Consider the following 55982-nt stretch of genomic DNA (forward strand, 5'->3'; position numbering starts at 1 on the left):
CCGCGGCGATCTCGGCGACCAGCGCCGCGGGAACGGAGGGCTGTTCGGAGGCGTGTTCGAACGCCATGACGTCGCCGCCGGGCGGCCGCACGGTCCGGTCACCGGTGACGACCACGTCGGCGGCCGCGTAACGCTGGGTCGGCACGCCGCCGCGCAGGCCCGACTCCATCAGGATCCCGCAGGCCGCGACGAGCGCGGTGCCGCACAGGATGGCGACGAACGCGCCGACGAACCCGCCGGTGCGGGCCTTCACGGTCTGCCAGGCCAGGCTCAGCACCGCCGGTCACTCCCCACGAACCTCCATGCGATCACCAGCGTGAAGGCCAGCAACTCGGCGGTCAGGACCTGTCCCACGCTCACCAGTCCCCCAGGTGCGTCATGCGCTCGGCGACCCGCTCCGGCGTCGGGCCGGCCAGCTCACCCGCGAGCCGTCCGTCCGCCAGGAACAGCACGCTGTGCGCGGCCGAAGCGGCGACCGGGTCGTGCGTGACCATCAGGACCGTCTGCCCCATGTCGTCCACAATGGACCGCAGCAGGGTCAGCACCTGGTGCGCGGTCCTGGAGTCCAGCGCGCCGGTCGGTTCGTCGGCCAGCACCACCTCGGGCCGGGCCACCAGCGCGCGGGCGATCGCGACACGTTGCTGCTGGCCTCCCGACAGTTCGGACGGCAGCCGGTCGAGCCGTCCGTCGAGCCCGACCCTGGCGACGATCTCGTGCAGCCATCCCCGGTCCGCCGTGCGACCGGCGAGGCGCAGCGGCAGGGTGATGTTCTGCTCGACGGTCAGCGACGGCAGCAGGTTGTAGGCCTGGAAGACGAACCCGATCCGGTCGCGGCGCACTCGCGTCAGCGCGGCCTCCTTCAGGCGGCCCAGGTCGGTGTCGCCGAGCAGCACGCGCCCGGACGTCGGCCGGTCCATGCCCGACGCGCAGTGCAGGAAGGTGCTCTTGCCCGAGCCGGACGGTCCCATCACGGCGGTGAACGTGCCCCGCCGGATGCCGACGGTGACCTCGTCCAGCGCGGTGACGGCACCACCCCCTGAGCCGTACACCTTCCGCACCGCCTGCAGCGACAGCGCGTCTGCACTCATCACGTTCTCCTTGGCTCGCAACGACTTCTGAGCAAGAAGGTAGTTCTGCGAGGCGGTGCGGAACGATCACGCAGGCTGCCGGGAACGGGGTGGAGCAGGCTCTACCACCGGCCGGGTTCGTCGGCGCGGACAGATCGGGGAGGTCAGATTCGTCGGCTGCGACGAGGTGTCCGTGAGGCCGCCGAACCTAGCGTTGCCGGTGACCGGAGTCACGTCGACCTGGATGGGGCGCGGATGTCCAAGCTCAACGAGATCAACGACTGGCTGCAGGAGAACCTGCCGCGACTGGTGGCCGAGCACGGGGTGCCCGGCGCCGCGGTCGCCGTCAGCGTCGGCGACGAGGTGGCCGAGGCGGCGGCGGGGGTGCTCAACAAGAACACCGGCGTCGAGACGACGACCGACTCGCTGTTCCAGATCGGGTCGATCACCAAGGTCTGGACGACGACGCTCGCGATGCAACTGGTCGACGAGGACCTGCTGGACCTCGACGCGCCCGTGCGGGACTACCTGCCGGAGTTCCGGATCGCCGACGAGGACGCCGCCGCCCGGATCACGGTGCGGCAGTTGATGAACCACACGTCGGGCTTCGAAGGTGATCTCTTCACCGACACCGGCCGCGGCGACGACTGCGTGGAGAAGTACGTCGCCACGTTGCACGACACGCCCCAGCTCTTCGCGCCCGGCGAGATGTTCAGCTACAACAACGCGGGCTACTGCGTGCTCGGCCGGATCGTGGAGGTCATGCGCGGCAAGTCCTACGACGACTGCCTGCGCGAGCACCTGTTCGCCCCGCTCGGCCTGACGCACGCCGCCGCGGACGTCTACGAGGCGATCCTGCACCGCGCCGCCGCCGGGCACCTCACCCACGACGAGGCAGCCGGGCCGCAGACGGCGCCAATCTGGGCTTTGGTGCGGTCGAACTCGCCGGCCGGGTCGATGCTCGCGATGAGCGCCCGCGACCTGCTGAAGTTCGCGCGGATGCACATGAACGACGGCGCCGGGGTGCTGTCGCCGGACAGCGTCGCGGCCATGCGGCAGGTCCAGGTGAAGGTGCCCGACCTGGCGTTGATGGGGGACGCCTGGGGCCTGGGCTGGGAGCTGTTCCACTATCCACAAGCGACGGTCATCGGGCACGACGGCGGCACGATCGGGCAGAACGCCTTCCTGCGCCTGGTTCCCGAGCACGGCGTCACCGTCGCGTTGCTGACCAACGGCGGCAAGACGATCGACCTGTACCAGGCGATCTTCCGGCACGTGCTGCGCGAGCTCACCGGCGTCGAGTTGCCCGCGATGCCCGAGCCGGCGGCGGAACCCCCTCGGGTCGACGGCGAGCGGTTCACCGGCGTGTACGTGTCGGCGGTCGGCGAGCGCGTGGTCACCCAGGACGAGGACGGCCGGATCTGGATGGAGGTCATCCCGAAGGGGATCATGGCCGAGCTGAGCCCGGAGTCCGCCGGCAAGACCGAGCTGGTGCCGTGGCGTGACGACACGCTCGTCGCCGCCGAGCCCGTCATGGGCATCCACATGCCGCACGCGTTCGTCGGTGACGACGGGAACGGGCGGGCGCTGTTCCTGCACACCGGCCGCGCGGACCGCCGGGTCGTCCGGTGATCGCGGAGGCCTTCGCCGAAGCGGGCGTGGAGGGGTTCGTCCACGCCCGTGAGATCGGGGTGGACGGCCCGGAGGCCGGGCACGGCGCCGACGAACAGGTCGTGCTGGCGTCGGTGTTCAAGATCCCGGTCGCCGTGGCCTACGCGGCCGAGGTGGCGGCGGGACGGCTCGACGAGACGGCGCGGACGCGCGTCACGCCCCGCTACCGCATCGGCGGGATCGGCACGGCCGGGTGCCGCGACGACGTCGAGATGAGCTGGCGCGACCTGGCGTTGTTCATGATGTCCATGAGCGACAACGCCGCGACGGACGTCATCTTCCACCGCGTCGGGCAGGCCGCCGTCGACGCGGTGGTGGCCGACCTCCCGCGGACCCGGATCCTGGGTTGCTGCGAGAACCTCTTCGACTCGGTGGCCGCGGACGTCGGCGCGGACGAGATCGAGAAGGTGCTCGCCGAGCCGACGTGGGAGCTGGTCGGCAAGTTGTCCATTGTGGATCCCGAGCGCACCACCTCCTCGACGCCGAGGGAGATCACGACGTTGCTCGACGCGATCTGGACCGATCGCGCCGCGGCACCCGAGGCGTGCGAGCGCGTCCGGGCGATCATGGCCCAGCAGATCTGGCCGCACCGGCTCTCGTCGGGCTTCCCCGCCGACGTCCTGGTCGCCGCCAAGACCGGCACGCTGCCGAGCGTCCGCAACGAGGCCGGCGTCGTCACCTACCCGGACGGCCGCAGTTACGCCGTCGCGGTGTTCACCCGCTCGCAGTCGCTCGACCTGCGCAATCCCGGCGCCGACGCGGTGATCGGCCGCGCCGGACGCCTCGCCGTCGACCAACTCCGGAGGACGTCATGAAGCGTGCGGTGGCCCTGTTGGCGGCCGTTGCCCTGGCCGGGTGCGGCACCTCGGCGAACTCCGGCGGCCAGAACCTGGCCGAGGGCAAGACGTTCACGATGTCCGTCGGTGCTGATCCAGGCTCGCTCGATCCCGCGCTGACCGTCCTGTCGGTGGCACGGCAGGTCGGCCGGTTCCTCTACGGCAGGCTGATCGAACGCACGTCCAGCGGCGAGATCGTGGCCGGTCTCGCCGAGAAGTGGGAGGCGACGGTCACGACGGCGACTTTCACGCTGCGCCAAGGCATCACGTGCGCCGACGGTGCTCCGCTGACCGCCGCGGACGTCGCCGCGAACATCACCTTCGTCGGCGATCCCAAGAACAACTCACCACTGACCGGGCTCCAGGTCGCCCCCGGCACGACGGCCACGGCGGACGAGGCGACCCGCACCGTCACGGTGACGAGCGGCGGGCCCGACGCGTTCCTGCTGACCAACGTCGGCACGCTGCCGATCGTGTGCGCCAAGGGCCTGAGCGACCGCGCGTTGCTCGCCAAGGGCGAGCAGGGCACCGGCATGTTCACGGTTTCCGAGATCGTGCCCAACGACCACTACACCCTGGTACGGCGCAAGGACTTCGCGTGGGGTCCCGGCGACTGGGAGAAGGACCAGCAGGGCCTGCCGGACAAGGTGGTCGTCCGCGTGATCGCGAACGAGACGACCGCCGTGAACCTGTTGCTGTCCGGTCAGCTCACCGCCGCGACCGTGGCCGGACCTGACCAGGAACGCCTGTTCGGCCAGAAGATCGACCACGTCGACATCGCGACCCCGCTGGGCACGCTGTGGTTCAACCAGGCGGCGGGCCACCCCGGCCAGGATCCCGCCGTCCGGCGCGCGCTGGTCCAGGGGCTCGACCTCGCCCAGGTCGGCAAGGTGATGACCAACGGCAAGGGCAGGCCGTCCAAGAGCCTGGTGACCGTGGAACCCCGTCCCTGCACCGGCGACAACGTCGGGCCGAACCTGCTCGCGTTCGACAAGGCCGCGGCCACCGGTGCGCTGGACTCGGCGGGGTGGCGTGCCGGATCGGACGGCGTGCGGTCGAAGGACGGCACACCGTTGTCGGTCAAGCTGCTCCAGCCGACCGTCCTCGGCCCGACGGTGACCTCGGCCGCCGAGCTGATCCAGCAGGCGTGGCAGGCGATCGGCGTGCGGGTGGAGATCCAGCCCGTCGACGCAGCGGGCATCAACCAGACGTTGTTCGGCACCGGCGCGTGGGACGTGTCGATGGCGCCCGTGACGTTGTCGCTGCCGAGCCAGCTCGTCCCGTTCGCGTCCGGCCCGGTGCCGCCGCAGGGCGTGAACTTCGCCCACATCACCAATGCGGAGTTCGCCGCCGAGTCGAAGCAGGCCGCGTCACTGGCCGGTGCGGACGGCTGCGAGCACTGGAACAGGGCCGAGGCCGCGCTGGTGAAGGACACCAGCCTGGTGCCGTACTTCGACGCCGTCGTGCCGACCTTCGTCAAGGGCGCGCGGTTCAGCATCAGCGACAGCATCGACCCGGCCTCGATCAGGATGCTGGCCTCATGACCGGGTGGGCCCCGTTCGCCCGGCGGCGGGCACTCCGGTTCCTGACCTCGCTGTGGGTGCTGGTGACCGCGGCCTTCCTGATGATCCACCTGATCCCCGGCGACCCGGTCCGCGAGTCACTGGGCCTGGCCGCGCCACCGGACCTCGTCGCCGCCCGGCGCGCCGCCCTGGGCCTCGACGACCCGTTGCCCGTGCAGTACTGGCACTACCTCAGCGGCCTGTTCCGCGGCGAGTTCGGCACGTCGCTGATCAGCGGCACGCCGGTCGCGTCGCTGATCGGGGACCGCCTGCCCGCCACCGTGCAGCTGGCGGTGCTCGCCTTCCTGGTGGTCGTGGCCGTGGCGGTGCCGGTGGGCGTCGTGATGGCCGTCCTGACGAAGGGCGGCCGCCGGCGCGGCGGCGAGCTGGCGTTCACGTCGACGAGCGTGGTGCTGGCCGCGATCCCGGAGTTCCTGCTCGCCGTGGGGCTCGTCGGCCTGTTCGCCGTGCAGCTCGGCCTGTTCCCCGTGGCGGGCAACGACGCGGCCGGCTCGTGGGTGCTGCCGGTGCTGGCCCTGGCGATCGGCCCGGCCGCGGTGCTCGCCCGGATCGTGCGGGTGGAGCTGCTTTCCGTTCTGGGCAACGACTACGTGCGCACCGCACGGGCCAAGCGCCTGCCTGCACGGCTGGTGTACGTGCGGCACGCGCTGCCCAACGCCGTCACCGCCACGCTGACGTTGGGCGGCATGATGCTCGCCGCCCTCGTCGCGGGGACCGTGCTGGTGGAGAACGTGTTCGCGTGGCCGGGACTGGGGTCGACCATCGTCGGCTCCATCCAGCAGAAGGACTACCCGGCCGTGCAGGGCATCGTCCTGGTGTACGGGGCCGGGGTGCTGCTGGTGAACCTGGTGGTGGACGTGGTGCTGGCACTGCTCGATCCGCGTTCGACGATCAGGGAGGCGTGATGCGCCCGCTCGCACCACCGGCCGCAGGGGAGGCGGCATGCGTCGCTTGACCGTGCTCCGCTCCCCCGTCGGCGCCGCCTCCGCGGTCCTGCTCACCGTCCTCCTCGCCCTGGCGGTCTTCGCCCCGATCCTCTGGGGCGACCGTGCCGCCGCCATCGACACCGACGCACTCCAGCAGGGCCCGTCCGCGGACCACCTGCTGGGCACCGACCAGCTCGGCCGCGACATCTTCTTCCGGGTCCTCGTGGCCACCCGGCTCACGATCGGCCTCGCGCTGCTGGCGACGGTGATCGGCGTCGTCACGGGCCTGGTCCTCGGTTCCGTGCCCTCGGTGCTGCCGAGGTGGGCGGCGCGGATCGTCACGTCCGCGGTGAACATCGCGGTCGCGTTCCCCGGGCTGTTGCTGGCGCTGTTCTTCGCCGTCATCTTCGGCACCGGGACGATCGGCGCGGTGCTGGCCATCGCGTTCGCGATCACGCCGTCGTTCGCGCGTCTCACCCAGACGCTGACGGCCTCGGTCAGCGGACGGGACTTCATCGCGGCCGCGCGGGTGTGCGGGGTGGGCCGGTTCCGGCTGCTGACCCGGCACGTCCTGCCCAACATCGCCGAACCCCTCGTCATCAACGCCACGCTCGCGGCCGGGTCGGCGCTGACCGCGTTCGCCGGGCTGTCGTTCCTGGGCATCGGTGTGCAGGCGCCCTCCTACGACTGGGGACGGCTGCTCGGCGAAGGCCTCAACCGCATCTACATCTCCCCCGCTCCCGCGCTCGGACCGGCGGTCGCGGTGGTGCTCGCGGGGCTCGCGTTCAACCTGTTCGGGGAGGCCGCCGCGGCAGGCCATCGTCAGCGGTCACACCGCTCGGCGACTCCGCCGCCGAAGACCACCGGCGTACCAACAGATGGCGGGTTGCTGACCGTCCGGAACCTGCACGTCACCTTCCCAGGCGGCATCACGCCGGTGCGCGGCGTGTCGTTCACCGTCCACAACGGAGAGATGATCGGCGTGGTCGGCGAGTCCGGCTCTGGCAAAAGCCTCACCGCGCTGGCCGTGTCGCGGCTCGTGGAGCATCCCGGTTCGGTCACCGCGGACACGTTGGAGTTCAACGGAAAGCCGCTCGACCGGACTCCGGACCGTGAGCTGGGCACGCGGCTCGCCATGGTGTTCCAGGACCCGACGACGTCCTTCAACCCGACGAAGCGCATCGGCCGGCAGCTCGCCGAGGTGTCCGAGGTGCACCAGGGGTTCGACCGCAGGGCCGCGGCGCGCAAGGCCGTCGACCGGCTCGACGCCGTGCGGATCCCGGAGCCGGAACGCCGGGCGAAGCAGTACCCGCACGAGTTCTCGGGCGGCATGCGGCAGCGGGCGATGATCGCGATGGGACTGATGGGCGAACCGCAGCTGGTGATCGCCGACGAACCCACCACCGCGCTCGACGTCACCGTGCAGCGCGAGGTGCTCAAGCTGCTCGCCAGGATCAGGGAGGTCCGCAGTGCCGCGGTGCTGCTCATCAGCCACGACATCACCGTCGTGGCGCAGACCTGCGACCGCGTGCTCGTGATGTACGCGGGCCGGATCGTCGAGGAACTGCCCACGGACGAGCTCTTCACGGCCGCGCGGCACCCGTACACGACGGCGCTGCTGAAGGCGGTGCCGGACCTCGACACGGACCGGGACGCACCGCTCGCGGTCATCCCCGGACGGCCACCGGAGCCCGGCGAGATCGGCCGCGGGTGCCCGTTCGCGCCGCGGTGCCCGCTCGCCGACGACCAGTGCCGCACCGAAGAACCCGAACTCACGACCCTCCGGCCGGACCACCGGGTCGCGTGCTGGAAGTCGGAGACCGAACTGGCAGGTGTGCGATGAGCGAACTCGTCTTCACCAACGTCACCGTCCGCTTCGGCCACCACACGGCCGTCGACGACGTCAGCCTCACCGTGCCGGCGGGGCAGGTCGTGGGCCTGGTCGGCGAGTCCGGGTCGGGCAAGTCGACGCTCGCCGCCACCGCGGTCGGTCTCCGCACACCCACCTCGGGCCACATCAGCGCGGACGGCAAGGTCCAGATGGTCTTCCAGGACCCGTACTCGTCGCTCGACCCGCGGATGAGCATCGGCAACTCGATCGCCGAGGCCATGCCGCGAGGCACCGACAAGAAGGCCGAGGTCGCGCGGCTGCTCGGCCTGGTGAACCTCGACCCCGGCCGGGCCACGGCACTGCCGGCGAGGCTCTCCGGCGGGCAACGGCAACGGGTCGCGCTCGCCAGGGCGCTGGCCGGACGTCCCAGGGTCGTCATCGCCGACGAGATCACGTCCGCGCTCGACGTGTCCGTGCAGGGCGCCGTGCTGAACCTGGTGCGGGACCTGCAACGACAGCTCGGCCTCTCCATGCTGTTCATCTCGCACAACCTCGCCGTCGTGCGGTACGTGAGCGACCGCATCGCGGTGATGAAGGCGGGCAGGATCGTGGAGGAGGGTCCGGCCGGACAGGTCCTCGAAGACCCGCAGCACGAGTACACGCGCGAGCTGCTCGCGGCCGCGCCGAGACGGCACAAGAGGCTGGAGGCTTCATGATCGACGATCTGCACGGGCGCAGCGTCGTCGCGGACGCCCACAACGACCTGCTGGACGCCATCGTCCACCGCCCGGTCGAGCGGTGGGTGCCGCACTTCCGCGACCGGTGGCTGCCGCAGCTCCAGCAGGGCGGGGTGAACCTGCAGGTGCTGCCGGTGTTCGTCGACGACCTGTTCCGGCCGGAAGGCGCGCTCAGGCAGACGCTGCGGATGGTCGAGGCGGCGCACCGCATCGCCGAGGCGAGCCCGGAGACCAGGCTCTGCCTCGACGGCACCGACATCGACCAGGCGCTGGCCGGCGGCCAGATCGCGCTCGTGCTCGCGCTGGAGAGCGCACCGGGCGTCGGCGAGGACGTGGAGCTCCTCCAGACCCTGTACCGGCTGGGCGTGCGCATCGCGTCCCTCGCCCACTTCGGCCGCACCGCGCTCGCCGACGGCAGCGGCGAGGACGCCACCGGCAGCAGGCTGACCAGGGCCGGCGTCGCCGCGCACGCCGAGATGGAACGCCTCGGCATGATCTTCGACGTCAGCCACCTGGGCGTGGCGGGCGTCGACCACGTGCTGGAGCTCTCGTCCCGTCCGGTGATGGCGACGCACTCGTCGGCACGGGCGTTGCGCGATCACCACCGCAACCTCACCGACGAGCAGCTGAGGGGCATCGCGGACAACGGCGGCGTGGTGTGCGTGAACTTCTTCGCGCCGTTCCTGCACGAGTCCGACTTCACGATCGACCGCCTGGTCGACCACATCGAGCACATCGCGGGCGTCATGGGCGTGCGCCACGTCGGCCTCGGCCCGGACTTCGTCAAGGAGGTCCTCGAGGACGTCACACCGCCGTGCTGCGAGGCGCAGTTGATCGAGGGCGTCCCGACCGACCGGTTCCTGCCAGGGTTGGAGGGTCCGGCGGGACTGCCGCTGGTGACGGAGGCACTGCAGAAGAGGGGCTGGCCGGAAGAGGACGTCGTCCGCGTCCTCGGCCTGAACGTGCTCGACCTGTTCCGTTCCGAACTGAGGGGATCCGCATCGTGACCACCATCGAGGACCTGTACGGCCACGCGCTGCCGGAACAGCCCGCCATCTCGCCCGACGGGTCCGAGGTCGTGTACGTCCTGCGCACCACCGACCGCGAGAACGACCGCGACGAACGGGCGCTGTGGCGGGTGTCCCCCGGTGGCGAGGCCCGGCAGCTGACCAGGGGCAGGTCGGACAACGCTCCGGCCTGGTCCCCGGACGGCACGCGGATCGCGTTCCTGCGCGCCGGGGACGGTCCCGCGCAGGTCTGGCTGCTGCCCGCCGGCGGAGGCGAGCCGGAGCAGGTGACGGACCTGCCGCACGGCGCGGGCGCGCCCGTCTGGAGCGAGGACGGCACCAAGCTCGCGTTCACCGCACCCGTCGACATCGCGGACGCCAAGGCACCGATCGTGGCCGGCCGCCTCGACTACAAGGCCGACGGGCCCGGCTACCTGCGCAGCCTCCGCTCCCATCCGCACGTGCTCGACCTCGGCACCCGTGAGGTCCGGCAGATCACCGACGGCGACTGGCACGCCGGCTCGCTCGCGTGGTCACCGGACGGCACGAAGCTCGCGTTCACCGCCGGGCGCGAGGACGACGCCGACCTGACGTTCCGGGCCGCGGTGCACCTGGCCGACGTGGACGGAGGGTCCGAGCCGGAACTGGCCGGGCTCGCGGAGGGACAGGCCGGGACGATCACGTGGGCGCCGGACGGCATGCTCGTCGTCGGACGGATCACCGCGACCTCCGGACACCTCAGCCTGCTGCACCTCTCGGCGGACGGCGAGGTGCGCGACCTGTCGGCGCCGCTGGACCGCAACGTCATGCCCGGCATGGCGGGCTACCCCGGCGGCCTGCCGGCCCTGCACGGGGACTCGGTGGTGTTCTGCGCCCGCGACCGGGGCTGCACCCAGCTCTACTCCGTGGACCTCGGCGGAGGCGAGCCGCGGCTCGTCCTGGGCGGCGACTCCCGAGTCGTGACAGGGCTTTCCGTCGCAGGAGACACCGCGGCCGTCGTCCTGAGCAGCCCGACCTCCTACGGCGAGGTCGCCACCGTCGACCTGACCACGGGCGAGGTCACCGTCCACACCGGACACAACACCGTCGGCGTCCTCGTCCGCGAGGAACGCGAGTTCACGATCTCGGACGGCACCGTCGTGCACGGCTGGCTGGTCCGCGACCCCGCGGGCACCGGTCCCGCGCCACTGCTGCTCGACATCCACGGCGGCCCGCACAACGCGTGGAACGGCACGGCCGACCCGGTCCACCTCTACCACCAGGTCCTGGCACAGCAGGGCTGGGCGGTGCTGCTCCTCAACCCGCGCGCCAGTGACGGCTACGGCGAGGCGTTCTACACGGCCGCGCTGGGCGCGTGGGGCAAGGCCGACGCCAAGGACTTCCTCGAGCCGATCGACCAGCTGGTGGCCGAGGGGCTCGCCGATCCGGCCAGGCTCGCCGTCACCGGGTACAGCTACGGCGGCTACATGACCTGCTACCTGACCAGCCGCGACAGCAGGTTCGCCGCCGCCGTCGCGGGCGGTGTTGTCAGCGACCTGACCAGCATGGCGGGCACGTCCGACGGCGGTCACTACATGACCGAGCTGGAGCTGGGCGGCGCGGGCGAGCACCTCGCCGAACTCTCCCCGCTGACCCACGTCGCCGACGTCCGCACGCCCACCCTGATCTACCAGGGCGCGCGCGACGAGAGGTGCCCCGTCGGCCAGGCCGAGCAGTGGTTCACGGCACTGCGCCAGAACGGCGTGCCCGCGAAGCTGGTGCTCTACCCGGACGAGTCGCACCTGTTCATCCTGAGCGGCAAGCCGTCGCACCGCGAGGACTTCAACCGCCGCGTCGTCGACTGGGTGCGCGAGCACGCGGAGGGTCGCAAGACGCTAGACCAGAAGCATTGGCAGCGCAGGCTTTCCGCACTCGCGAAGAAGCACGACCTGCCCGGCGCCGCACTCGGAATCCTCTACAAGGGCGAGACGGTCCTCGCGCACCACGGCGTGCTGAACCTCTCGACCGGGGTCGAGGTCACCGACGACACGATCTTCCAGATCGGCTCGATGGGCAAGGTGTTCACGACGACCGTCGTGATGCGGCTCGTCGACGAGGGCCTGCTCGACCTCGACGCGCCGATCGTCGACGTGCTGCCCGAACTGAAGCTCTCCGACCCGGTGGTCGAGCAGAAGGTGACCATGCGGCACCTCCTCACGCACACCAGCGGCATCGACGGCGACAACTTCACCGACACCGGCCGCGGCGACGACTGCCTGGAGCGCTACACCGAGCTGCTCGCCGACGCCGCCCAGAACCACCCGCTCGGCGCGACGTTCTCCTACAGCAACGCCGGTTTCGTCCTCGCCGGGCGCGTGATCGAGAAGCTCACCGGCAAGACGTGGGACGTCGCGATGCGGGAGAAGCTCTTCGCCCCGCTCGGGCTCACCCGCACCGGCACGCTGCCGGAGGAGGCGCTGCTGCACCGCGCCGCCGTCGGCCACGTCACCAAGGACGAGAAGCTCGAACCGGCGCCGGTGTGGATGCTGCCGCGCTCGGTCGGCCCGGCCGGGACGATCTTCGGCAGCACCGGGGACGTCCTCAAGTTCGCGGCGATGCACCTGAACGGCGGTGTGGCGCAGGACGGCACACGGGTGCTGTCGGAGGCGTCGGCGGCCGCGATGACCGAGAAGCAGACCGACGTGCCCGACCCTGAGGCGCTGGGCGACTCGTGGGGCATCGGCTGGATCCGGTTCGGCTGGGACGGGCAGCGGCTGGTCGGCCACGACGGCAACACCATCGGGCAGTCCGCGTTCCTGCGCATCCTTCCCGGGCACGACCTCGCGGTCACGTTGCTGACCAACGGCGACACCGCCCGCGAGGTGTACCTGGAGCTGTACAAGGAGATCTTCGCCGAACTCGCGGACCTCGACATGCCGATGCCGCGGGTGCCGGCCGCCGAGCCGCCGGCCGTGGACAACGCGCTCTACCTGGGCAGGTACGAGCGGGCCTCCATGATCCTCGACATCGTCGAGGGTGAGAGCGGGCTGCAGCTGGACGTGACGCCCACCGGTCCGATGGCCGACATGTTCCCCAAGCCGCCCGTGGTCGACCTCGTCCCGGCCGGCGACGGTCGTTTCCTCTACCTGTGGCCGGACTCCCAGAGCTGGTCCTCCCTGGTGTTCTACTCGCTGCCCACCGGGGAGCAGTACGTGCACATGGGTGTCCGCGCCACCCCGAAGGTGTCCTGATGAACCTGCTGAACGACATCGGGCGGCTCGTGTCCTGCGAGTCGCCGTCCACCGACCTGGCGGCGGTGGCCCGCAGTGCGGAGGTCACCGCCGAGGTGGGTGCCGCACTGCTCGGCTCGGAGCCGGAACGGATCGTGCTCGACGGCCGCACCCACCTGCGGTGGCGGCTGGGTTCGGGGCCGCGCAAGGTGTTGCTGCTCGGCCACCACGACACGGTGTGGCCGATCGGGACGCTGGAACGGATTCCGTTCAGCGTGCAGGACGGCGTCCTGCACGGGCCCGGCTGCTTCGACATGAAGACCGGCGTGGCGATGATCTTCCACGCGGTCGCGTCGCTGGGTTCTCCCGACGGCGTCACGGTTCTCGTGACCGGAGACGAGGAGATCGGCTCGCCGTCGTCGCGCGGCCTGATCGAGACCGAGGCGGTGGAGCACGCGGCGGTCCTCGTCTGCGAGGGGTCGGCGGACGGCGGCGCGCTCAAGACCGAACGCAAGGGCACGTCGATGTACGAGGTGACGCTGCACGGCCGCGCCTCGCACGCCGGGCTCGAACCCGAACGCGGCGTGAACGCCACGATCGAAGCGGCGCACCAGATCCTGGCGGTCTCCCGGTTGGCCGACGCCGCTGCCGGCACGACCGTGGTGCCGACCGTGCTGTCCTCCGGCACGACGACGAACACCGTTCCCGCGCAGGGGAAGTTCATGGTGGACGTGCGCGTGCGGAACCTCGCCGAGCAGCTCCGGGTCGACGAGGACATGAAGGCACTGCAGCCCGTGCTCGACGGCGCGAAGGTCGAGGTCGACGGCGGCCCGAACCGCCCACCGATGGAGCTCTCCGCGTCCTCGGCGTTGTTCGAGCTGGCTGCGAAACTTCTTCCGGGGATCACGCAGGCGGCGGTCGGTGGCGCGTCCGACGGCAACTTCACGGCGGGCCTGGGCATCCCGACGCTCGACGGGCTCGGCGCCGTCGGCGGCGGGGCACATGCCGAGCACGAGCACGTGCTGGTGTCGGAACTGGTCCCGCGCACCCGGCTGCTCGCGGCCCTGGTGAGGGAGCTGACATGACGTTGGTGGCACAGAACGTCGTCGTCCGCCAGCTCACCGAGTTCACCGAACTCGTTGCCACGCAACGGCTGTACGAGTCGATCTGGCGGTCGAACGGCAACACTCCCCCGGTCACCGCCGAGCTGCTGCGGGCGATGACCAAGGCGGGCAGCTACGTCGCGGGCGCGTTCGACGGCGACGACCTGATCGGCGCGTGCATCGGTTTCTGCTCGCCGCCGGACGCGGGCGCCCTGCACAGCCACATCGCCGGGGTGGCGGCGGGCGCGCGGGGCCGCAACGTCGGCTATGCGTTGAAGCTCCACCAGCGGACGTGGGCGCTGGAACGGGGGCTGCGCGAGGTCACCTGGACGTTCGACCCGCTGGTGCGCCGCAACGCCTACTTCAACCTGGGCAAGCTCGGCGCGGACGCGACCGAGTACCTGCCGGACTTCTACGGCCTGATGCACGACGACATCAACGCCGGCGGCGAGAGCGACAGGCTGCTGGTCAGCTGGCGGGTCGAGGCCCCGGAGGTCGTCGCCGCCTGTGCCGGTCAGCCGAGGGTCGTCAGCGCCACGGGTGGGGTCGCCCTGGGCATCTCGGACAGCTCGATGCCCGTGCGAGGCACGTGCACGGGCTCCACCGTGCTGGTAGCCGTGCCCCCGGACATCGAGGCGCTGCGGGTCACGAACCCGGCCGCGGCCACCGAGTGGCGTCATGCCGTGCGGGAGGTGCTCGGCGGGCTGCTCGCGAGCGGCGCCCGCGTCATCGGGTTCGACAGGTCCGGTTGGTACGTAGTGGAAAGGAGCAGTTCGTGAAGTTGGACGGGGTGGAGATCCGCTGGATCGAGATGCCGCTGAAGTCGCCGTTCCGCACCTCGTTCGGCACACAGACCGTGCGGCAGTTGCTGCTGCTGCGCGCTGTCACGGACGAGGGCGAGGGCTGGGGCGAGTGCGTCGCGATGGCCGACCCGGTGTACTCGACCGAGTACATGGAGGGCTGCGCGGACGTGTTGCGGCGGTTCCTGATCCCGGCGCTGACGGGGCCGATCGACGGCATCTCGGTGGCCCCTCGCGTTGCGAGGTTCCGCGGGCACCGGATGGCCAAGGCCGCGCTGGAAATGGCCGTCCTGGACGCCGAACTGCGTGCGCGCGGGGTGTCGTTCGGCCGTGAGCTGGGCGCTGTCCGCGATCGCGTGCCGTGCGGGGTGTCGGTCGGGATCATGAACTCGATCCCGGAACTCCTGGACGCGGTCGGCGGGTACGTCGACGAGGGGTACGTGCGGATCAAGCTGAAGATCGAACCGGGCTGGGACCTCGACCCCGTGCGGGCCGTCCGCGAGCGTTTCGGTGACGACGTGCTGCTGCAGGTCGACGCCAACACCGCCTACACGCTCGGCGACGCCCGGCACCTCGCGAAGCTCGACCCGTTCGACCTCCTGCTGATCGAACAGCCGCTGGACGAGGAGGAACTGCTCGCGCACGCCGAACTCGCCAAGGTCGTGCAGACGCCGATCTGCCTCGACGAGTCGATCACCTCGGCGTCGTCGGCGGCCGACGCGATCAAGCTCGGCGCCTGCCAGATCGTCAACATCAAGCCCGGCCGGGTCGGCGGCTACCTGGAGGCCCGCCGCATCCACGACGTCTGCGCGGCGCACGGGATCGCGGTGTGGTGCGGCGGAATGCTGGAGACCGGCATCGGCCGTGCCGCGAACGTGGCGCTGGCGGCGTTGCCCGGCTGCACGCTGCCCGGCGACACCTCGGCGTCGGACCGCTACTACCAGATGGACATCACCGAGCCGTTCGTGCTGGACGACGGGCACCTGACCGTGCCGACCGGTCCGGGCCTGGGTGTGACGCCGTTGCCGGACGCCCTGGACGCGGTCACGGTGAAGACGGAGTGGATTCCTGTGGCATAAAAGCCGCACTGACCTGCGGAAATATGATTCCGCAGGTCAGTGCGGCTCCACTCAAATTCGTTGAGGGACGTACTGGCATGCTGAGGTTCGCAGGTATGAGCTCGCGCTGCCGCAAGCTGACCGACGAAGGTCGAGGTAGCCCTGCAACAACCCGACGACATCCAGACCCGCTCTGACCCGTGCCCGGGAACCGCGACTTCGTCCCGATGATGATCAGCGAACAGTGACGGTTCGACCGCGCGATCAACGGCCGGACCAAGGCGTGGGCCGTCAGCACACCACCGGCCGGCTACGCGATGCACCTCGATCGGTGGACGATCTTCCACGTCGTGCGCACCCTCACCGCGCTCGCCGCGTTCCTGTTCGTCATCGCGATCGCCGTCCCACGCATCCCGTGCGGCGCAACCGGTCTACCAGCCCACGAGCAGCTGACCGAGCACCGCGGCGGGCACGGCAAGCAGGTACAGCGCGATCGCGTGCCAGCGATAAGCCGACATCGTGAACCACCGCACCACGGTCAGTCCGCCGTCGTTCCACATCAGACGGGGGCGCAGGCCGGAGCGCCAGATCAGTTCCAGCAGTGGCAGCGCCACCACGATGACGACCACCCAGGCAGGCAGCCATGCCGGGATTCGCACGATCTCCGATGCGGGCACGATCGCCGCCACGGCCACGAGCATCACGGCGGCGAAGTAGTTGATCAGCTTGCTGCGGCGGATCTCGTTCACGAACAAAACTCCCACCAGGTCAGCGGAGGCCGGCGAGTTCGTCGCCGGCCTACGGCCAAGACCCTCCATCGTGGACTGAACTCTCGCACCTGCTGCGCCACGACTCGCGGCCGCCCCCAGAGCCGCACTCACTCGGACTGATCCGTCCCGGAACCTTCTTGGTGATCACCCGTGTCTTTGGTTGCGGAACAGTCAGGGCTCGTTGACGTGTCTCTGAGCGCCGCGCCAGACTCGTGCTCGGCAGCGCTGCCAGAACTCGTCCACCGCGACCATCGGAGTTTCTCTCGTGCGCCACCGCCGTTGGGCCGAAGGCCTGAGTCGCGGTGTCATGACCATGGGTGCACAAGTCCGGCGCTCTCGTCCGCGCATCGACGAGGTCGCGCACGCGGCCGGTGTCTCAAAGTCCACCGTCTCCCGTGTGATCAACGACGAGCCGCATGTCAGCCAACGGTCCCGCGACGCCGTACGGCGGGCGATCGAACGCCTGGGCTACAGCCCCAGCCACGCGGCTCGGACACTCGCGGGCAGCAAGGCGAACGCGATCGCACTGGTGGTGCAGGACCAGGGCAGCCATGTGCTCACCGACCCGTTCGTCGCAAGTGTGCTTCGCGGTGTGCACGCGGAACTTGCCGGACGGGGAATCCACGTGCTTCTGATGACCAGCCAACACACCGCCAACCAGGACCTCGCGAACTATCTGACCGGCGGACATGTCGACGGTGTGCTCGTGATGTGCCTGCACTGTGACGACCCGCTGCCCCGGATGCTGCGCGAAAGCGGCCTTCCTCTCGTCATGGGCGGCAGGCCGCTCGCGGGTGGCGACATCCCGTTCGTCGATGCCGACAACTTCACCGGAGCACTGGAAGCGGCGCGTCATCTCGTGTCACTGAGCCGCAACAGAATTGCGACCATCGCCGGCCCGAGGAACACAGCGGTCGGCATGGAGCGGCTGAGTGGATGGTTGCGCGGCGTCAGCGAGCACCGCATTCCGACGGATCTGGTGGTGCACAGCGACTTCACTTCCGAGGGCGGTGCCCGTGCGATGAACGCGCTGCTGAACAGAGCGCCGGACCTGGACGCTGTCTTCGTCGCCGCCGACATCATGGCGCTGGGCGCCCTGGACGTCCTGCACGCCAAAGGAAAGAGGATCCCCGACGACGTCGCGATCATCGGTTTTGACGACTCCGCGATGGCCGCCGACGCCAGCCCTCCGCTCACCACGGTGCGCCAGGACATCGAACAGTTCGGGAGCACCATGGCCTGGCGGCTGATCGCCGAAATCGCCGGCGAAACACAGCTGCCTTCGTCTGTCCTGCTGCCCACCTCACTGGTGCGCCGGCTCAGCGCGTGATCTCGTGACGTTCCAAGCGATGTGAGACGCGTTCTGCTGTCGAGGACCGGTTCCACACCGGACCGACCGGCATCCGCGCGGCAGCCGGCCCACCACTCGCCACGATCTCGTCATCCCGCCCTGACCGGTCGGCGCTCGCGCCTCCGTCGCCGGCCACCGAAGACCGGCCGGGCAGAACCAGCGTGCGAGCAGGCGTTCGAGCAACGCCCTGGAGGATCGCTCAGTCGAAGTGCTCGGTCAGCACCTCGTCCACCTGTCTGCCCTCGAGCAACGTGACTTGGTGCGGCACCCCCGAATCACCATCGACTCGGTGCCGAGCTGCTCGCGTGCCTCACGCTCGTCCAACGGCCCGTCCGGGATCCACTCGAGCAGGGAACCATCCGGCCGCAGCAGCACCACGTCGAGGAAGATCCGGTCCTGAGCCGGGGTCCTCCGCTGGAAGAGGACCCTGGTGACCTCGTACATCGAGTCGACCCGGACGTGGACGTAACCACACGGTCGCCCGTCCACCCTGAGCTCGCTCACCTTTCCGTCGTAGACGGCAAGGTCGTCCGGCAGCGGCGTCGAGTCCTTGAACCGGTCTGCGTCCATGTCGGTCCCTGAACCTTTGTAGGGTCTCGCCTCGCGTGACATGTCGATCTTGTTTGACCTGCGGATCTACTCGTGTCTCACGGCGATGGCACCGTGATCAGTCTCAGTGGTCGTGTCACTTCCTCAGGTAATGCTCGCTTGTGGTCTGATCAGTTGAAGTCAGCCGGGCCCGTCCGCGCGCGTTGGTGTCTACCCTTCCGAGACGTGAAATCCGTTGTCGATCACTACTTCGGGCTGCTGTCCGCGGATGTGCTGCCATCGGACGCGTTCTGTCTCACGGCGGTGCAGGGCCTGACCGTTGACGAGGCACTTGAGCGTTTCGACGGCTATCCCGGTTGGGCTGTTGCTGACCTGGCCGAGTTGGGACAGCGAGCAATCGCCGTGTACCCGGATGAACTTCCGACCGTCATCGCGGACGAGGTGGACGGCTGGGTTCTCCTGGCGGAGAACAACGGCTGGCACGGAGCGAAAACTTCGGTGCTGCAAAGGATGTCGGCGGGCACGGTGGTCGCGTCGGCGTTCTGGAACGTCAACCGGCACAGCATGATCAGCCTTGCGCGCGACGGACAGATGCTCGCCGCGTTCGACTTCGTCATCGGCCGTGAGCGGCCGGCCGCGCTAGTGCCGCATCTGGACGGGTTGGAGTTCGCCGACCCCTACCGCGCGACCGCGGAGGCGCTCGCGTTCGTGGAACGGGTTTCCGGTGTACGGCTCACGGCGGAGTGGGCGACCGGCAGGCACCCCGCGTCGGCTGTTGGGGACCTCTGGCGGTTCCACCAGTCCGATGCCGTGGGCTGGCTCGACGTCAACGCGCCGGAGGTGCTCGCGGCGCTGGCGGTTGCCGACGCGAATGATGTTCGATCGGCCACGGAGATGGTGGTTTCCCAGGTGTGCGAGGGTCTCGAGACCGATGGCGCGTCGTTGCCGCAGGCGTACCGGCGGGTGCTGGAGCTGCGGTGGGAACGAAGCCGGCCACTCGACCCTGCGATGGACCGCATCGCACAGCTCCACGCGGCTGTCGCCCGCCGGAACACCGTGCCGCTGGAGGAACGCGCGGCCGAGGCTTGCGCACACGCGATCGCGGCCGGCCTCGCGCTGCAGGAGCGAGATCCGTCCGTTGCGCTCGCATCGGCGATGTACAACGCCTGTCAGGCCGATCGGGCCCGATGGCCTGCACTCCGGGCTGCTGTACGTGCGCGGCTGTCCTGAAGCCACGCCGCGCAACAGGTGGGCGCTGCTCTGGCGCGGTTTGACGAGCGGCGTCAGCGAACGTGGTGGCGGAACACACCGTCGTTGAAAGTCAGCCACGCACCCCCGTCGGCCGGAATCACGCCGTACGCGTCCTCGGTGCGCGCGTCGAAGGTGCCGAGGTGCGCGCCCGTGCGCACGTCGACCACGTGATGGCGGAACCACTCCTCGTCATTGCCTTCACCACCGGCCACCACGAATGCGGTATCGGCGTCCAGGTAGCCACCCGCCCACTCCAGCCACGCGTTCTCGTCGTACCCGAGGTCCGCCACACTTATCTGGATGACCACTTCGCCATCCGGGTAAGTGTGGAACGCGACGTCACCCTGTCGTGGTGGACGGTCATGAAGTGGTGGCCGTCCGCCGCGAGCGCTACCAGCACGCGGTCCTCCCACGGGTACGGGACTACGTCGAGCGCGGTGTCGCTGAGCCTGCCACGGAACAGGAACGACCCGTCCTGCCCCTCGCCCACGTCGACCAGCACGTCGGTGCCGTTGGGGTGGACGTGCTGGTGCCCGCCGTGGCCGACGGTGCCCAGGTCGGCGCTGGCGAGCACCGCCCCGGTGGCCGCGTCCAGCACGTGCCAGGTGTCCTTGCTGTCGTTCCAGTGCCCATCGCGTCCGGCCGGAACAGCCATACAACCTTGCCGTCGAGCGAGAAAGCGCATCCCGCCAGGACACCGCGCACCTTCTCCTGGAACGCGCCGAACGCGTGCCGCCACCGCACCACGCCGGCACGGTCCACGCACACCAGTTCGTTGTCCGTCGTGTAGACCGCGCTCGTCAGGTCCGGCGCGACCGCCTGTTCCCTCGGCGCAGCTGCCACAGGGAAGGCGACCTCGCCCGGAGCGTGGATGGCGCCGTCGCTATACCTGGCCGGGGTGATCATGCCCGCACGCTAGCCGAGCAGCCGAGCAACGTCGCGGCGGCGTCCGCACAGTGTGCGCTGCCGAGTCGTGCGGGCCAGCGGCGGTGACGGTGGGCGTGGGAACAGGGCGCGGTCAAAGCAGACCCACGATCTGATCACCGACGGCGCGTCGCGTGCTGTCACTCGAACGGCCCAGCAGTTCTTGGAAAATGATCAATCTCGTTTTCGATGTTACCGCTGCCATCTCACAGAGGCGGGCAGGATGTTGAGGCCTGTGAGGGTCTGGGTGATGCCGGGCCTGTGGCCACGGTGTGATTCGCGTCGTTGACCAGGAAGCGGGGCTCGCCCGCGAGCCAACTGCCCAGCACTGGGGCGCCATGACCTGACGGACAGCATCAGTCTTGCCTGCCGCGTCGGTGTACTTCGTCGACCCGTTCGCGTCGGTGACGGAGGCGACCGCACCCGACACGTCGTAGAACGTTTTCGGCGGCGCCTCGCCGGAAGGCTGGTAGGACGTCTTGCGGCCCCACGCGTCGTAGGCCGTGATCGCCGTGCCCGCGACCGAGCCGTCCGGGTTGCGGGCGGTGACCTTCGTGAGGGTGCCGCTGGCGGGGTCGTACTCGTTCTCCTTTTTCGTGTTCGACGTTGAGCCCGCCAGGCCGTTGGTCTTGGTCTCGGTCCAGGAGACGCGCCCGTCGGCCAGGAAGCCGGTCGTGGTGGTGCGGGTCACCGGTCCCGAGGTGTCGACCACAACGGCGGGCGTGAGCAGGTAGTTGAACGCGATGGTGCTGGTCGTCGGCAGGGCGGGACCCGATGCCGGTGCGGCTGCGGGCGAGGTCCGGCGGATCAGGCCTGCCCACTGCGGCTTGCCGCCGCACTCGACGTGCGCGCTGTTGGCGGCCGCGGTGTAGCGGACCGTTCTCGTCGTGCCCGCGCCAACCTCTACATTTCGCCTACACAGGTCGATTCGGACCGGCGCAGCAACTCCGTGACCGTTTCTTCCTTCACCGGGTCGCCGTACCGCTTCATGAGCGCGAGCGCGTCGGTCAGCGCCTTGCGCGCCTCACCGGGCCGTTCGGCGGTCAGGAGGGTTTCGCCCAGGTCCACCAGCGTGTTCGCCTCACCGGGTGCGTCGGCGATGCGGCGCCACTGCGCGGCGCTGCGGCGCAGTGTCGCGATCGCTTCCGGGATACGCCCGTCCGCTCTGTGGGCCAAGCCGAGCACGACGAGGGCGTAAGCGATGCCGTGGGCGTCGTCCAAGGGCTCCAGCACGGCCATCGCCTCGACGAGGTAGCGGTGCTGGGTGGTCCGATCGCCGGCCTGCCCGTACAACTCGGCGAGGTTGACCAGGGTGATGCCGTGTGCCGTGCATTGACCGCCCTGCGGCGAGTACAGGGCGTGGCCCCGCTCGCCGAATGCGATGGCTTCCTCCACAGCACCACTGAGACGGAACACGTAGCAGGCGTTGTTCAGGGCTCTCGCGGTGACGTCGTCGTCGCCGTGCTCCTCGAACAGCGCGATGCTGTCCCGGACGTACTGCTTTGCGACGCCGAAGTCACCATCGCCGCGTTGCGCGAGTTCGGCTTCCGCCAAGGCTCGGTCCAGGAGCAGACGGGCGCGGGCCAGCCGGTCACCCAGCTCGAGCAGAGCCGCATCGCACACCCGGCGCCAGTCCCGCCACAGTCCGCGCGTCCGGTAGAACGAGAAGATCCCCACGGCCAGCCCGGCGATCAGGTCGCGGTCGACCTCCGGATGCGCCGCCGCCTGTGTCACCGCGGCGACGACGTGTGCGCGCTCGCCTTCCAGCCACTCGAAGGCGGCAGCGGGGTCCACGGACTTCGGTGCCACGCCGGTGTGCGGGGTCGAGTCCAGTCGTGGCGAGGTGGGATCGACCTCGGCCTGTCCGAGACGGGCGACAGCTCCGTACAGCTCCAGCAGGCGCGTCGACACTCCGGCTTGCACGGAGGAGGTCGCCAGACCAGCCCCGTACACCCGCAGCAGGTCGTGCAACCGGTACCGCCCAGGCGCCGGAGCCTCCAGCAGGCAGGCCGAGGTCAACCTCTCGAGCAACAGCCCGGTGTTCTCCTCGTCGAGGTTCAGCACCCGAGCCGCGACCGTGACGGACAGGTCCGGCAGATCCGGCCAGGCCAGCAACGGGTAGGCCGCAGCAGCCGCCCGGTCTGCCGCGTCCTCGCCATCCGCCAGCACATCGATCGACAGGCCGAAGCAGGCCCGCACACCGGCCTCGTCCTGGTCCAGCTCCTGCAGCCGCCGAGCCGTGCCGGCCAGACGTTCCGCCAAGTAGGACACCGGCCAGACCGGTCTGGCCGCGAGGCGTGCGCCGGCGAGCTGAACGGCGAGCGGGAGCCGGCCGCAGCGGCGCACCACGGCCGCGGCCGCTTCCGGCTCCGCTTCCACTCGCGCCGTTCCCGCCGTCGCCGCGAGCAAAGCGATCGCGTCAGGCTCTCCCAGCACCTCGAGGTGCACCTGCCGGACCTGGCGCGCGGCGAGCAGAGTCCGGCGGCTGGTGATGATCGCGGCAGACCCCGCCGTCCCCGGCAGCAGCGGTGCGACCTGCTCCGAGTTCGCGGCGTTGTCCAGCACCAGCAGCACCCGGCGACCGGCGAGCTCGGTCCGCAACCTGGCCGCGGCCTCGCCGACCGTGCCGGGAACGTCCCTGCCGGCCACCCCGAGCGCGCGCAGGAACACCCCAAGCGCTTCCCGCGGCGGCACCGGCTCCCGGTCCCCGTGCCCCTGGAGATCGAGGTAGAGCTGTCCGTCGGGGAACTCGGCGGCGAGCAGATGGCCGACGTGCACCGCCAGCGCCGTCTTCCCCACTCCACCCATGCCGGTGATCGACACGACCGCGGCCGCCGCCGGGTCGCACACGACCTCCGCGACGAACTCGGCCTGTTCGGCGCGGCCGGTGAAGTGCGTGCTGGTCGCAGGGAGCTGCCGCGGCACGGTGACGCCCTGCCGCCGGGGCTTGCCCTTCCGCGCCGCGGCTCGCACGAACGCGTCCCTGTCCGGTCCGGCCAGTCCGAGCGCACTCGTCAGCCGGTCCACCGTGACGGCGTGCGGGTAGCGCCGCTCACCGCGTTCCAGCGCGCCGATCGCCTGCTCACTGAGCCGGGCCTTCTCCGCGAGCGCCTGCTGGGTGAGGTCGAGCGCGACGCGATGATCACGCAGAAGTTCGCCGAACGTCGTGCCCATCCCCGGTCCCCCTCCGGTGCGCCCCGAGAAAGCTAGCGCAACTGACCAAGATCAGGTCTGCGGAACGCCTTCTCACGTGGCCGCGCTGGACAGCCTGAACAGGGACCTTTCTCGGCCCAGCCACTTGGCGCACGTCGGTGCCGTGGAATCCGCCCGGGTGCACGCCGTAGACCCGAGCCGCACGCGGTCCGTTCACATCGACCTCTGGGCTGCCCAAGCAGCCCCTGACGCGGTCAGCTCGCGTGCTCCGCTTCGTGAACAAGCGATTCACATCCACCACGGACGGGCATCCAGAAGGCGACTGTGACCGTCGAGGGAAGGCCGCCATGTCCGTCTCCGCACAGGACCGACTGCTCGCCGGGCGCTACGAGGTGGGCGAGTTGCTGGGCGCCGGAGGCATGGCGGACGTGTACCGCGCCTGGGACACGCGTCTGCGGCGCGACGTCGCGGTCAAGCTGTTCCGGTCCGGATCGGACACCGCGGACGACAGGCGTTTCGAGAACGAGATCCGCACGCTGGCGTCCTTGTCCCATCCAGGACTGGTGCAGGTGCACGATGCGGCAACGGCTGATGACTCGCCATTCGTCGTTCTGCAGCTCGTCGAGGGACGAACCCTGCGTGACCGGATCGCGGACGGTCCGCTACCAGTGGCGGACGTCCGCCGCTTGGGCGCGGAACTCGCCGACGCGTTGGCGTACGTGCACGCCAGAGGGGTCGTGCATCGTGACATCAAGCCGTCGAACGTTCTGCTCGACCACCACGGCAGACCACACCTGGCAGACTTCGGCCTGGCCAGGCTGACCGGTTCAACCCGGCTCACCAGAGCGGATCAGCTGGTCGGCACCGCCGCCTATCTCGCCCCCGAACAGGTGCGCGGCGAAGACATCGATCACGCGGTCGACATCTACGCCTTGGGTTTGGTCCTGCTCGAGTGCTTGACCGGGCAACGGGAGTACCAGGGCAGTGACATCGAGGCCGCCGTCGCCCGCCTGCACCGTCAGCCGGCCGTGCCCGACGTGGTGACTGAGGACCTCAGGCGCCTGCTCACCTCGATGACGTCACCCTCGCCGCACCGCCGCCCGACGGCCGCGCGATGCGCGCATGCCTTGCGTCATCCCGACGAGGTTCCGACTGTGACCGGACCGGCTGTTCGCCCGCGTCCACCAGTCCGGTTGCTGGCCGCGTCGGCAGTGCTCGTGGTGCTCATCGCCGCCGGCATCGCCGCAGCGCTGGTGAACCAATCTCCACCCGCCGAATCCGCGCCCCCGGCCAGCACGAGTGCCCAGCCACCCGTCAGCAGCACGGCGATCCCGCCGGCGGTCTCGGCCGGCCAGTCCCCCGTCGCCCCCGCAGTGGTACCCGCCCAAGCCGAGCCCCCAGGCCGTGACACGGACAGCGAGAACAAAGGCAAGGGGAAGGGTGGCGGCGACAAGGCCCAGGAGCCGGGCAAGAACAAGAACAAGGGCAGAGACGACCAGGGCAAGGGCTGACTCATCACATGACGCAGCACTTCGGCCAGCCCACCAAGTACTGGGACGTCGTCAGACGAACCGCTTGACGAAACCGAGGACGGTCTCGCTGTCTACCTTGGTTTCGCTCTGAGGCGGTCGCCGTTGCCTCGTGCAGCGCGGCAGCCCAGGACATGCGGGTGTTCGAAGCGCCACCGCGCCGGCGCCGTCTGTGCCAAAGCGCCGTCGCCAAGCCCGAATTCGAGCTGATCGCACCACGAGCTGCCGGCTTGCTCCGCGTCATTCTGACCGACTCACGGGCAGGATCGCAGGCCTCGGTTTGTGGCGGTCAGGCGAGGGTACGTACGGCGAACCATCGATGTGCCTTTGATCTCGGCAGGAGGATACACATGACCAGCGCAACAGGCCCCGTGGGCGGCGTTCCCAGAAGATGCCGTGTGTTGGTTGTGGATTAACCGGGTAGGCGCCTACCGTGGGACTGACATGCGCAATGCGGTCGCCTACAAGGCGGATGTGGCCAGATTCAACAGCCAGTCGGGCTATGCCGCGTGTGCTCGAGCGGGAAGAGCCGCCGATGGACCCACAGCTCCACGGGCATGCACCCTTCACCGTCGAGATCCGTGCCAAGGACGACATCCCGATCGTCGCGGTCACCGGCGAGATCGACCTGAGCAATGAGGACGTCATTCAGGCCGAGATCAGCGACCAGCTCGACCGTCGCCCGCCGCTGCTGGTGATCGATCTGCGGAAGGTCACGTTCATGGGCTCGGCCGGGATCAGGCTGTTGATCGGCAACCACATGACCGCTACGAGCTCGGGTATCCGGCTGCCGGTCGTGGCCGCCCACCACGCCGTTCTCCGGCCGCTCGAGGTCACCGAGGTGGATCAGCAGCTGGAGCTGATCACCGATCAGGACGATCCGCTCTCCCAGCTCGCGTGCAACTAGGCGGTCCCGTGCGGGCCGTCCGCTGACCGCCCGCACACCAGCTCGCGGCGACACTCGCACAGGTCTTGGGCGATCTCCAAGCCACGCACGAGGCACTTTCACCGGCGCCCCGGCGGTCCCAGGCAGGTCGCGAGGCTCGACCTTCGAATGAATTGTTTCTCCCATCCCCTGCTCGCTGACATCCAGCCGGACGGTTCGCCTCTGGGAGCTGTCGACCGGGCGGTGTCTGCGCACGTTCACCGGTCACACCGACACCGTCCTCTCGGTGAGCGTCACGCCGGACGGAGCGCGAGCCGTGTCCGCGGAAAAGGCCGAGCGAGCCTGACCGGCGAAGCCGCGCTTGGGTGGCCGGAAGTCACCCTCCCGGCGGCCGGCGGACCAATCCGATTCTCTCCGCTCCTCGAATCACCTTCGACCGTCGTTACCCGACCAGGAGGTTTCGGTGAAGCGTCAACTGAGTTTGTTCTTCGTGTCCACCGCCGCCGCGGCACTCGTGTTCGCGGGCGCCGCCCCGGCAGCACTCGCCCACGACGGTTCCCACCACGGCGGTGAGTCCGGCACAGGGCTGAGCCTGGGTCTGGGTCTCGACCTGGACCTCGGGCTGGGTCTCGGCCAGTACCGCTACTCCCAGCTCACCGGCAAGGCGGAGGTACCGGGGCCGGGCGATCCGGACGGGCGCGGTCAGGCCTCCGTGCGGATCTCGCGTGACAAGCTGTGCGTCAGCCTGACGGTGCGGAACATCCAGCCGGCGACTGCCGCGCACATCCACCGCGGTGCAAAGGGCACTGCTGGACCTGTCGTGGTCAACCTGGCGGCACCGTCCGACGGGACGAGCTACAGCTGCGTCCAGGTCGATCGCGCACTCACCAGGGAGATCGCGCACAAGCCCGGTCAGTTCTACGTGAACGTGCACAACGCCGAGTACCCGGCGGGCGCGGTGCGTGGCCAGTTGCAACGCTAGCCGGACGCCTCAGCGCCGGAGCCACGCCGGTCGCCCGCTTTCCACCGTGTCGTCGCCGCCCTCGTCGGCACCGTGGTCGTGGGTCGTGCGTGCTCTGGCGCTGAGTTCGGTTCGACCCCGGGCTGCGCTGGCGCGACCTCCAGCAGTGGTGGCAACAGTCCCAAGGCATCGATGACGCTGTCGAGGCGAAGCGGTCCCTCTACAAGCGACTGTGGGGCTACCTACCTGGCCACACGGACGGCGCGTCGTCCTGGAGGTCGACGGGCAGCACCTCCAGGGCGAACGACTCGGTGATGTGCCGCGCCCATTGGCCCGCGTCCGGCACGGACACGATCGGATCGTCGATGCCCACCAGAGCGGGGCCAGCGCTGCAAGTTCGCATCGACAGGTCTCGATCGCCCGGCAGTCGTTGTCGTGCGCCGGTGTGGGAGCCGGCCGGGTGCCGGAGGGATCGTGGTTGCCGTCCCGATCGTCAGCGGGCTTCGCTGAGCCGGGAGGCGCGCATGACATCGAGCTGGGCGGCGCCGCGGGTTTCCGGGGCCGCCGTGTAGGTGACGATGCGGAGGTCGGCTCCGGGCACGGTCAGCACGTCGCAGTCCAGGGTGACCTCGCCCAGCTCGGGATGGCTGATCGTCTTCAGGCCGCTGGTCAGCTGCTCCATGCCCGCCGCGGCCCACAGTTCACCGAAGAACGGCGAGGCCGCGCGCAACCCGTTCACGAGTGCGGCCAGTTCCGGGTCGGCCGGATAGCGGGCGACCGCTTCGCGCAGGTCCGCGACGATGGCAGTCTCGAACGCGTACGGTCTGGCCGCCGACGAGACGGGGCGCAGGTGCCAGCGACCCTCACCCGTGCCGAGGAGGGCGCGGGCGAGGTTGCGTTCGGCCGGCGGCAGGCCGGACGGATCGCCGTGCAAGGCCGTCCACATGTCGTTCCACCACAACAGACTCCAGTCAGCGGCGAACACACCGATCGGAAGATCACCGAGGCGGGCGACGAGGCGGCGGATGCTCGGCGGCACGTGAGTGCCGACGGTGCGGTCGCGCGGTGGGAGCAGCCCGGCTGCGCGGAAGAGCTGGTCGCGTTCGGCTGGTGTGAGCCGCAGGGCGCGGGCGACGGCCAGGACCACCTGCGCGGAGGGATTGGTGGCCCTGCCCTGCTCCAGGCGCAGCACGTACTCGACGGACAGGCCGGCGAGCTCGGCGAGTTCCTCGCGGCGCAGGCCTGGGGCGCGCCGCGCTGGCGTCGAGGAGGTCGTCGACCAGCCGCTGCGCGGTGCGATCGGAGCCGAGCCGTGCGGTGGCGGCGCGGAGATCGGCCGCGTATCCGCGGCCGATCTCCGCATGCTCCTCGGGTGTGTTGAGTGCACGCGAACTCGGTTCGGTGAACCACCGCCACGTGACGTTCGCGTCCCGGCCCTCCAGCCCGGCCCAGGATCCGATGAGCGCGCGGCTCAACGGGTTCTGCGCCTGCAACGATGCCGCTCATCGGCAGGGGCTGAGGGGTCCTGCTGGGACGGCGGGCCCCGGTCTGAGGCCCGCCGTCAGCTCATCACGTCAGAGCGAGCGATGCCGCCCTGTCGTTCCAGTTCTGCGAACCGAAGCAGGTCCGCATGTCCGGGCAGTCGGTGCCGACGTGGGAGAGTGCGCTCTGTGGCAGGACGAAGTTCTGGTTTTCCCAGAACCGCACCCGGCAGTAATCAGCCGTGGCCCACGAACTGATCATCTTGTGCTGGACGAGGGTGGCCCGCTTCTTGTTCAGCTCGTTGTCATACGCCGTGGTGCACGTGGTCGGCGACGTGAAGATCGTGAGCAAGCCGTCTTCATCACGGTTGTAGTTGATGTGCTGGTAGGCGTAGAGAACGGGAACCGCCTCGCTTGCCGCCAGGTCGCGCTGGACCGCTTCGCTGCTGGTGTAGCACTCCTCCGTGCCGGTGGCCAGGTCCGTGACGCAGTACCGCGCCTCGTCCGCCGACGCCGCCGCCGCGGTACTGGTCAACGTCGCCAGCAGGACGAACAGTCCCGCCAGTAGTTGTTTCGTTCGCATCTTGCGTTTCCTCCCCCTTGAGGTGTTGATGACGGGAACGATGCGGGTGGGGTCGTGGGGATCTCTTGCAGGGTTTCTGCATTGCGCTGGTCAAGGGGGCGTTGGCGTGGCGATTGTGCGTTTGCTGGGGGAAGTGGGCGTTGAGATCGACGGGCAGCCGGTGGACCTGGGCGCGCCCAGACAGCGGTGCGTGCTGGCCGCGCTGGCGGTCGACGCCGGACGCGTCGTGCCGCTGGATCGGCTGGTCGAGCGGGTGTGGGGAACGGATGCGGCCCCGCGGGTGCGGGCCACGCTGCACAGCTACATCTCCCGGCTGCGCCGCGTGCTGCCCGGCGTGACCATCGAGCGCCGGTCCGGCGGCTACGCCCTGCTCACCTCGGCGGTGGACCTGCACCAGTTCCGCTCACTGCGCACCACCGCCGATGGCGCTCGCGACGACGAACGGGCCCGGCTGCTGGCCGAGGCGTTGGGGCACTGGCGAGGGCAGGCCCTGACCGGGATCGACGGGGAGTGGGCCGAGGCCGAACGCGAGCGGCTGGCGCGGGAGCAGCTGACCGCGCAGCACGACCTGACCGACGTGCGGCTACGGCTTGGCCGGGGTGGTGACCTGGTGGTCGAGCTGGCGGGGCGGGTCGCCGAACACCCGCTCGACGAACGCGTCGCGGGCCAGTACGTGCTGGCCCTGTACCAGGTCGGGCGCACTGCGGACGCGTTGGAGCACTACCGGTGCCTGAGGGAACGGCTGGTAGAGGAGCTGGGCACCGATCCTGGCGCGCCGCTGCAGGACCTGCACCGACGGATTCTGGCCGCCGATCCCGCGTTGTCCGCGAGGCCGCCGGCGACACCAGCAGCGACAGCGGTGGTGGCACCTGCTCAGCTGCCGTCGGCACCGGGTTTCTTCATCGGCCGCGTGTCCCAGCTGGCCGAACTCGACCGCGCGCTGACCGTCGACGGTTCCGGTGCGACGGTGGTGATCTCGGCGATCGGTGGCACGGGAGGCATCGGCAAGACCTGGCTCGCGTTGACCTGGGCGCACCGCAACCTGCACCACTTCCCCGACGGGCAACTGTCGGCGGACCTGCGTGGTTTCAGCCCCGGCGAGCCCAAGCAGGCGGCCGACGTGCTGGCTGACTTCCTCGCGGCGCTGGGCGTCGACCGCGACGATCAACCGTCCGCCCCCGACGCCCGCGCCGCGCTCTACCGCACCCACACCACCGGCAAGCGGATGCTGATCCTGCTGGACAACGCCGCCACCCCTGATCAGGTCGTGCCCCTGCTGCCCGGCAGCGCCACCTGCACCGTCGTGGTCACGAGCCGAAACCGGCTTCCGGCACTGCTCACCCGCCACGGCGCCCACCCGGTGCACGTCGACGTGCTCTCCGACGCCGAGGCCCGCGCGCTGTTCACCACCGCGCTCGGGAGCGGGGCACTCAGTGAGGCGGTCACCGAACTGATCGCTCTGTGCGGTGGGTTCCCCCTGGCACTCGGACTGATCGCCGCCCGCATCCGCACTCATCCCGATCTGCTCGACAACATCGTCACCGAATTGCGCGAGCTGGGCCTGGACATGTTCGACTCCGACGACCCCGACACGAGCCTGCCCGCCGTCCTGTCGTGGTCCCTGCGGAGTCTGACCGAGCAGCAACGCACCGTGTTCGCGTTGCTGGGCATCTCCCCAGGTCCGGACATCGACCTGCCTGCCGCTATCTCGCTGAGCGGGCTACCGGCGCGCGACGTGCACGCCGCGCTGCGCGGCCTGGCCGACGCCTCCCTGGTCACGCCCGTGCCCGGCGGCCGCCACTCGATGCACGACCTGGTCCGCGCCTACGCCGCCCGCACCGAACTCCCGCAACCCGTGCGGCAAGCGGCGCTGGACCGCGTGCTGGACTTCTACCTGCACACCGCCCACTCCGCCGAACGCCTGCTGAGTCCCCACAACCCGCCGGTCCAGCTCGACTCGCCCGCGCCCGGCGCGCTCCCGCAACCGTTGGACGACCACCGCGCGGCGTTGGCGTGGATGGACGCCAACCATCCCCATCTGCTGGCCGCCCAGCACTGCGCCGCCAGCGACCAGCGCCATCAGACCGTGTGGCAGCTGGCCTGGCCAATGACGACGTTCCACTGGTGGCGGGGTCACCGCCACGATCAGCTGGCCGTCTGGCTGGCCGCCGCGGACGCCGCCGCACACCTGCACGATCCCGCCAGCAGCATCACGGCCCACCGGCGCCTCGGGCAGGCCCATGCCGCGTTGGGGCAGCACGAGCAGTCCACCGAACATCTGCACCAGGCACTCGCGCTGGCCGAACGTCACCAGGACCGGTTGCAGCAGGCCCTCACCCTCCGGTCCCTGGCGTGGGCGTGGGAACAGCGCGGGGACGACCGACGGGCGCTGGAACAGGCGACCTGCGCCCTGGACCTCTTCCGCGCTTTGGACCTGCCGACGCGGGAGGCCGACGCGCTCAGCCTGGTGGGCTGGCTCGCCGCTCGGCTCGGCGACCACGACACCGCCCGCGAGCACTGCAGGGCCGCCCTCTTCCTGCACCACCGCCACGGGCACCGGGAGAACGTGGCGTCCACGCTGGACAGCCTGGGTTTCATCGAGCACCACAGCGGGCGGCACCACGAGGCGGTCGAGAACTACCAGCAGGCTCTCGCCATCTTCCGCGATCTCGACGACACCACGGAGATCGCAGACACCCTCGACCGCATCGGCCATCCGCTCGTGGCTCTCGGCAGACACGCTCCGGCTCGCGACGCCTGGCGGGAAGCGCTGGAGCTGTACCGGCAGCAGGGCAAGGACGACGGCGCCTCGCGAGTGCGTGAGCAACTCGACGACCTCGACGGTGCGAACATGCGCTACATCGGCAGGGGTTGAGCCTGGTAGAGGCCGCCACCCCGCTCCAGCGAACCGAAGTCGACGAGGTAGCGGCGGATGGTCACGTGGTCGACCTCTCCCCGGTCGCACCACGCCGCGAGCCGCTCGTTGATCTCCTTCTCCTCGTAGTACGTCCGCGGGTGAACGCCTTCGACGCGACGTGCTCGATGCTTGCGGCGCGTCTTGCACCGCCGGTGCAACTTCCGGCTCCGCTCCTGGTTGCCTGCCCTCGCGGGCAACAGGCGCTCGGCTGGGTCCGCTCAAGCGGGGAACGGTCTGCTCGAACAACTCCAGCGCCGCTGGGAAGTGGACGGCGGGTGGTCCCGGATCATGGAGGGACCGGACGAAGCCAGGTGGCCACCTGGGCATCGCGAACGAGTTCATCACTCGTGCTCCCACACTGCTCCCAACCTGCGCGAACGCTTGGGCACCCGGAGCCACCGAAGGGCACCTGACCAGCCTGAACGCGCTGGTGCGTCAGTAGACTCCCATCGTTGATCACTTAACGGATTCCTCAGTAGACGGTTGGCAAGGTGGTGGCATGAGCCCGCGAACAGGCCTCACCCGCGTGCTGGACGACCTGGGCACCACGCTGATCGACCTCGTGCGTGGTGATCCGGGCCGTGCCACCGACATCGGCGGCGTGGTGATCCACGACCCGGACGACGACCAGGTGCTGCCGCCGTCCGCGCTGGTGCTGGGCGTCGGCGTGCGCGAACCCGCTCCGCTCCTGGCCCTGCTGGGTCAGGCCGGGGCGGCCGCGCTGGTCGTGCGCGGGCCGATCGTCCTCACCGCGGAGCTCTCCGAGGCCGTCGACGGCTCCGGTGTGACCCTGCTGGGCCTGGCGCCGGGCGCGTCGTGGACCCAGCTCGCCGCGATGCTGCGGTCCCTGCTGGCCGAGGGCGAGGTCGACCCGTCCGAGACGCTCGGCGGCGTGCCTGCTGGGGACCTGTTCGCGCTGGCCAACGCGGTGGCGTCGCTGATCAGCGCCCCGGTGACGATCGAGGACCGCAGCTCGCGCGTGCTCGCGTTCTCGGGGCGCCAGGACGAGGCCGACTCCTCGCGCGTCGAGACCATCCTGGGCAGGAAGGTGCCTGCGCGCTACACGCAGATGCTGGAGGCGCGCGGGGTGTTCCAGCAGCTCTACCGCAGCGACCAGCCCGTCTACATCGAGGACCTGCCCGCCGAGGACGGCACGTTGTGCCTGCCCCGCCTCGCCGTGGCGGTGCGCGCGGGCGACGAGTTCCTCGGGTCGATCTGGGCCGCCGTCCGCGCGCCGCTGTCGCCGGACAGTGCCACCGCCTTCGGTGATGCGGCGAAGCTCGTGGCGTTGCACATGATGCGTCAGCGGGCGGGCGCCGACGTCGAACGGCGGCTGCGCGCGGACCTCGTGTCGACCGCGGTCGAGGGAGGCGCGGGCGCTACGGAGGCGGTGCGGCGGCTGGGACTCGCCGACCAGGCGTGCGTGGTGCTGGCGCTGGCGCTCGCCCACTCGCACGGTGACGACCCGGCCGCGCACGCCCGGCTGCTGGCTGAACGGCAGCAGGTCGCCGACGCGCTCGCCATGCACCTGACGGCCGTGCATCCCCGTGCCGCGGCCGCGTTGATCGGTGATGTCGCCTACGCGATCCTGCCCGCGGAGTCGGACGACCGGGCTTTGCGGATCGCCGCGGACTTCCGCAACCGCATCGGCAACCACGTGCTGGTGGGCGTCGGCGAGGTGTCCGACGGCCTGACGTTGTCGCGGTCGCGGGCCGGAGCCGACCTGGTGCTGCGGGTGTTGCGGGCCGGGCGCGCGTCACGGCCGGTGGCTCGGGTGTCCGATGTGCACAGTGAGGGGTTGCTGCTGGAGCTGTCGGACCTGATCGCCGAACGCGGTGACACGCTGACCGGGCCCGTCGCGCGGTTGATCGCGTACGACCGCAAGCACAGCGCGTGCCTGGTCGAGACGCTCGGCGCGTGGCTCGACGCCTTCGGTGACGTGGCCGCCGCGTCCGCCGCCGTTTTCGTGCACCCCAACACCTTCCGCTATCGGCTGCGGCGGCTGTCGGAGGTAGGGGAGATCGACCTCAGCGATCCGGACGCGCGGTTCGCGGCGATGCTGCAGCTCCGGTTGTGGCGGCCAGGTGGCGCCGCGCCAGGGCGATGAACTCCTCGGTCGACGGGTGCGCCGTCGCCGCCGGCCACGCCAGGTGCACGACGATCGGCTCGGCGTCGGTCAGCGGCAGGTAGGTCACGCCGGGGTGGGGGTGGTGGTGGCTGGTGCCGGCCGCCGTGACCCCGACCGTCGTGCCGGTCGCGATCGACGTGAGCCACTCGACCACGCCGGGAACGTCCACCGTGCGCGGGCGCGCTCCGGCCGGCCAGAGATCGGCACCGGTGGTCGCCGCCGTCTCGCACACCGCGACGCACTCGCCTGCGAGGTCGTCGAGCACCAGGGCGTCGCGGGCCGCAAGTGGGTGGTCGTCCGCCACCGCCGCGATCCGGGGTTCCTCGATGAGCGCCACGTGCCCCAGACCGGCGCCGGCGGGTTCGGTGCGCAGGACGGCCACGTCCGCCTCACCGCGCCGCAGTGCCGCCTCCGGGTCGTCGGCCTGGCGGATGCGCACGAGGACGTCGGGGTGCTCGGCGCGCCACTCGCGCAGGAACGGGATCGTGAACCGGCCGAGCGCGGCCCAGGCGAAGGTCAGCCGGATCGGCTGCGGCTGGGCGGCTTCGGCCAGGGCCGCGTCCAGTGACGTGAGGATGCGGTGGCTGTGCTCCCACAGGCGCAGACCGGGCTCGGTCAGGGCGACGTGCCTGGTCGTGCGTTCGACCAGCCGCACGCCGAGGCGTCGTTCCAGCTGCTCGAGCGTGCGGGAGAGCGCGGGCTGGGTGACGTGCAGCGCCTGGGCTGCCGCGGTGATCGAACGGTGGTCACCGATAGCGGCGAGTGCTCTCAGATGACGCAGCTCGACATTCATGACCACCGATCATAAGTGCTGCACGAACGGCATTTCTCACCTCACGAGACCGCACCTAGCGTCGACGGCATGAGAATCCTGCTCGTTGGAGCGACCGGCTTGCTGGGCACCGCGGTGCACGAGGTGCTCGTCAAACGCAAGCACGACGTCGTGACCGTCGCACGCACCGGAGGCGACCTGCAGTACGACGTCACCGACCCGGCCCAGGTGGCCGATCTCTACCGGACCGTCGGCCAGGTCGACGCCGTCGCGTCGGCCGCCGGGCACGTGCCGTTCAAGCCGTTCGGTGAGCTGACGATCGCGGACTACCAGGCCGGGGTGACCGGGAAGGTGCTCTCCCAGGTCGCGCTGGTCCGGGAAGGGCTCGCCCACGTGACGGAATCGTTCACGCTGATCACCGGCGTGCTGGCGCGCGAACCGATCGTCACCGGTGCCGCCGCGGCGCTGGCCAACGGCGCGGTCGAGGCGTTCGTGCGCGCCGCCGCCATCGAGATCGCCCCGAAGCGCGTCAACGCCGTCAGCCCGACGGTCTTCACCGAGGCGCTCGACGTGTACGGCGACTACTTCCCCGGCATGAAGCCCGTGCCGCTGGCCGACGTGGCGCAGGCCTACGTGCGGTCGATCGAGGGACGGCAGACCGGGCAGGTCTACGTGCCCTGAACCTGGAGCCTCCCGAGGAGGCGGTCCACGAGGTCGGGCAGCTCCTCCGCCCCGGCTCCCTCCAGCCACAGCGCGATGCCGATGCGGATCGTGGTGAGGAAGGTCGCCGCCATCAGCCGGGCGGCCTCCTCGTCCGGTTCGCGCAGGACGAGAACGGCGGCCAGGTCGCGTTCGAGCGTGACCTGGTCTCCTGCCTGACGTGCGAGCAGCGACGGGTGCCGGCGCAGCAGCCGGAGCTGGGCCATCCACTCGACGTCCGGCAGGGGCCGGGCGCGGTAGAGCTCGGCCGTGGACGCGCGCAGGGCCTGCCAGGCGCCTTCGCGGGCCGGACGCGCCTCGACCATGGCGACCAGCGCCCTGAGCCGCTCGCGGTCGGCGTCCAGCACGGCGTCTTCCTTGCTGGTGAAGTAGTTGGAGAACGTCCTGCGGGAGACCCCGGCCGCGTCCGCGATGTCCTCGACCGTCACCCCGTCCAGCCCGTGCTCCATGGCGAGCCTCAACGCCGCTCCGGCCAGCGACCGCCTGGTCACCGCCTTGTTCTGCTCCCGCCGCGTGGTGAGGGTCTCCATGCCGTTCAGCGTAGCGGGTGTAAGTTGCTCATTGCGCAAACTTGCACGGCGCGCAAGAATTGTGGTGACGAAGGGGCGGGACGTGAAGATCGAAACTCGGGCGATGGGGCACCGGCAGGTGCTGGAGTCGCTGTCCGGACTGCTGCTCGCGCTGTTCGTGGCCATGGTCAGCTCCACGGTGGTGTCCACCGCGCTGCCGCGGATCATCGGCTCGCTGAACGGCACGCAGACGCAGTACACCTGGGTGGTCACGGCCACCCTGCTCACGGCGACGGCCACCACCCCGCTCTGGGGCAGGCTCGCCGACCTGTTCAACAAGAAGACGCTGGTCCAGGCCGCGATCGTGATCTTCGTGATCGGCTCGCTGCTCGCCGGCTTCGCCCAGGACACCGGTCAGCTCATCGCCGCCCGCGCGTTCCAGGGCCTCGGCGTCGGCGGTCTGCAGGCACTGGTGCAGGTCGTGATCGCCGCGATCATCCCGCCGCGCGAACGCGGCCGCTACAACGGCTACCTCGGCGCGGTCATGGCCGTGGCGACGGTCGGCGGCCCGCTGCTCGGCGGTCTCATCGTCGACGTGTCGTGGCTCGGCTGGCGCTGGTGCTTCTGGGTCGCCGTGCCGATCGCCGCACTGGCATTCGTCGTGCTGCAGGCGACGCTGAAGCTGGAGACCGTGCGCCGGGAGAACGTGAAGATCGACTACCTCGGTGCCGCCCTGATCGCCGCCGGTGTGAGCGTGCTGCTGGTCTGGGTCTCGTTCGTCGGCAACTCGTTCGACTGGATCTCGTGGCAGACCGGCGCCATGGTCGGCGGTGGACTCGTGCTGCTGGGCGCGGCGATCGCCGTCGAGCTCCGGGTCGAGCAACCCGTCGTGCCGCTGCACATCGTCGTCCAGCGCACCCCGGCCCTGGCCATCATCGCGAGCCTCTCGGTGGGCATGGCGATGTTCGGCGGCGCGGTGTTCCTCGGCCAGTACTTCCAGATCGGCCGGGGCTACAGCCCCACCGAGGCCGGCCTGCTGACCATCCCGCTGATGGCGGGCGTGCTGCTGTCGTCCACGATCTCCGGCCGCCTGATCAGCCGGTCCGGCAAGATCAAGCCGTACATCGTCGCGGGCACGATCATCCTGGTGCTCGGCTTCCTCGGTCTCGGCTTCGTCGACCACGCCACCGCGCTGTGGATCGTCGGCGTCGCGATGGCCGTCGTGGGCATCGGCGTCGGCATGACGATGCAGAACCTCGTGCTCGCCGTGCAGAACAGCGTGCCGTTGAGCGAACTGGGCGCCGCTTCGGCGTCCGTGACGTTCTTCCGTTCGCTGGGCGGCACGATCGGCGTGTCGGTGCTCGGCGCCGTCCTCGCCAACCGCGTGACGGCGGACCTCTCCGCCGCGCTGCACGTGCCGGCGGGCCAGTCGACTGGCAGCACCAGCGCGCTGAACCTCTCCGCGCTGCCGCCCCAGGTGCAGACGATCGTGCACACCGTCTACGGCGACGCGACGGCGCACATCTTCCTGATCTCCGCCGCGGTCGGCGTCGTCGGCATCATCGCGGCACTGCTGCTCAAGCCGATCACGTTGCGCACGACGATCGATCTCGAGAAGAAAGAAGCAGACTCAGCGGTCGCACGATAACCGAGGAGCAACCATGGGCGCCGGCCTGCACAACGTCTTTCAGTCCACAGTGGACTGCTTCGGTCCCGCTCCCCTGCCGTCCTCGCGGACCATCATGGTGGGGATCGACGGCACCGACACCGCCATGCGCGCGGCCGCCGCGGCGTTCGGCCTGGCCCGCCGCCAGGGAGCCCGCCTGGTCGTCACGTTCGTGGCGTGCCAGTCGTCCCTGGCGGCGCTGAGCCCCGCCGTCGCCTCGGTCTTCGAGCACGAGGCGACGGCCCGGCTGCACGCCGAACTGAGCGACCAGGTCCGGTCGCTGGCCGAGGAGCTCGACGTGCCGGTGACGTTCGCGAAGGCGTTCGGCGACCCGTACACGGTGCTGCGCGACTCGGCGGACCAGTGCCAGGCCGACATGGTGGTCGTCGGGGCGTCGCAGCAGGCGGGGCACCGGTTCGCCGGGTCGGTGGCGACGCGGCTGATCAGGTCGGGTCACTGGCCGGTTCTCGTGGTGCCCTGACCTCAGACCTCGGACGACGCGAAGCCCGCGCTCGCCTGCGCGAGGGGCAGCCGGTCACGCTTCGCCCGTGAGGTGGATCGGCTCGGTTCGCGGTCGTGGGCAGCCTGAGATCGGCGCGCAGGTCCGGGCGCTGATCAACACCTTGGAACGCACGTTGGGCACTAGATCGCGGCGGTCGAGTCCCGAACGACCAGAGTCGTCGCCAGCTCCAGGTGCAACGCCTCCGGCTGGTGGCCGTCCAGCACGCGCATCAGCTGGGTGACGGCGATCCTTCCCATCTCCTGCAACGGTTGCCGCACCGTCGTGAGCCTGGGATCGGTCGCCTCGGCCAGGTCGATGTCGTCGAATCCGGCCACCGACAGGTCTTCCGGCACGCGCAGCCCTCGTTCCCGCGCGGCCTGCAACGTGCCGACGGCGACCTTGTCGTTGAAGCAGACGACGGCGGTGGGGCGGGGGTCCAGGTCGAGCAACTCCGCCGCGGCGCGCTTGCCGTGCGCCGTCGTGGCCTCCACGTGCCGCAGCCGTTCCGGTGTCAGCAGAACCCCCGCCTTGGCCAGCGCCGCACGGTGGCCCGCCAGGCGCGCGTCGCCCGCCAGCCACTCCTCGGGTCCGGCGATCACGGCGATGTCGCGGTGGCCGAGGCCGATCAGGTGGTCCGCGACGGCCCGCGCCCCGGACGAGTGCGCGGCCGAGACCGCGGCGATGTCCGGCGGTGGCGGGGTGCGGGGGTCGACCACGACGAACGGGAAGCCCGACTCGGACAACGCGACGAGCTCGTCGCCCTCCTCCGGCGGCAGGATGAGGATCGCGGCGTCGACGCCGGGTTCGCGCGGCAACGCCTTGAGCGCGTCGCTGTGCTGGCCCGACTCCCCCGCGTCCAGCAGCATGCGCAGGCCGTGCAGCTTCAGCGTCTCGGCGATCGAGGAGACGATCAGGCCGAAGTAGTCGGTGAGCACGTACGGGCACCGGACGTAGACGGTCCTGAGCCTCGCGGGCGTCTCCTGCCGGCGCCGTTCCACGGCCTGGAGCACCAGGTCACGGGTCCGCGGCGCCACGTTGACGTGATCGTTCAGCACGCGGGACACGGTCGCGACCGACACGCCTGTCTCCGCCGCGATGTCACGCAGACTCGCGCGCTGTTTCACGTGTTCGATCTTGCGTTCCACCAGGTCAATGTACCGGAAATCCTCCAGACCATTGACCGTCACCACGACCCGGTGTTTCATCCTGGAAGCCGATGTTTCACACTGATGATTGGGTGTTACATGAGACGAACCGCGATCGCGGCCCTGCTGGTGGGGCTCACCGCTGTCCCGGCTGCGGAGGCGTCCGGCGCGCCTCAGGTGCGGGTGTGGGTGACCACGCCTGATCGCGCGGAGCTGATGCACGAACGGCCGCGCGTCACGTTCGGCACCGGCGAGTCGGCGCATCCGACGATCGTGGTCGACCCCGGCCGCCGCTACCAGGAGGTCGACGGCTTCGGCGCGTCCATCACGGACTCGTCCGCCGAACTGCTCGCGGGCCTCGCCCCGGCCGTCCGCGCCGAGACCATGCGCAAGCTCTTCGACCCGGTGCACGGCATCGGGGTCAGCTTCCTGCGCCAGCCCGTCGGCTCGTCCGACTTCACGGCCGCGGCCGAGCACTACACCTACGACGACGTGCCGGCCGGGCAGACCGACTTCCCGCTCCGGCACTTCAGCATCCGTCACGACGAGGCGAAGATCCTTCCCTTGTTGCGCGAGGCGAAGCGCCTCAACCCGCGTCTGAAGGTCATGGCCACGCCGTGGAGCCCGCCGGCGTGGATGAAGGACAACGACTCGCTCGTCGGCGGCAGGCTCAAGGACGACCCGAAGGTCTACGACGCCTACGCGCGGTACCTCGTGAAGTTCGTGCAGGCGTACGCGAGGGCCGGTGTGCCGGTCGACTTCCTGTCCGTGCAGAACGAGCCGCAGAACCGCACGCCCGACGCCTACCCCGGCACGGACATGCCCGTCGCGGCGCAGATCGAGGTGATCGAGGCGCTCGGCCCGAAGCTCAAGCTCGCCAGCCCGCGCACCAGGATCCTGGGCTACGACCACAACTGGGCCACTCACCCCAACGACGGCACGGCGGAAGCCGACTACCCGTACCAGATCCTGAACAGCGGGGCCGCGAAGTGGCTCGCCGGCACCGCGTACCACTGCTACTACGGCGACCCGAGCGCGCAGACCGCGTTGCGCGAGGCCTTCCCGGACAAGGGGATCTGGTTCACTGAGTGCTCGGGTTCCAAGGGCGCCACCGACCCGCCCGCCAAGGTCTTCAGCGACACCCTGCGCTGGCACGCCCGCAACGTCGTCCTCGGCACCACCCGCAACTGGGCGCGGAGCGCGGTGAACTGGAACATCGCGCTCGACAGCACCGGCGGCCCGCACAACGGCGGCTGCGGCACCTGCACCGGCCTCGTCACCGTGCGGCCGGACGGGTCGGTCGTCACCGACGCCGAGTACTACACGATCGGCCACCTCTCGAAGTTCGTGAAGCCCGGCGCGCGCCGCATCGCCAGCACGTCGTTCGGCACCACCGGCTGGAACGGCCAGATCATGGACGCCGCGTTCCGCAACCCGGACGGGTCCACGGCCCTGGTGGTGCACAACCAGCACGACGACCCGCGTTCGTTCGCCGTCAACGCCGGTGACCGCACGTTCGAGTACACCCTGCCCGGCGGCGCGCTGGCGACGTTCACCTGGACCAGCCAGCTCCGCAGCAGGCTCGACGCCGTGTCGCTGAAGGGCGCCACCGCCACTCCCGACGGTGCGCTCGCGATCGACGACGACGCGTCGACCCGCTGGTCCAACGGCGGGGCCCAGGTTCCCGGTCAGTTCCTGCAGGTCGATCTGGGGCGCCGCAAGGACTTCCGCCGCGTGGCCGTGGACTCCGGTGGCAACCTCGGCGACTACGCCCGCGACTGGGAGCTCTCGGTCAGCGACGACGGCACGAGCTGGCACGCCATCGCGTCCGGCGCGGGCGTGGGCCAGCTGACCACCGTCGACGTCCGCCGCACGAGCGCGCGGTACGTCCGCATCACCTCCACCGGTGCCGCGAGCAACTGGTGGAGCATCGCCGACTTCCGTTTGTACAACTGAAAACCTGCTATCGGGCGCCCAAACCCCTGCAAGGAGCGCTTATGTCAAAGGCGACACAACGCTGGCGCGGCATCGCGATCGCGGCCGTCGTGGTGACGGCGGGAAGCACACTGGTCTCCCCCGCCGCCACCGCGGCGACCAACGCGAGCGTGTGGCTGACCACCGCCGACAAGTCGAACGCACTGACCAGGAAGGCGGACGTGACGTTCGGCTCGGGTGGCACCGGGTCGACGATCACCGTGAACCCGAACTCCACCTACCAGTCGATGGTGGGCTTCGGTGCGTCGTTCACGGACGCGGCGGCGTGGAACATCTTCAACTCACCGCGCCGCAACGAGATCATGACCAACCTGTTCGACAAGAACACCGGCATCGGCATGAGCTTCCTCCGCCAGCCGATCGGCGCGACCGACTTCTCCAGGAGCTTCTACACCTACAACGACGGCGCGGCGGACCCGTCGCTGTCGCGGTTCTCGATCGACCACGACAGGCCGTACATCCTGCCGCTGTTGCAGCAGGCCAAGCAGATCAACCCGCAGCTCGCCGTGATGGCGACGCCGTGGAGCGCGCCGGCCTGGATGAAGAACAACAACAACCTCATCCGGGGTTCGCTCGACGACAGCCGCATCGGGGTCTACGCCGACTACCTGGTCAAGTTCGCCCAGGCGTACAAGGCCGCGGGCATCCCGATCGACTACATGAGCGTGCAGAACGAGCCGCTCTTCGAGCCGCCGGGTTATCCGGGCATGTACATGTCGCCGCAGCAGCAGGTCAACGTCATCAACACCCTGGTGCCGAAGCTGCGCGCCGCCGGCGAGCAGGCCCGTCTGCTGGGTTACGACCACAACTGGGACAACGTCGACTACGCGCAGACCGTCAACAACGGCGCGGGCGGCAACGTGATCGGGTCCGCGTGGCACTGCTACGGCGGTGACCCCGGCCGGCAGTCCGTCGTGAAGAACAACCAGCCCGGCAAGGACGTCTTCTTCACCGAGTGCTCCGGCACGAGGTCGGCCGACGACGCCGCGACGTTCCGCGACACGTTGCGCTGGCAGGGCATGAACCTGGCGATCGGTGCCACGCGCAACCACGCGCGGACCGTCGCCATCTGGAACATGGCGCTGGACCAGAACAACGGTCCGGTGATCGGCAGCTGCACCAACTGCACGGGCGTCGTCACGACCAACGGCGGGAACGTCACCTACAACGCCGAGTACTACGTCCTCGGCCACCTGTCGAAGTTCGTGCAGCCCGGTGCCGTCCGCATCGACTCGACCGGCTTCGGCGAGGGTGGCGTGCAGAACGTCGCCTTCCGCAACCCGAACGGCCAGATCGTGCTGGTCGCCCTGAACACGGGCGGGCAGCAGGACTTCCGCGTCTCGTACAACGGCCAGACGTTCGGCTACCACCTCCCGGCCGGCGCGATGGCGACGTTCACGTGGCCCGGCACGCTCGACCCCGGCCAGCCCGGCGGGCGCACCGGCGCCATCACGGGCCTGAGCGGCAAGTGCCTCGACGTCACCGACGGCTCGACCGCGAACGGCACCCTGCCGCAGATGTGGACCTGCTTCGGCGGCCCGAACCAGACGTGGACCCTGCAGGCGGACGGCACCGTGCGCGGCCTCGGCAAGTGCCTCGACGTGACCGGCAACGGGACGGCGGACGGTGCGCCGGTCCAGCTCTGGGACTGCTTCGGCGGGCCCAACCAGAGGTGGACGGCCTCCGGCGGCACGTTGGTGAACGTCGGCAGCAACAAGTGCCTGGACGTCATCGGCAACAACACTGCCGACGGCGCGAAGCTGCAGATCTGGTCCTGCACGGGCGGGGCCAACCAGCGGTGGACCGTGCCCGCGTGACCGAGCGGAAGGCCGGTGTCCGGCACACCGGCCTTCCCGTTCCGGTGCTTGAGGCCGGGCGGCGCGGGTAACCGCGAGACATGACCGATCCCGTCAACCCGGAAGCACCCCACTCGCCGGGCACCCCGAGCCTCGACGACCTGGAGACCGAGGAGCCCGAAGTCACGCAGGAGACGACCGACGACAAGAGCGAGCCGCCGGACTGAGCGCGGCCGGCATGGCCGGCCGTCCAGTGGATACCCCCGGTCCATGAACAACGAGGAACTCCGGCGCTTCGTCCTCGATCGGCTGACCGAGGACGAACAGCGCCTGGCACGAGACGAGTTGCCGCTGCTCGACGAGGCCGAGGGCCGGGGCAGGCTGCGCATCACGCGCTCCGACGACGGCTCCGGCCTGCTCCTGCTGCCCGGTCCGATCCAGGCGGCGGAGGAACGGAACCCCGTGCCGTTCCCCGAGAAGCTCACCCAGCTCCGCACCGAGGTCGAGAACAGCGAAGACGGGGCGTTGCTGCGCCTGCTCGCCGAGGCCTACGACACCCACCACGACTGGCAGGAGGAATGGCGATGAGCACGCCGGAACCCGACCGCGTGACGGCGGAGAGCGAACTGGAGGACGCCGACATCGGCGGCGAGCACACCAGACCCACCTACGCCGACGAGAACCCCGGCGGACCGCACCGGGGACGCGACGAGTCAGAGCCTCACGACGAGGGCGGCATGGACCAGTAGGGCGTCACGCGCGGGCCGGTACGACGGCCCGCCTGCCGGGCAGGAACCCGCGCGCCGCGGTGAGCATCATCCGCGCTTCCATGAGCTCGCCGTACTCCAGGTGCTCATCGGCGGCGGCGACGTGCTCCAACGCCCGCGCGGGCACGTCCGGTGCGTTCATCACGGCTTGCGCCAGGCACTTCCGCGCCTGCTCCGCCTGCTCGGCGAGATCCGCTCCGGCCGTGGTGCGCAGGAGGACGAGCGCGTCGCAGATGGCCCGGTCGAATGCGTTGGTGTTCATGTGCTCCGCCTTGCCGACAGTCGGGATCAGGGCGCGCCGACTGCTTGACGCGCCACCGGCTACCCGCGCCGTCCAGCGGCCAAACCACCGATCGGCAGCTTTTCGAGCGCGGCTACGACAGGACGTTGGCGCGCTGCACCGGCACGAAGGCGGCGAAGTCGCGGTTGACCTGCTCCCGCACCTGCTCCTGGTGCAGCACGCGGTCGACCCACGCGGCCACCGCGGCCGGCGCCGGGCGCGGGTCACCGTCGAGCCTGGCCACGTCCACCAGCTCGCCCAGCCGGTCCTCGACCGCCACCGACCAGCCGCTCTGCTCGTGCCACACCAGAGCCACGTAGTGATCGGGGAAGTCGGGCAGGCGCCCGTCCAGCGCCACGTACGCACTAACCCGCGGCGTCATCTCGACGCACGAGCTGTCGCCGCGCAGTCCGAGCTCGGAGACGACGTCGCGGACGTAGCGCTGGACCTCCAGCGCCGCCGAGTCGTCGAAGTCGATGTCGAAGGGAAAGTCGAAGCCGAAGTCGATCGTCATGTCGCGGTCCATGCGAGCCGTGCCTCCGTCAGCCGTACACACCCAGTCATGCCCAGGTCGGATACCCACGCGGGGTGTCGGCCAAACGCTTCTCAGAACGTTCGTACGGTGAGGTGTCGGATCAGGCCCTGGTCCGCCGCGCCGCGAGTTCGCCGTTGAAGTCGCTCTACCAGTAGCACGTCACCTCATTCGCGCCGTGCTTCAACCGCCCGCGGGGCGCTTTCGTGCGGCATGACAGTACGAAAGGGGCCCGCGTGCGGCGCGGAACAGCAGGAGAGCTCTACCTCGCGGAAGCAGGCGCGTCCGGAGGGTGTGGTCTGCCAAGATCGTCGGCATGGACGCGGGACGAGCGCAGTTCGGGTACTTCCTGGACCCGCGGGCGCGGGCGGACGGGCGCACCGTGCTCGACGTCGGCGACGCGGAGGTGGCACCGGCCGCGGTCGCGGAGGCGCTCGTCGTGCTGTACCGCGCCGAAGAAGACCTGGACCAGGTGACCATCGCCGTCGGCGGCCGGCCGATCGGTGCCTGCACGCGCGCGTGGTTCGCGCGGCGGTCCGGCGAGCCGCTGCACCGGCTGGGCGAGTCCGACCGGGCCGCGCAGCCCGGCGTCTCCACCCGGTTCGAGCTGCTTCGCTTCGCCTGCCCTCAGTGCGACCGGCGGGCGGTGCGCCTCACCTACGACGACCGGGATCTGCCCGGCTGTCCGGAGCACGGGGCGATGGAGTTGCGGGCATGAAGTTCGAACAGCTCGCCCGCCCGCTCAACGACGCGATGTCGGGCCGGTTCGTCCTGGTGAACTACCTGCCCACGGCGGCGGGCGCGGTCTGCGTGCTCGTGCTGGTGTGGGCGGGCGCTCCCGGTCCGCGGCTGGACTTCGGCGCGGCCTGGCGCACCGCGGGCAAGGTCGGTGCCGGCGAGGTGTTCGTCCTCGTTCTCGCGGTGACGCTGCTCTCCCTGCTCGTGCAACCGTTGCAGCTCGCGCTCGTCCGGTTGCTGGAGGGGGCGTGGCCGCGCTTCACCGCGGGGCCGTTCCGCTGGTGGCAGCGGAAGCGGCGGGCGCGACTGGCTCGCTCGGCGGAGGTCTCGTCGGAGGAGCCCGCCGAGGTGCAACGGGCCGGGCAGTCCGCCGACCTGCTGCGCCGGCGGTTCCCGCACGCCGAACACCTCGTGCGGCCGACCGCGCTGGGCAACGTGCTGACGGCGATGGAGGACCAGGCCGGTCGCCCGTACGGGCTCGACGCCGTGGTGGTGTGGCCGCGGCTGTACCCGGTGCTGGGCGAGCAGGTGCGCGCGGTGGTCGCGGACCGGCGCGACAGCATGGACCTCGCGGCCCGGTTGTCGGTCACGCTCGGTCTGACGGCGGTGGTCAGCGCGGCGCTGCTGCACCGGACGGGCTGGTGGTTGCTGCTGCCGCTCGGGCTGCTGCTCGCGGCACGGCTGGCCTATCGCGGGTGCGTGCAGGCGGCGCTGGCGTACGGCGAGGCGGTCGAGGCCGCGTTCGACCTGCACCGGTTCGACCTGTACCAGGCGCTGCACCTGCCGTTGCCCGCCGACATCGAGGCCGAGAAGCAGGACAACCGGCGGCTGTCGGCGTTCTGGCGGCAGGGCACGCCTGTGAAGTTCGAGTACCGGCACGAGGCACCGGAGGATCAGGGCCCCGAGTGAAACCACTGGGCCCACCGCATCGGGTCGTACGGGTCTTCCTCGCGTGCCGACAGAGTCGCTTCGTGCACCGCGACCGCCGTGCGCGCCGGATCCAGTCCCGTGCCGTCGTTCAGCCGCGCGTACACCGCCGCCGTGAACTCCGCCGCGGACTGGTCCTCGACCGACCAGAGCGTGCCCACGACGTGCCGGAAACCCGCCGCCTGGAAGCCCGCCGCCACGTGCAGCGCCTCGTCGGGCAGGTCCACCGCGCCCACGCCGGTGCGGCACGCCGACAGGAACGCCAGGTGCGCGCCGCCCGGCACGGCGGCGATCGCGGCGAGGCCGAGCCTGCCGTCGTGCAGCACGATGCCGGACTCGACCGGATCGACGAGACTCTGGGTGGCGTGGCAGGCGAAGTGTGCGACGTCGTGCTCCGCAAGAGCGGCCGTGACAGCCGCAAGTGTCGCTTCTGATCCTCTCAGGACAGTGGGAGTGGTGACCTGCCGGACCGCACGGACCTCGTCGTCCACTCCCAGCAACGCCGGCAGCCCGTGCGCTTCCGGCACGGCCACCACGAGAACGCGGCGACAGGGCCGTTCCAGGCCTTCGCGCGCGAACATCCGCAGGCTGCCCGCGTAGGACGACACCACCCGGTCCAGCACCGATTCGCCACCGAGGGCGCCGGCCGCGTGCAACGGCAGCACCGACAGCAGCCTCGTCGGGCTCCACCAGATCCGGGACGGCAGCGGGCCGAGCGCGTCCAGCACGGGCGACACGACCGTCCGCCACAGCCAGTCGAGCGTCTCCCGCACCTGGCCGACCAGCGTGGCCTTCTCCGGCAACGGCAGCGAGCACGACTCCAGTCTCGCCTGGGCGCCCAGGAACACGTGGGCCCGCGCGGCCACCTCGGCGTGGTCCAGTTCTGCCAGCGGAACCGCGCGCACTCCTCCAGGACCGGCCAGCAGCGCGTCGCAGCGGTACCGGCTGACGTTGATCACGACGACGGTCCGGTCGCCGACGTCCAGCGACACCTCTCCCCCGCCCGACAGGAGCAGGCGGCTCCGCTCGACCAGGTCGAGCGCGCGGTCCGGCCTGCCCGCCGACACCGCCCACGCCGCGGCGTCGTTGCCCAGCGACTGCCAGCTGCCGAGCAGTTCCCCCGCGGCGAGCCGGGGCAGCAGGTCGACCACGCCGCCGAAGCCGGCCAGTGCCGCCTCCGCGTCCCCGATCTCCGCCCCCAGTCGGCCCAGCCGCATCGCCGACCCGCTGCGTTCGGTCACCGGCGCCGGAGTGTGGTCCACGGCCGCGCGCAGGGCGGTCACGGCGTCGCCGCGATCCCGGGGATGGTGCGTGCGGGCGAACCTGTCCAGCAACGACGAGGCCAGACTCCCCAGCATCCACGCGCGTTCGGGTGCTCCCTCCGCGCACCGCTCCAGCGCTTCCCGTTGCACCCCGACGGCCTCGTTCAGCAACGCGGGATCGTTGCGGCGCTCGGCGTTCACGCGGAGAGCCTCGCCCAGGTTGCACAGCCGCACAGGGGTCGGCGCCGTCTCGACGGCCTCGCGCAGGAGCGTGACGGCCTCGTCCAGATCCGCGAGCCTGCCGCGCCGGACCAGCGCCACGGCCAGTCCCGACAACGCCTCGCCCCGGTTCACCGCTCCCGGCAACGCGGCTCGCTGCAGGTCCACCGCCTCGTCCACGTTCTCCGGGCCCTGGAACGCCAGCGCCGCCGCGAGGTTCGACAGCCACGACGACCGCTCCGGGTAGTCCTCCGGCGCGCGGGCCACGACCTCACGCAGATGCCGCACCGCCTCCTCCACGTCCGCGCGGACGCGCAGGTGCTCGAACCGGCGCAGCAGAGCCAGCCCCAGCGTGGCCTGGTCCGTCACGTGGACGCCCATGCCTTCGGCCTCGCGGGCGTGCGCGACGGCGTCGTCCAGGTCCGCCACGTCGCCCCGCTTCTCGAACCGCGCGCCGAAGGCGCTGCTCAGCACCGACAGCGCCCGCGCCCGCCAGGGCCCCTCGACGTTCGCGGAACGCAGCATCCCGATCGCCTCGTCGGGGTGGCCGGCCAGGCACAGCAGATCCGCCAGCGCCACCACGTGCATGGGCCGATCGGGGTGGTCGGCGGGCATCCGGGCGACGATCGCCCGCCGCACGTCGAGCACCTTCTCCGGCTCGCGGGACGGCAGCACGCCGACGTACCGCACGAGCAACTCCAGTCCGGGCTCAGGGCTCACCTCCATCGCCCTGGACAGCACCGCGTACGTCTCGTCGGCGTCCGTCAGGCCCCTGCCCAGCGCGAGCAGGTAGTCGGGCAGGGCCGGGTCGTCGTCCGCGGTCCGGGACACCAGTGCGCGCAACGACTCCACGGCCTCGCCGGGCGGCGAGATCCTGGTCCGGGCGTCCAGCACCGCACCGAACGCGTACGTGCGGGCATCACGCAGCGGGTCGTCCTCGGGCGTCAGCGCGAGCACGCGGCGGGCGGTGGCGACCGCTTCCTCCAGCAGCCACACCCGGTCCGGCCGGGCGAGGAACTGCCGGTACACCAGCGAGACGAACGCGTCGAGCAACCGGGGATCGGGCCGCACCGCGATCCGGGCGCGCAGGTGGTCGACCGTCGAGTCCAGCACCTCCTGGTCACCGGACGCGTCGAACCGCGCGGCGACCTGGCGCGCCCACTCGGCGACGACCTGCACGGTGTCGAGCCCGGCGACCTCTCCCCCGGACTTCAGCCCGACGGTGATCTGGTCGGGGTGGTCGAAGCCGGCGGCCTGCGCCAGGGAGCGGCTGTACAGGTAGTCGCCCTCGCACTTCCCCTTCGGCAGCACGGTGTACCTGCACCAGTGCACCAGCGCCACGACCGCGACCGCCTCGCGGTCGAGCACCTCGTCCCCGCCGGGGCCGGTCCGCAGCGCGACCTGGATGACCGCCTGGGCCTCGTCGACCGCGGCGTCCTCCAGCAGGGGACCCGGATCGCCGCCCGCGGTGAACCGCCAGAGCCGTTCCGCCAGACGCGCCAACGGTTCCACCGGCATCCCCCGATCGGCACTCCCGCACGCACGAGAACTGGTTACATGATCCCATGCCGGAGGAGCTGGAACGCTGGCGCGAGAAGGTCCGCGACGCCGGGCTGGGCTTCGCCGACGACCCGATCACGCTGGCGCTGACGCTGGCGTTGCCCGCCCTGTTCCCCTTCCGCGACAGGCGATCGGCCGAAGCGCTGCTCACCGCGCTGCCGGGTTTCGCCGCCCGGAGGTACGACGTCCACCGCACCGCCGAAGTGCTCGCGCCGGCGGAGCCGGGCGACGAGCTGGTGCGCGAAGCGTTGAACGCCTACGGGGAAGCGGACAGGGGCGCCGACGTGCTGGCCGACGCCCTGCGCGCCGTCGCTCCGGCCGACCGCCCGCACGCACTGGAAGCACTGTTCCGGCTCTGCGGGACGGGAGACGTCGCCGCGCAGGCCGCCGATCTGGCTCTGTCACAGGCTTTGACGGACACCCCGGACGACTACCTGCCCGCACTGGCGCGGGCGTCGGCGTCGGTCACCGACACCGCACGGCTCATCGCGCTGCTGCGACAGGCCTTTCCGGTCGTGAGCGACGAGACGGCCCTCGACACCTATCTCAGCCTGCCCCGGCACGACACCCGGCTGGCTTCTGCCGCCGCCGAGGTCGCGCTGGACCTCATCACCCGCCGAGGTGAGGCCACCGAACCCGATCCGGAGCACGAGCCCTCCGCCCTGATCGACATCGAGCTCGCCGTCCGGATGCTCGACGGCCATCGGCCGGACGACGCCGCCGCGTTCGCCCTTCGTGCCGCCGGGAACGCCGGTCCACCGGAGCTGCGAGTCAGGGCGCTGGTCGTGCTGTGCCAGGCGTCCGCGGCTCTCGGCCACCACTGGTACGCCCGGCAGAAGGCGGACGAGGCCGTGGCCATCGCTCGTGGCCTGGGCCACGAGATCCTCCTCTTCGACGCGCTGCAATGCGTCGTCACGAGCAACGACGCCGTGCAGGACCACGCCAGGGCCGCCGCCGTGTCGCTCGAAGTCCTCGAACTCTCCCGCGAACTACAACCCAGCGACCAGGCCGCCGCACTGGGCCTCGCGTGCGCGGTGCACACCGGGGAGCCCGGCCGCGCGGCCGAGTTCGCCGCCGAGTCGGTCGCGCTGTTGCGCGAGCTGGCCGACCGCGACCCCGCCCGGCACCTCCCGCGCTACGTCGCCGCCCTCGACATCCACGCGACCGCGCTGGACCGGGCCGGCCAGGACGCGTTCGACGTCGGCCAGCAGGCGCTGCTGCTGATCCAGGACCTGCACCGGCAGGACCCGGACTCGTACGGCCCGCAGTACGCCCAGGTCGTGCTGAACTTCTCGAACCGCCTGGCCGCCCGCGGTGATCACGCCAACGCGCTGGAGGGCTACCTCACCGCGACCCGCGTGCTGTACGCGCTGGTGCAGCGGTTCCCATCCGCCTACGCCGCCAAGTGCGCCACCGCCACGGGAGCGCTGGCCCTCTGCTTCGCCGACCTGCACCGCTGGAGCGAGGCCGAGAACGCGATCCGGGGGACGATCACGCTCCAACGCGGCTGCGTCCGCGAATCGCAGACGTGGGTGATTCCCGACCTGCTCGGCTCACTGCGGTTCCTGAAGCTCTGTCTCAGCCGCGCCCGGCGGTTCGCGGAACTTCCGGCCCTGGAGGCGGAACAACAGGCACTGCAACGGCTGCACGAGCGCTACCGGACGCTCAGCGAGTCAGCTGCTCCGCCTCCGCCTGACTGAGCCGCGGATGTGGTTCGGTGCCGGCGGACTCCGCTGCGGAGATCACCCACCCGGGTTCGTCCTGCCACCGCCCCAGCAAGTCGGACGGCACCCAGCCGGAGCCCTGCGAGGCCTCCTCGACGCTTCCGGTGAGACGCAGCAACGCGACCCGGCCCTGCTCGTCACGGATCTCGACGAAGCGGGGTTCCGTCGAGGTGATCTTGCGCGTGACGCGCTGGAGGCCGGACCTGGTGAGCGGCAGGGTGATCAGCTCCCGCGGCTTGCCCGTGCGCAGCCACTGGCCTTCGCGCAGGAACATCTCCCACCGCTCGGAGCCGTCAGCGGGGACGCGGAGGAGCGAGTACGCGTCGTCGAGGTTCGTGACCCCGCGCAGCCGCCGGAAGACGGCGAAGTAGAAGTGGCCGCCGATGGGCTGGGCGGCGCGGCGGGCGTTGCGGACGCGCAGGCGCGCGGCGAGGTCGTCCCGCTCGGACCTGTCGAGCGGCACGGAGAACTCGTGCCGGGGCTTGAGCTTCGGCACGACGTCGTACGCCGAGTCGAGGTCGAGGACGTCGCTCAGCCGGTGGAAAACCGCGTACCCGGCGGTCTCCTCCGCCCGCGGCCGGTTCCGCCGGCGCAGGGTGAGGCGCGCCATCGTCTCGACGACGCTCGCCATGGACGTCCGCACGGCGGTCATGCGGGGTTCGCGGGTGGCCTGGTCGAGCAGTCGTGACGGTTGCGGCTCCGGCTCACCGGTGAAGGCCAGCTCAGCGAGCTCACCCTCCGGGTCGTCCACCACCTTGGTGACCGCGGCCACCGGCAGGCCGTCCACCAGGACGACGTGGTGGGAACAGCCGCGGTCCCACTGCGCGTCGACCAGCCGCTTGACGTACGCCGCCTCGGTGAGGCTCAGCGCGATGTACTCCTCGTGCGCGTCGTGACCGGAGTCGATGCGGTGGAGCTTGTCGCTGGGCTCCCACGTCTCGTGCCCGGCGTACTCCTCCTCGACCTGGCCCTCCGGCCGGCGGATCAAGCGGTCCACAGTGGTCAGATCGAGCACACCGAGGGCCTGCTTGAACGACGCGTAGTACTTGTAGTCGGTCAGCTCCGACTCGTACGCCCGCGCACGGATCGTCTTGGTCATCTCGACCAGGAACCCGTTGGCCTGACCGGCGTTCGCGTCACGGGCCTGCCAGTCCGGTTCGGACGGAACGCGGCTCAGCAGATCCGACGGCTCCCAGCGCAGGTCGTGCGTGAAGGCTTCCTCGGCCTCACCGGTCAGCCGCACGACGGCGAGCGGAAGCCGTTGCCCGTCAACGTGAATGACGACGTAACGGACGTTCGGATCTTCTTCGCTGGCGCAGTAGTCCCCCATATCCCGGACACTCTACCGCTGCAACAGCGTCCGAACGGCCACCGTGGCCCACGCGGCCACCAACGCGCCGTACAACACCACGGCCACCCCAGAGAACATCACCGACGGCACCTGGACCGCGAGCGCGCTCGTACCGGTCACCAGCGTGCCGAGCGGGAACACGAAACTCCACCACGTCAGGGCGAACGGCAGCCCGCGCCGCGCGGTCCGCACGGTGACGGCCGCCGCGAGCGCGACCCACAGCAGGGCGAACCCCCACGTGATCGTGCCGTACAACACGCCGAACGCGGTCTGACCCGGCACCACGTGCACGCCCGCGAGCAGGTTCGCCGCGGTGATCGACTGACCCAGCGGCCCGAGCACGATCCACAGCGTCGGCACGGCCGAGGCGGCACCCAGGCCGTGCTGCACCAGCCGCTGCCAGATCTGCGGCACGATCACCATCGTCGCGAACAGGCTGACGCCGAACAGCGCGTAGCAGCCGAGCACCATCGCCTGCCGCGACGAGCCCTCCGGCAGGTGCTGCGCCAGCAGGGCACCGGAGGCGGCGGACACCATCGGCGGCACCACGGGCATCAGCCATCCGGCGAACGCGCGTTCGCCGCTGCCGATCATCCGCAGCGGCACCAGCACGGACGTCGCCAGCCCGAGCACCGTGCCGAGCGTCCACAGTGTCCAGTCGACGGTCAGTGCGGCGGGCAGCCCGATCCAGTCCTTCCCGAGCAGCAGCGCTCCGGTGCCGACGGTCATCAGCGCCATCGGCGGCGCGCCCCAGAACTGGGCCATCACGGGGTCGGCGAGCTGGGCGCGCACCGTCGTCCACGTCCAGCGCCGCAGGGCGGCGGCCACGAGGAAGGCCAGCAGCGTGGCGTCCAGCGCCCACACGTACGTGGCGGCGGTGTGCAGGCCGGGCATCGAGGCACCGGCCGTGGCGACGATCCCCGTCCCCATCACGGACGCGAAGAGGTTCGGGCCGAAGGGCGCCGCTCGTCGCACCTCTGGGGCACGGTGTGGTCGAGGTGCGAGAGCGGTCACGACATGACAATCCTCGCGCGGAGCCTGCCTCGGTAGGCACCAATCGCCGATGTGGACATAGGCTGCCCCTATGCCGCTCCCGTCCAGGGTCACCGACCTGACCAGCTTCGACCTCCTGCTGAGCGTCGCCGAGCTGGGCAGCATCGGCCGGGCGGCCCAGGCGCACGGCATGTCGCAGCCCAGCGCCAGCGAGCGGCTCAGGACGCTCGAGGCCCGCGTCGGCGTGACCTTGCTGGAACGCTCCTCGCGCGGCGCGCGGCTCACCACGGCGGGTCAGCTCGTGGCCGGCTGGGCGGCGCAGGTGATCGTCCGCGCGGCGGACCTCGACGCCGGCATCACCAGCCTGCGCGCGGACCGGCAGAGCCACCTCAGGATCGCCGCGAGCCTCACCGTGGCCGAGTACCTGCTGCCGACGTGGCTGATCGCGCTGCGGTCCGTCAGCCCGGACACCGCCACCGTGCTGTCCGCGGGCAACTCGGTGCACGTCGCCGAGCAGGTGCTGGCGGGCAAGGCCGACCTGGGGTTCGTCGAGAGCACCGACGTGCCGGCGGGCCTGGCCAGCCGCGTCGTCGCCACGGACGAGCTCGTCCTCGTCGTCGCACCCGCCCATCCGTGGGCCAGGCGCCGCCGGGTCGCCGCCGCGAAGGCCGCCGCGACGCCGATGGTCAGCAGGGAGTCCGGTTCGGGCACCCGGCAGGCCTGGGAGCACGCGCTGGAGATCGCGGGCATCATCGAGTCCGCGGTGCCGCTGCTGGAGATGTCGTCGACGACCGCGATCAAGGCGGCCGCGATCGGGGGCATCGGCCCGGCCGTGCTGAGCCTGCACACCGTGGCCGCGGACCTCGCCGCCCGCACGCTCGTCCGCGTCGAGGTCGGCGACGTGGACCTGCACCGCGCGCTGAGAGCGGTCTGGCCGTCCGGCCGGACACCCCGGGGACCCGCCTCCGACCTGTTGACCATCGCGACGCGTACTCTCACCCACCGTGCCGACCGGCGGTAGCAAACAGGTTCGCGCCGCGCGCAAGCGCAAGAAGCGCATGGCCCGCGTCGTCCACGACCTCACGGACGCGCAGTGGGACGCCCTCAAGACCTCGTGGGGCGGTTGCGCGTACTGCGCGGCTCCCGCCGGTTCGCTGCAGAAGGACTGCGTGCAGGCCATCTCCCGCGGCGGTCGCTACACGCTGGGCAACGTCGTACCCGCGTGCGGATCGTGCAACGCCAGCAAGTGCAACGCCGAGGTGACGGGCTGGCTGCGGCGCAAGAAGCTCGACGAGCGCACGTTCCTGGTGCGCCACTACGAGATCTCGGCCGAGCTGGCCGCCCGCTTCGTCACCCCACCAGACGCCGTCGCCACTCCAGAGGCGTGACGGTGATGGACCGGCCGGGATCGCGGTCCCACCTCGTCTGAAGGCCTGCCGCCGCCAGCGCCGCGACGATCTCGTCACCGATGGCCGTCGTGGTCTCGGCCGACCCGTCGAACCCGCCGTACAGCAGCGTCAGCCCGTGACCGGCCGCGGCGGAGTCCGTGCACTGGCTGTGGAAGTAGACGAAGCCGCGCGCACCCGGCGCGCTCTCGCCGCCGATCTCGGCCTGGCCGCAGTTGCGGCAGCAGGTGAAGTTCTCGCGGGCCGTGATGCCGGCCTGCTCCAGCGCGGCGAACGCGCGGGTGAGGCGTTCGGGATCGGTCTCGCCCCGCCACGTGGCCTGTTCGGCGACCCGCTCCAGCCACAACCGGTCGACGAGCGCCGCCGCCTGCTCCCGCGACACGGGCCGGCTGTCCTCGGTGACGAGGTACTCCTCGGCGAGCTCCGCGAGCTGGGCGCGGGAGGAGTAACCACCGGTCAGCGCCTCGCGGACGCGGTCCTCCAGCAGCTCGCGGTCGGCGGCACCGAGCTCGAGCGGCGGCACCGCGGGCTCGGGTGGCAGGCCGAGCGGCGACCAGGTGAGACCGCTGTCCCACCCGGCGTCCTGGCGCGCCCAGCCGGTGAGGGCCGCGATGGTGCCGTGGAGCCCGGCCGTCGCCGTGAAGTGCCGGTCGGCGCCACCGTCGCGGTGCTCGACCGAGTAGTCGCCACCGTTCTCGTGCCAGATCTGCGCGAACACACCGGGCAGGTCGGGCACCCGCTGGAGGACCAGGAACCGGTCGCCCTCGCCGCCGATGCGTCGCACCAGACCGGCCAGCGTCTCGGCGG

General features: G+C 70.7%; 52 protein-coding genes and 2 pseudogenes (2 of these 54 only partly in view). 32 read left to right on the forward strand and 22 right to left on the reverse strand.

The window, feature by feature from the left end; genetic code table 11:
• Together AB0M48_RS01665 and AB0M48_RS01670 are read right to left on the reverse strand one after the other, a co-directional pair.
• Positions 1–277, reverse strand: the 5' end (the start) of a protein-coding gene (locus AB0M48_RS01665; protein ID WP_363835274.1) for an FtsX-like permease family protein. 2204 nt of this gene lie to the left of the window's left edge; the window shows 277 of its 2481 coding nt (coding positions 1–277); it begins with the start codon at positions 275–277; its stop codon lies off the left edge, out of view.
• A 79-nt stretch (positions 278–356) separates the two neighbouring features.
• Complete coding sequence (locus AB0M48_RS01670) at positions 357–1088, reverse strand: ABC transporter ATP-binding protein (protein ID WP_363835277.1); 732 nt, start codon at positions 1086–1088, stop codon at positions 357–359.
• 234 nt (positions 1089–1322) lie between these two features.
• On the opposite strand from AB0M48_RS01670, the gene AB0M48_RS01675 reads away from it, so the two are divergent.
• The 11 genes and pseudogenes from AB0M48_RS01675 (at position 1323) to menC (ending at position 15849) form a co-directional block, all read left to right on the forward strand.
• A complete protein-coding gene (locus AB0M48_RS01675; RefSeq protein ID WP_363835279.1) occupies positions 1323–2699 on the forward strand; it encodes a serine hydrolase domain-containing protein in 1377 nt (458 codons plus the stop codon).
• Positions 2696–3553, forward strand: coding sequence for a serine hydrolase (locus AB0M48_RS01680; RefSeq protein ID WP_363835281.1), 858 nt, complete (start codon positions 2696–2698; stop codon positions 3551–3553). The genes AB0M48_RS01675 and AB0M48_RS01680 overlap by 4 nt, the downstream gene beginning before the upstream one ends.
• Entirely contained in the window at positions 3550–5118 is a 1569-nt protein-coding gene (locus AB0M48_RS01685; protein WP_363835282.1) for an ABC transporter substrate-binding protein, read from the forward strand. Before AB0M48_RS01680 ends, AB0M48_RS01685 begins: the two co-directional genes overlap by 4 nt.
• The gene (locus AB0M48_RS01690) at positions 5115–6062 is read left to right on the forward strand and encodes an ABC transporter permease (RefSeq protein WP_363835283.1); all 948 of its coding nucleotides are present in this window, start codon (positions 5115–5117) and stop codon (positions 6060–6062) included. Before AB0M48_RS01685 ends, AB0M48_RS01690 begins: the two co-directional genes overlap by 4 nt.
• A gap of 37 nt (positions 6063–6099) precedes the next feature.
• Positions 6100–7926, forward strand: coding sequence for a dipeptide/oligopeptide/nickel ABC transporter permease/ATP-binding protein (locus AB0M48_RS01695; protein ID WP_363835285.1), 1827 nt, complete (start codon positions 6100–6102; stop codon positions 7924–7926).
• A pseudogene (locus tag AB0M48_RS01700) lies at positions 7923–8600 on the forward strand (ATP-binding cassette domain-containing protein); the annotation flags it as partial. The gene AB0M48_RS01695 and the pseudogene AB0M48_RS01700, both read left to right, overlap by 4 nt.
• 26 nt (positions 8601–8626) lie before the next feature.
• Entirely contained in the window at positions 8627–9658 is a 1032-nt protein-coding gene (locus tag AB0M48_RS01705; RefSeq protein WP_363835287.1) for a membrane dipeptidase, read from the forward strand.
• Positions 9655–12888 carry an LpqB family beta-propeller domain-containing protein gene (locus AB0M48_RS01710; RefSeq protein WP_363835289.1) on the forward strand — a complete coding sequence of 1078 codons (3234 nt, stop codon included), beginning with the start codon at positions 9655–9657 and terminating at the stop codon, positions 12886–12888. The genes AB0M48_RS01705 and AB0M48_RS01710 overlap by 4 nt, the downstream gene beginning before the upstream one ends.
• Positions 12888–13952, forward strand: coding sequence for a M20 family metallopeptidase (locus AB0M48_RS01715; protein WP_363835291.1), 1065 nt, complete (start codon positions 12888–12890; stop codon positions 13950–13952). The genes AB0M48_RS01710 and AB0M48_RS01715 overlap by 1 nt, the downstream gene beginning before the upstream one ends.
• The gene (locus AB0M48_RS01720; protein ID WP_363835293.1) at positions 13949–14749 is read left to right on the forward strand and encodes a GNAT family N-acetyltransferase; all 801 of its coding nucleotides are present in this window, start codon (positions 13949–13951) and stop codon (positions 14747–14749) included. Before AB0M48_RS01715 ends, AB0M48_RS01720 begins: the two co-directional genes overlap by 4 nt.
• Positions 14746–15849: an o-succinylbenzoate synthase gene (gene menC / locus AB0M48_RS01725; RefSeq protein WP_363835295.1), complete on the forward strand. Its 1104-nt coding sequence runs from the start codon at positions 14746–14748 to the stop codon at positions 15847–15849. The genes AB0M48_RS01720 and menC overlap by 4 nt, the downstream gene beginning before the upstream one ends.
• 410 nt (positions 15850–16259) lie before the next feature.
• Here menC and AB0M48_RS01730 read toward each other — a convergent pair whose 3' ends face one another.
• Complete coding sequence (locus AB0M48_RS01730) at positions 16260–16592, reverse strand: hypothetical protein (RefSeq protein WP_363835297.1); 333 nt, start codon at positions 16590–16592, stop codon at positions 16260–16262.
• A gap of 319 nt (positions 16593–16911) precedes the next feature.
• Between AB0M48_RS01730 and AB0M48_RS01735 the strand changes: the two genes are divergently transcribed.
• Positions 16912–17928, forward strand: coding sequence for a LacI family DNA-binding transcriptional regulator (locus tag AB0M48_RS01735; RefSeq protein ID WP_363835887.1), 1017 nt, complete (start codon positions 16912–16914; stop codon positions 17926–17928).
• Between the two features lie 237 nt (positions 17929–18165).
• Here the strand turns inward: AB0M48_RS01735 and AB0M48_RS01740 are convergent, their stop codons facing one another.
• The gene (locus AB0M48_RS01740; protein WP_363835299.1) at positions 18166–18519 is read right to left on the reverse strand and encodes a hypothetical protein; all 354 of its coding nucleotides are present in this window, start codon (positions 18517–18519) and stop codon (positions 18166–18168) included.
• A gap of 93 nt (positions 18520–18612) precedes the next feature.
• Between AB0M48_RS01740 and AB0M48_RS01745 the strand changes: the two genes are divergently transcribed.
• On the forward strand, positions 18613–19728 hold the full coding sequence (locus AB0M48_RS01745; protein WP_363835301.1) for a DUF6461 domain-containing protein: 1116 nt from the start codon (positions 18613–18615) through the stop codon (positions 19726–19728).
• A gap of 53 nt (positions 19729–19781) precedes the next feature.
• Here the strand turns inward: AB0M48_RS01745 and AB0M48_RS01750 are convergent, their stop codons facing one another.
• The 4 genes from AB0M48_RS01750 to AB0M48_RS01765 form a co-directional block, all read right to left on the reverse strand.
• Positions 19782–20039: a hypothetical protein gene (locus tag AB0M48_RS01750; RefSeq protein WP_363835303.1), complete on the reverse strand. Its 258-nt coding sequence runs from the start codon at positions 20037–20039 to the stop codon at positions 19782–19784.
• A 2-nt stretch (positions 20040–20041) separates the two neighbouring features.
• Positions 20042–20404: a hypothetical protein gene (locus AB0M48_RS01755; RefSeq protein ID WP_363835305.1), complete on the reverse strand. Its 363-nt coding sequence runs from the start codon at positions 20402–20404 to the stop codon at positions 20042–20044.
• A gap of 363 nt (positions 20405–20767) precedes the next feature.
• Complete coding sequence (locus AB0M48_RS01760; RefSeq protein ID WP_363835307.1) at positions 20768–21364, reverse strand: hypothetical protein; 597 nt, start codon at positions 21362–21364, stop codon at positions 20768–20770.
• Between the two features lie 212 nt (positions 21365–21576).
• The gene (locus tag AB0M48_RS01765) at positions 21577–23847 is read right to left on the reverse strand and encodes a tetratricopeptide repeat protein (protein WP_363835309.1); all 2271 of its coding nucleotides are present in this window, start codon (positions 23845–23847) and stop codon (positions 21577–21579) included.
• Between the two features lie 326 nt (positions 23848–24173).
• Between AB0M48_RS01765 and AB0M48_RS01770 the strand changes: the two genes are divergently transcribed.
• The 4 genes from AB0M48_RS01770 to AB0M48_RS01785 all read left to right on the forward strand — a co-directional run bounded on the left by AB0M48_RS01770 (position 24174) and on the right by AB0M48_RS01785 (position 27223).
• Positions 24174–25337, forward strand: coding sequence for a protein kinase (locus AB0M48_RS01770; protein ID WP_363835312.1), 1164 nt, complete (start codon positions 24174–24176; stop codon positions 25335–25337).
• Between the two features lie 553 nt (positions 25338–25890).
• A complete protein-coding gene (locus AB0M48_RS01775; protein WP_363835315.1) occupies positions 25891–26262 on the forward strand; it encodes an STAS domain-containing protein in 372 nt (123 codons plus the stop codon).
• A 226-nt stretch (positions 26263–26488) separates the two neighbouring features.
• A complete protein-coding gene (locus AB0M48_RS01780) occupies positions 26489–26587 on the forward strand; it encodes a hypothetical protein (protein ID WP_363835888.1) in 99 nt (32 codons plus the stop codon).
• Between the two features lie 117 nt (positions 26588–26704).
• Positions 26705–27223 (forward strand): CHRD domain-containing protein, encoded by a 519-nt coding sequence (locus tag AB0M48_RS01785; RefSeq protein ID WP_363835317.1) that lies wholly within the window; start codon positions 26705–26707, stop codon positions 27221–27223.
• A gap of 217 nt (positions 27224–27440) precedes the next feature.
• Here the strand turns inward: AB0M48_RS01785 and AB0M48_RS01790 are convergent, their stop codons facing one another.
• The 4 genes and pseudogenes from AB0M48_RS01790 to AB0M48_RS01805 all read right to left on the reverse strand — a co-directional run bounded on the left by AB0M48_RS01790 (position 27441) and on the right by AB0M48_RS01805 (position 29266).
• Complete coding sequence (locus AB0M48_RS01790) at positions 27441–27575, reverse strand: hypothetical protein (protein ID WP_363835320.1); 135 nt, start codon at positions 27573–27575, stop codon at positions 27441–27443.
• 120 nt (positions 27576–27695) lie between these two features.
• Complete coding sequence (locus tag AB0M48_RS01795; protein ID WP_363835323.1) at positions 27696–28565, reverse strand: helix-turn-helix transcriptional regulator; 870 nt, start codon at positions 28563–28565, stop codon at positions 27696–27698.
• Positions 28453–28695: pseudogene (locus AB0M48_RS01800) on the reverse strand (transcriptional regulator); the annotation flags it as partial. The pseudogene AB0M48_RS01800 and the gene AB0M48_RS01795, both read right to left, overlap by 113 nt.
• Before the next feature lie 76 nt (positions 28696–28771).
• The gene (locus AB0M48_RS01805) at positions 28772–29266 is read right to left on the reverse strand and encodes a hypothetical protein (protein ID WP_363835325.1); all 495 of its coding nucleotides are present in this window, start codon (positions 29264–29266) and stop codon (positions 28772–28774) included.
• Between the two features lie 106 nt (positions 29267–29372).
• Between AB0M48_RS01805 and AB0M48_RS01810 the strand changes: the two genes are divergently transcribed.
• Positions 29373–32141, forward strand: coding sequence for a BTAD domain-containing putative transcriptional regulator (locus AB0M48_RS01810; RefSeq protein ID WP_363835327.1), 2769 nt, complete (start codon positions 29373–29375; stop codon positions 32139–32141).
• On the opposite strand, the gene AB0M48_RS01815 is transcribed toward AB0M48_RS01810, so the two are convergent.
• Positions 32123–32380 (reverse strand): DUF2087 domain-containing protein, encoded by a 258-nt coding sequence (locus tag AB0M48_RS01815; protein ID WP_363835329.1) that lies wholly within the window; start codon positions 32378–32380, stop codon positions 32123–32125. The two genes, AB0M48_RS01810 and AB0M48_RS01815, sit on opposite strands and share 19 nt — an antisense overlap.
• A gap of 302 nt (positions 32381–32682) precedes the next feature.
• Between AB0M48_RS01815 and AB0M48_RS01820 the strand changes: the two genes are divergently transcribed.
• Positions 32683–34290 carry a helix-turn-helix domain-containing protein gene (locus AB0M48_RS01820; RefSeq protein ID WP_363835331.1) on the forward strand — a complete coding sequence of 536 codons (1608 nt, stop codon included), beginning with the start codon at positions 32683–32685 and terminating at the stop codon, positions 34288–34290.
• On the opposite strand, the gene AB0M48_RS01825 is transcribed toward AB0M48_RS01820, so the two are convergent.
• Positions 34211–35104, reverse strand: coding sequence for a LysR family transcriptional regulator (locus AB0M48_RS01825; RefSeq protein ID WP_363835334.1), 894 nt, complete (start codon positions 35102–35104; stop codon positions 34211–34213). The two genes, AB0M48_RS01820 and AB0M48_RS01825, sit on opposite strands and share 80 nt — an antisense overlap.
• Positions 35105–35173: 69 nt before the next feature.
• On the opposite strand from AB0M48_RS01825, the gene AB0M48_RS01830 reads away from it, so the two are divergent.
• Complete coding sequence (locus AB0M48_RS01830; RefSeq protein WP_363835336.1) at positions 35174–35764, forward strand: short chain dehydrogenase; 591 nt, start codon at positions 35174–35176, stop codon at positions 35762–35764.
• Here the strand turns inward: AB0M48_RS01830 and AB0M48_RS01835 are convergent.
• Positions 35752–36333, reverse strand: a complete 582-nt coding sequence (locus AB0M48_RS01835) for a helix-turn-helix domain-containing protein (protein ID WP_363835338.1) — start codon at positions 36331–36333, stop codon at positions 35752–35754. The genes AB0M48_RS01830 and AB0M48_RS01835 overlap by 13 nt on opposite strands.
• Before the next feature lie 103 nt (positions 36334–36436).
• On the opposite strand from AB0M48_RS01835, the gene AB0M48_RS01840 reads away from it, so the two are divergent.
• Entirely contained in the window at positions 36437–37960 is a 1524-nt protein-coding gene (locus AB0M48_RS01840; RefSeq protein ID WP_363835889.1) for an MDR family MFS transporter, read from the forward strand.
• Positions 37961–37973: 13 nt separating this feature from the next.
• Positions 37974–38459 (forward strand): universal stress protein, encoded by a 486-nt coding sequence (locus tag AB0M48_RS01845; RefSeq protein WP_363835341.1) that lies wholly within the window; start codon positions 37974–37976, stop codon positions 38457–38459.
• Between the two features lie 161 nt (positions 38460–38620).
• Here the strand turns inward: AB0M48_RS01845 and AB0M48_RS01850 are convergent, their stop codons facing one another.
• Positions 38621–39625, reverse strand: coding sequence for a LacI family DNA-binding transcriptional regulator (locus tag AB0M48_RS01850; protein ID WP_363835344.1), 1005 nt, complete (start codon positions 39623–39625; stop codon positions 38621–38623).
• Between the two features lie 99 nt (positions 39626–39724).
• On the opposite strand from AB0M48_RS01850, the gene AB0M48_RS01855 reads away from it, so the two are divergent.
• The 5 genes from AB0M48_RS01855 to AB0M48_RS01875 all read left to right on the forward strand — a co-directional run bounded on the left by AB0M48_RS01855 (position 39725) and on the right by AB0M48_RS01875 (position 44165).
• A complete protein-coding gene (locus AB0M48_RS01855; protein WP_363835346.1) occupies positions 39725–41581 on the forward strand; it encodes a discoidin domain-containing protein in 1857 nt (618 codons plus the stop codon).
• A gap of 41 nt (positions 41582–41622) precedes the next feature.
• Complete coding sequence (locus AB0M48_RS01860) at positions 41623–43437, forward strand: ricin-type beta-trefoil lectin domain protein (RefSeq protein WP_363835348.1); 1815 nt, start codon at positions 41623–41625, stop codon at positions 43435–43437.
• 80 nt (positions 43438–43517) lie between these two features.
• Entirely contained in the window at positions 43518–43643 is a 126-nt protein-coding gene (locus AB0M48_RS01865; RefSeq protein ID WP_363835350.1) for a hypothetical protein, read from the forward strand.
• Between the two features lie 43 nt (positions 43644–43686).
• On the forward strand, positions 43687–44004 hold the full coding sequence (locus tag AB0M48_RS01870) for a hypothetical protein (RefSeq protein WP_363835353.1): 318 nt from the start codon (positions 43687–43689) through the stop codon (positions 44002–44004).
• Positions 44001–44165: a hypothetical protein gene (locus AB0M48_RS01875; protein WP_319983973.1), complete on the forward strand. Its 165-nt coding sequence runs from the start codon at positions 44001–44003 to the stop codon at positions 44163–44165. The genes AB0M48_RS01870 and AB0M48_RS01875 overlap by 4 nt, the downstream gene beginning before the upstream one ends.
• A gap of 4 nt (positions 44166–44169) precedes the next feature.
• Here the strand turns inward: AB0M48_RS01875 and AB0M48_RS01880 are convergent, their stop codons facing one another.
• Positions 44170–44445, reverse strand: coding sequence for a hypothetical protein (locus AB0M48_RS01880; RefSeq protein ID WP_363835356.1), 276 nt, complete (start codon positions 44443–44445; stop codon positions 44170–44172).
• Between the two features lie 112 nt (positions 44446–44557).
• Positions 44558–44977 (reverse strand): DUF6292 family protein, encoded by a 420-nt coding sequence (locus AB0M48_RS01885; RefSeq protein ID WP_363835359.1) that lies wholly within the window; start codon positions 44975–44977, stop codon positions 44558–44560.
• A 334-nt stretch (positions 44978–45311) separates the two neighbouring features.
• Between AB0M48_RS01885 and AB0M48_RS01890 the strand changes: the two genes are divergently transcribed.
• Together AB0M48_RS01890 and AB0M48_RS01895 are read left to right on the forward strand one after the other, a co-directional pair.
• Positions 45312–45713 carry a hypothetical protein gene (locus tag AB0M48_RS01890; protein ID WP_363835361.1) on the forward strand — a complete coding sequence of 134 codons (402 nt, stop codon included), beginning with the start codon at positions 45312–45314 and terminating at the stop codon, positions 45711–45713.
• Positions 45710–46642, forward strand: a complete 933-nt coding sequence (locus AB0M48_RS01895) for a hypothetical protein (RefSeq protein WP_363835364.1) — start codon at positions 45710–45712, stop codon at positions 46640–46642. Before AB0M48_RS01890 ends, AB0M48_RS01895 begins: the two co-directional genes overlap by 4 nt.
• Here AB0M48_RS01895 and AB0M48_RS01900 read toward each other — a convergent pair.
• Positions 46627–49653 (reverse strand): CHAT domain-containing protein, encoded by a 3027-nt coding sequence (locus AB0M48_RS01900; protein ID WP_363835366.1) that lies wholly within the window; start codon positions 49651–49653, stop codon positions 46627–46629. The two genes, AB0M48_RS01895 and AB0M48_RS01900, sit on opposite strands and share 16 nt — an antisense overlap.
• A 53-nt stretch (positions 49654–49706) precedes the next feature.
• Between AB0M48_RS01900 and AB0M48_RS01905 the strand changes: the two genes are divergently transcribed.
• Complete coding sequence (locus AB0M48_RS01905; protein ID WP_363835369.1) at positions 49707–51401, forward strand: hypothetical protein; 1695 nt, start codon at positions 49707–49709, stop codon at positions 51399–51401.
• Here the strand turns inward: AB0M48_RS01905 and AB0M48_RS01910 are convergent.
• Together AB0M48_RS01910 and AB0M48_RS01915 are read right to left on the reverse strand one after the other, a co-directional pair.
• Positions 51367–52755 carry a hypothetical protein gene (locus AB0M48_RS01910; RefSeq protein WP_363835371.1) on the reverse strand — a complete coding sequence of 463 codons (1389 nt, stop codon included), beginning with the start codon at positions 52753–52755 and terminating at the stop codon, positions 51367–51369. The two genes, AB0M48_RS01905 and AB0M48_RS01910, sit on opposite strands and share 35 nt — an antisense overlap.
• A gap of 12 nt (positions 52756–52767) precedes the next feature.
• Positions 52768–53751 (reverse strand): TDT family transporter, encoded by a 984-nt coding sequence (locus AB0M48_RS01915; protein ID WP_363835373.1) that lies wholly within the window; start codon positions 53749–53751, stop codon positions 52768–52770.
• A 109-nt stretch (positions 53752–53860) separates the two neighbouring features.
• Between AB0M48_RS01915 and AB0M48_RS01920 the strand changes: the two genes are divergently transcribed.
• Entirely contained in the window at positions 53861–54790 is a 930-nt protein-coding gene (locus tag AB0M48_RS01920; protein WP_363835375.1) for a LysR family transcriptional regulator, read from the forward strand.
• Complete coding sequence (locus AB0M48_RS01925) at positions 54774–55157, forward strand: HNH endonuclease (RefSeq protein WP_363835378.1); 384 nt, start codon at positions 54774–54776, stop codon at positions 55155–55157. Before AB0M48_RS01920 ends, AB0M48_RS01925 begins: the two co-directional genes overlap by 17 nt.
• On the opposite strand, the gene AB0M48_RS01930 is transcribed toward AB0M48_RS01925, so the two are convergent.
• A protein-coding gene (locus AB0M48_RS01930; protein WP_363835380.1) for a hypothetical protein crosses the window boundary here: on the reverse strand, positions 55120–55982 show its 3' portion. Its footprint extends 52 nt past the window's final position; the window shows 863 of its 915 coding nt (coding positions 53–915); its start codon lies beyond the right edge, outside the window; it ends in the stop codon at positions 55120–55122. The two genes, AB0M48_RS01925 and AB0M48_RS01930, sit on opposite strands and share 38 nt — an antisense overlap.

It is taken from the genome of Lentzea sp. NPDC051208, assembly GCF_040682435.1.
Lineage (GTDB): Bacteria > Actinomycetota > Actinomycetes > Mycobacteriales > Pseudonocardiaceae > Lentzea > Lentzea kristufekii.

Excerpts from the sequence above, each read along its gene's own strand:
- AB0M48_RS01675 (WP_363835279.1), top strand. The coding sequence starts at position 1,323 with ATGTCCAAGCTCAACGAGATCAACGACTGGCTGCAGGAGAACCTGCCG.
- AB0M48_RS01720 (WP_363835293.1), top strand. The coding sequence starts at position 13,949 with ATGACGTTGGTGGCACAGAACGTCGTCGTCCGCCAGCTCACCGAGTTC.
- AB0M48_RS01820 (WP_363835331.1), top strand. The coding sequence starts at position 32,683 with ATGAGCCCGCGAACAGGCCTCACCCGCGTGCTGGACGACCTGGGCACC.
- AB0M48_RS01870 (WP_363835353.1), top strand. The coding sequence starts at position 43,687 with ATGAACAACGAGGAACTCCGGCGCTTCGTCCTCGATCGGCTGACCGAG.
- AB0M48_RS01740 (WP_363835299.1), bottom strand. The coding sequence starts at position 18,519 with ATGGACGCAGACCGGTTCAAGGACTCGACGCCGCTGCCGGACGACCTT.
- AB0M48_RS01690 (WP_363835283.1), top strand. The coding sequence starts at position 5,115 with ATGACCGGGTGGGCCCCGTTCGCCCGGCGGCGGGCACTCCGGTTCCTG.
- AB0M48_RS01770 (WP_363835312.1), top strand. The coding sequence starts at position 24,174 with ATGTCCGTCTCCGCACAGGACCGACTGCTCGCCGGGCGCTACGAGGTG.
- AB0M48_RS01755 (WP_363835305.1), bottom strand. The coding sequence starts at position 20,404 with ATGGCTGTTCCGGCCGGACGCGATGGGCACTGGAACGACAGCAAGGAC.
- AB0M48_RS01865 (WP_363835350.1), top strand. The coding sequence starts at position 43,518 with ATGACCGATCCCGTCAACCCGGAAGCACCCCACTCGCCGGGCACCCCG.
- AB0M48_RS01705 (WP_363835287.1), top strand. The coding sequence starts at position 8,627 with ATGATCGACGATCTGCACGGGCGCAGCGTCGTCGCGGACGCCCACAAC.
- AB0M48_RS01905 (WP_363835369.1), top strand. The coding sequence starts at position 49,707 with ATGCCGGAGGAGCTGGAACGCTGGCGCGAGAAGGTCCGCGACGCCGGG.
- AB0M48_RS01855 (WP_363835346.1), top strand. The coding sequence starts at position 39,725 with ATGAGACGAACCGCGATCGCGGCCCTGCTGGTGGGGCTCACCGCTGTC.
- AB0M48_RS01880 (WP_363835356.1), bottom strand. The coding sequence starts at position 44,445 with ATGAACACCAACGCATTCGACCGGGCCATCTGCGACGCGCTCGTCCTC.
- AB0M48_RS01715 (WP_363835291.1), top strand. The coding sequence starts at position 12,888 with ATGAACCTGCTGAACGACATCGGGCGGCTCGTGTCCTGCGAGTCGCCG.
- AB0M48_RS01875 (WP_319983973.1), top strand. The coding sequence starts at position 44,001 with ATGAGCACGCCGGAACCCGACCGCGTGACGGCGGAGAGCGAACTGGAG.
- AB0M48_RS01825 (WP_363835334.1), bottom strand. The coding sequence starts at position 35,104 with ATGAATGTCGAGCTGCGTCATCTGAGAGCACTCGCCGCTATCGGTGAC.
- AB0M48_RS01920 (WP_363835375.1), top strand. The coding sequence starts at position 53,861 with ATGCCGCTCCCGTCCAGGGTCACCGACCTGACCAGCTTCGACCTCCTG.
- AB0M48_RS01845 (WP_363835341.1), top strand. The coding sequence starts at position 37,974 with ATGGGCGCCGGCCTGCACAACGTCTTTCAGTCCACAGTGGACTGCTTC.
- AB0M48_RS01670 (WP_363835277.1), bottom strand. The coding sequence starts at position 1,088 with ATGAGTGCAGACGCGCTGTCGCTGCAGGCGGTGCGGAAGGTGTACGGC.
- AB0M48_RS01885 (WP_363835359.1), bottom strand. The coding sequence starts at position 44,977 with ATGACGATCGACTTCGGCTTCGACTTTCCCTTCGACATCGACTTCGAC.
- AB0M48_RS01835 (WP_363835338.1), bottom strand. The coding sequence starts at position 36,333 with ATGGAGACCCTCACCACGCGGCGGGAGCAGAACAAGGCGGTGACCAGG.
- AB0M48_RS01840 (WP_363835889.1), top strand. The coding sequence starts at position 36,437 with ATGGGGCACCGGCAGGTGCTGGAGTCGCTGTCCGGACTGCTGCTCGCG.
- AB0M48_RS01830 (WP_363835336.1), top strand. The coding sequence starts at position 35,174 with ATGAGAATCCTGCTCGTTGGAGCGACCGGCTTGCTGGGCACCGCGGTG.
- AB0M48_RS01910 (WP_363835371.1), bottom strand. The coding sequence starts at position 52,755 with ATGGGGGACTACTGCGCCAGCGAAGAAGATCCGAACGTCCGTTACGTC.
- AB0M48_RS01795 (WP_363835323.1), bottom strand. The coding sequence starts at position 28,565 with ATGCGGAGATCGGCCGCGGATACGCGGCCGATCTCCGCGCCGCCACCG.
- AB0M48_RS01685 (WP_363835282.1), top strand. The coding sequence starts at position 3,550 with ATGAAGCGTGCGGTGGCCCTGTTGGCGGCCGTTGCCCTGGCCGGGTGC.
- AB0M48_RS01860 (WP_363835348.1), top strand. The coding sequence starts at position 41,623 with ATGTCAAAGGCGACACAACGCTGGCGCGGCATCGCGATCGCGGCCGTC.
- AB0M48_RS01695 (WP_363835285.1), top strand. The coding sequence starts at position 6,100 with ATGCGTCGCTTGACCGTGCTCCGCTCCCCCGTCGGCGCCGCCTCCGCG.
- AB0M48_RS01735 (WP_363835887.1), top strand. The coding sequence starts at position 16,912 with ATGGGTGCACAAGTCCGGCGCTCTCGTCCGCGCATCGACGAGGTCGCG.
- AB0M48_RS01895 (WP_363835364.1), top strand. The coding sequence starts at position 45,710 with ATGAAGTTCGAACAGCTCGCCCGCCCGCTCAACGACGCGATGTCGGGC.
- AB0M48_RS01775 (WP_363835315.1), top strand. The coding sequence starts at position 25,891 with ATGGACCCACAGCTCCACGGGCATGCACCCTTCACCGTCGAGATCCGT.
- AB0M48_RS01805 (WP_363835325.1), bottom strand. The coding sequence starts at position 29,266 with ATGCGAACGAAACAACTACTGGCGGGACTGTTCGTCCTGCTGGCGACG.
- AB0M48_RS01890 (WP_363835361.1), top strand. The coding sequence starts at position 45,312 with ATGGACGCGGGACGAGCGCAGTTCGGGTACTTCCTGGACCCGCGGGCG.
- AB0M48_RS01765 (WP_363835309.1), bottom strand. The coding sequence starts at position 23,847 with ATGGGCACGACGTTCGGCGAACTTCTGCGTGATCATCGCGTCGCGCTC.